The following is a 56,664-nucleotide window of genomic DNA, read 5'->3' on the forward strand; positions in this document are numbered from 1 at the left end:
CTCGTCCGCCCAGCGCTCGACCGCGTAGGCGGCCCCGTCCCGCAGTGGGCGCAGCAGCGGGTGCAGCGCGGTGGTGAGGTCCGCGAGCAGCAGGAAGCGGTGGTGACCCGCGGTCAGATGGGTGCGTTCATGAGCGAGCAGCACGGTCAGCTCGGCCGGGGTCAGCGCCCGCAGCATCGCACTGGTGACCACGATCCGCCCGGACCGCCGCAGCCCGCCGGGCAGCGCATAGGCGTCCGGAACCTCGTCCGGCAGCACGACCAGCTCCGCGCCGGCCCGGTCGTCCAAGCCGACCAGCGACCAGGCCGCCCGCTCCCCGCCGGTACCGGAGCAGCACCCGCGCCGCCCGCACCACGAGCACCAGCAGCAGCACCCCGGCCGCCGCGCCCACCGGCACCACCGCGGCCGGGGCGAGATGCCGGGCGAACGGCAGCTCCAGATGCCCCATCGCCGCCACGAACCGCAGATGCAGCAGCGCCGACAGCGCAAGCAGCCCCAGCGCGACCGCCCCGGCCCCGGCCAGCCCGACCGCGGTGGCGGTGAGCAGCCAGGCGGCCAACCTCGGCGGCAGCCGGTCCGGCAGCGAACGGACCGACGGCAGCGCCAGCAGCGGCGCGGCCAGCAGCGGCAGCAGCAGCGGTGCCCAGATGGCGAACCTCACGCTCCATCACCTTTCTCGGTCCCGTCGGCCCCGCTGTCGTTCAGCAGACTCCGCAGCAGCCGCTCGTCGTCCTGGCTGAGCCCGGAGACGAAGCGGGCCAGCACGGTCTGCCGGTCGGTCTCCTTCTCCAGCTCCGAGCGCATCCGCCGGGCCGCGAGCCCCGGCGCGTCCTGCGCTTCCTGCGCGGGCGCGTACGCGAAGGCGCGCCCGACACGCGTGCGCACCAGCACGCCCTTGCCGTGCAGCCGGGTCAGAATGGTGTTGACCGTGGTCCTGGCCAGGTCGCCGCCGAGGGCATGCTGAATAGCCGCCGGGGCGAGCGGCGCGTCGGCCGCCCAGAGGACGGCGAGAACCCCTGCTTCCAGCTCGCCGGGGTGGCGGCGCTGCGGCCCGATCATGGGCTGATCACCGACAAGGGACTCCTGCCTCCGACCGAGCGACTGTTTCCATCCACTAGAGTGGCACAGGCCGACTACAAGTATGTAGACAGTACCCGTGTTCCCCCCACCGCAGGAGAGTGACGTCGATGGCTCCGGATCCAACAGCCCTGACCAGTCTGGCGCTGAATCCGCTGGACGCGAACTCCCTGCTGGCCGCGTTCGGCGCGCTGGGCATCGCGGCCGTGCTGTTCGCCGAGACCGGGCTGCTGGTGGGGTTCTTCCTGCCCGGCGACTCGCTGCTGTTCACCGCCGGACTGCTCTGCACCACCAGCAAGAACGGGGTCCACCTCAACCTCGCCTCGGTCCTGGTCTGCGCGATCGTCGGCGCGCTGGCCGGCGCCCAGGTCGGCTATCTGATCGGCGACAAGGGCGGCAAGGCCCTGCTCGCCCGCAGCAGCAACAAGCAGCTGCAGCACGGCGCGACGCGGGCCGAGGAGATCCTCACCAAGTACGGCCACGCCAAGGCCATCGTGCTGGCCCGCTTCATCCCGATCGTGCGCACCGTGCTCAACCCGATGGCCGGCGCCCTGGGCGTCCCGGTCCGTACCTTCACCCTGTGGCAGATCGTCGGCGGCCTGCTCTGGACCGTCGGCGTCACCCTGGCCGGCTACGGCCTGGGCAACACCATCCCCAGCATCGACACCTACCTGCTGCCGATCATCGCCCTGATCGTGGTGCTGTCGCTGATCCCGATCGCCATGGAACTGCTGCGCAGCCGCCGGGCGGCTCAGCAGTGACCCAGCTCGCAGCGCTGGACGGCGCCTCCATCGACGGCAGCCTCTACCACTGGTTCATCACCCAGGCCCAGAACGCCCCGCACTGGTTCGACAACCTGATCTCGTTCTACGCCAGCTACGGCCTGGGCCTGTTCGCGCTGATGATGATCTGGTGCTGGTGGCAGGCCCGCCAGGCCCGCAGCGCCGGCACCATGGCGCTGGCGCTGGCCGTCCCGGTCGCCGTGGTGCTGGCCTATGTCGCCAACGACATCATCAAGAGCGTCTTCGACGAGCCCAGGCCCTGCCAGGTGATCACCTCGCCGACCACGATCCAGCCCTGCCCCGGGGTGGGCGACTGGGCCTTCCCCAGCAACCACTCCGCCATCTCGGCCGCGGCCGCGGCGGCGATCTGGATGATCAGCCGCCGACTCGGCGCGATCGCGGTGCTGGCCGCGCTGGTGATGGGCTTCTCCCGGATCTGGGTCGGCGCGCACTACCCGCACGACGTCCTGGTCGGCTTCCTGACCGGCGTCGTGGTCGCCGTCCCGCTGATGCTGGCCGCCCGCCGCTACGGACCACCACTGGTGGTCCGGCTGGAGTCCGGCCTGCTCCGGCCACTGCTGACGGCGTAGCCGGCGGGGCGCGGCCTGCGGGGCATGGCTTGCGGGGCATGGGTTGCCCGTGCGGGGCCTGCCTGTGTGGGGCCGGGCCTAAGTGTGGTCGGCCCCACACGGGGTCAGCCCACCTCGACACTCTCGCCCGGCGCGAGCCGCTCGTACGCGGTGCCCTCCACCAGCGCCCCGACCAGGCGCTCGATACCGGCCAGGCCGATCGGGCTGAGCATCGCGTCGTGCAGCGCGTACGCCTTGACCGCGCCGACCGCCCGGGCGTAGTCGGCGACCTCGCCCAGCTTGGACCAGGGGGCGTGCACCGGGAGCAGCAGCGTCCCGATCGGCCGATCGGGGAGGGTCAGCGCGTCGCCAGGGTGGAACACCTCGCCGTCCAGCGCGAACCCGATGTTGCCGACCTTGGGGATGTCCGGGTGGATCAGCGCGTGCCACTCCCCGTGCACCTCGACCTCGAAGCCGGCCGCTGTGAAGGCGTCGCCGTGCCCCACCACGTGCACCCGCCCGGCGCCGAGCGCGCCCAGCTGCTCGGCGACGGCGGCGTTGGTCCAGATCTGCAGCGCCGGGTTCGCCTCGGCGGCGGCCCGGAGCCGGGACTCCTCGAAGTGGTCGAAGTGCTCATGGGTGACCAGGACGGCGTCCGCCCCGTCCAATGCCTCGGCCTCGGTGAAGACCCCGGGGTCGAGGACAAGGGTCTGGCCTTCCTTCTCCAGTCGGACGCAGGCGTGGCCCATCTTGGTGAGGCGCATGGCTCTCCTCCGCAGTTAGCTCGGTTGATCTCGTTCCCCCACCATCCTGCTCCCGGCAGCACGGAGCCGCGCGAGCCGGGGTAGCGGGAGCGGCGCGGGTCGGGGTCACGGCGCGGTGGGGGTCTGCGGCTGACCTGCGGGGCGGTGGGGGCCGGGCTCCTGGGCCCCGGGGTGGCGGGGTTGGTTGCTAAAAGGGAAAAGCGGGCGTAAATCTGCCCGCTATGCCCGATTTGTAACGCCACTTTTTCCCTTTTAGCGACGCAGACCGCCAACCCGGCGACGGTGCCCGGCCCTGCGCCCCTGCGCCCGCGTAGTTGGCCGCTTTGCGGCGGAGCCGCGAGACGGCGCGGAGCCACCCCACGGACAAGGCCGACCCCACCCAGGCGCGCCCCGCGCCCCGCCGCCCTCCGGCAACGGCGTCCCCGCCCTACCCCCGCCCCCGTTCCACCCTGCTCCGCTTCACCGTGCGGAAGCGCCGCGCCACCTGCCTGGCCAGGTCGGCCGCGCCGACCAGGCCGGCCTCGTTGCCGAGCTGGGCCAGGACGATGTCCGCCTCCGGGCGGAACCCGCGTCCGGTGAGGTTGCGCCGGTAGGCCTCCCGGGCGGGGCCGATCAGCAGCTCGCCGGCTGCGGAGACGCCGCCGCCGATGACGAAGCGGCCGGGGTCCAGGGCCGCCGCCAGGTTGGCGATGCCGAGGCCGAGCCAGTGGCCGATCTCCTGGAGCAGCTCGATCGCGACCGCGTCCCCCTGCTGCGCCGCCTCGGTGACCAGCGGCCCGGTGATCGCCCGGACGTCGCCGCCGACCCGCTCCAGCAGCGGCTCAGCGACCGGGGATTCCGCGGCGGCCAGCTCCCGGGCCTCTCTGACCAGCGCGTTTCCGGAGGAGTACTGCTCCCAGCAGCCGCGGTTGCCGCAGGGGCAGCGGTGCCCGCCGGGCACCACCGTCATATGGCCGAACTCCCCCGCCATGCCGTAGCGGCCGCGCTCAAGCCAGCCGTCGCGGACGATCGCGCCGCCGATGCCGGTGCCCAGGTTGACCATCACCAGGTGGTTCTCGCCCGCGCCCGCGCCGAAGCGCCACTCGGCCCAGGCGGCGGCGTTGGCGTCGTTCTCCACCACCACCGGGAGCTTCAGCCGGGAGCTGAGCGCCTCCCGCAGCGGCTCGTTGCGCCAGGACAGGTGCGGGGCGAAGAGCACCCGCGCGCGGTCGGCGTCGACGAACCCGGCCGCGCCGATCCCCACCGCGTGCACGTCATGACGGTCCGCCAGGTCGAGCACCAGGTCGGTGATGGTGTCCTCGACCACCTGGGGGCTCTTGCTCCGGTCCGGGGTCTCGGTGCGCAGCTGCTCCAGGATCCGGCCCTCGCCGTCCACCACCCCGGCGGCGATCTTCGTCCCGCCGATGTCGATGCCGACGGTCGGCAGCCGCAGCAGGGACGGCCGCGGCGCACCGTCGCGCCGCGCGAACGTCCGCGGCGTCCGCCTGCCGCTGGTCCGTGTGTACGGCGTGCCGCTCGCCATCCGTCCGCTCCGCTCTCTCTGACTCGCTCAGCTACCGCTACCACCTGCGGAGCTGTCGGGCTCGTCGGGCACCACCCCGGCCCGGCGCAGCTCATGGCTGAGTTCGGCGAGCTCGGAGCCGCCGGCCATCTCGGCCGTCAGCTGGTCCAGGGTGATCTCCGCCCTGGTGTGGCTGCCTGCCATCCTGCCCCTTTTCAGTAGCAGGAAGCGATCTCCGACCAGGTGGGCGTGGTGCGGATTGTGGGTGATCAGCACCACACCGAGCCCGGAGTCGCGGGCGGCGGCGACGTACTTCAGCACCACGCCCGACTGCTTGACCCCGAGCGCGGCCGTCGGCTCGTCCAGGACCAGCACCTTCGCGCCGAAGTGGACCGCCCTGGCGATGGCCACGCACTGCCGTTCGCCGCCGGAGAGGGTGCCGATGGGCTGGTCCACGTCGCGCAGGTCGATGCCCATCCGCAGCAGCGAATCGCGCGTGGTGGCCCGCATCGCGGCGATGTCCATCCGGAAGGAGCCCAGCTCCGACCCGAGGAAGAAGTTGCGCCAGACCGGCATCAGCGGGACCACCGCCAGATCCTGGTAGACAGTCGCGATGCCGCGATCCAGGGCCTCGCGCGGCGAGGAGAGCCGTACCTCCTCCCCCGCGATCCGGTAGCTGCCGGCGTCATGAGTGTGCAGCCCGGCGATGATCTTGATCAGGGTGGACTTGCCCGCGCCGTTGTCGCCCAGCACGCAGCTGATCGAACCGGCCTCGACCAGCAGCGACACATCGCGCAGCGCCAGCACGTTGCCGTAGCTCTTGCCGACACCGACCAACTCCAGCAGCGGCGTGGTCATCCGTGCTCCGCCCTTCGCCGCACCCAGGTGTTCAGCAACGTCGCCAGCAGCAGCATCGCGCCGAGGAAGAACTTGAACCAGTCCGGATCCCACTGCGCGTAGACGATCCCCTTGCTGGTCATCCCGAAGATCGCCGCGCCCAGCGCCGATCCGACCGCCGAGCCGTAGCCGCCGGTGATCAGGCAGCCGCCGATGACCGCCGCCACGATGTAGATCAGCTCATTGCCGACGCCCTCCCCCGACTGCACCGTGTCGAAGGAGAACAGCAGGTGCTGGCCCAGCACCCAGCCGCAGAAGGCCACCCCCAGATACAGCGCGATCTTCGTCCGGCCGACCGGGACGCCCACCGCCCTTGCCGCGTCCGCGTCGCCGCCGACCGCGAAGATCCAGTTGCCGAAGCGGGTACGCAGCAGGATCCAGCTCGCCAGCAGCATCAGCGCCAGCCACCACCACACCGTCGCCTTGATGTTCATCCCGCCCACCGTGAAGGACCCGGCGAACAGCCAGGCGCAGGAGCGGTAGCCCTGCATGTCGGCGATGGACTTGGTGGCCACCGTCCCGTCCACCAGCTGGGTGATGCCGAGGTTCGCGCCGGTCAGCATCAGGAAGGTGCCCAGGGTGACGATGAAGCTGGGCAGCCTGGTGCGGGACAGCACCCAGCCGTTGAAGAAGCCGATCGCCAGGGTGACCCCCAGCGAGGCCGCGACCCCGACCCAGGTCACGGCGGTGAACTGGTACGACACCATGGACGAGGTCAGCGCCGCGGTGGTGACCAGCACCCCCGCCGACAGGTCGAACTCGCCGCCGATCATCAGCAGCGCCACCGGCACCGCCATGATCCCGATCGTGGACGCCGAGTAGAGCACCGTGCCCAGCGCACCGGGGGTGAGGAAGGTACTGGTGACGACGCTGAAGAAGGCGAACACCGCCACCGCGCCGACCAGCGCGCCCAGCTCCGGACGCCCCATCAGCCGCCGCCCGGCGGAACGCGGCGCGAGGCGTTCGTCAGGGCCGCCGCTTTCGTCATTGGCGGCCAGCACCTCGGGTAGCCGCTCAGGCCCGGTCAACGGGTGCCCCGGGCCGCATACGAGGCCAGCATCGGAGCGTCCTTCTTCGTCAGGATCTGAGGACCGGTCGCCACCGGGCTGCCACCACCCACCAGAACGTTGAGGTTGTCCTTGTAGAGCCACAGCAGGTCGACGCCCTCGTAGCCCTGCAGATAGGGCTGCTGGTCGACGGCGAAGCCGATGGTCCCTGCCTTCAGCCCGTCCACGACCTGGGTGCTGAGGTCGAAGGTGTCCTCCTCGGTGCTGCCGGCCGCCCGGCCCGCCTCGGTGACGGCCTGCAGCGCGGTGCCGGCCAGCGGCGCGCTGAGCGTCAGCACGGTGTCGATGGACGGGTCCGCCTGGAGCTTGGCCGCGATCGCGGCCTTGGCGTCGGGCAGGTCGGTGCCGTTCACATAGAGCACCTGCCAGGGGCCGCCGAAGGTCGACTTGGCACCGCCGCAGCGCTGCTCCTGGCCGATGTTCCCCTGCTCGTGGATCACGCAGAGCACGCTCTTGCGCGCGCGCTGCTTCAGCTCGGTGCCGGTGGCCTTGCCGGCCGTGGACTCGTCCTGGCCGACATGGGTGAGCGCGCCGAACCGGGAGGCGAACTCTTCCCCGGAGTTGACGCTGATCACCGGGATCCCAGCCGCCTCGGCCTTGGCCAGCACCGCCTTCATCGCGTCGCCCTTGGCGAGGGTGACCAGCAGGCCGTCCACCTTCTGGTCGATCGCCGCCTGCACCAGCTGCACCTGGTTCGCGGTGTTGGCGTCGTTGGAGTAGAGGAAGTTGATGTTGTCCTTGGCCGCGGCCTGGGTGGCGCCCTTGCGCACGGTGTCCCAGAAGGAGTCGCCGCTGCCCGCGTGGGTGACCATGGCGAAGGTCCAGCGCGGGGTGCTCACCCCCGAGCCCCCACCCCCACCGCCCGAGGTCGCGGACCGGGCCGCCTGCTCGGCCCGCAGACCGCCGGTGCTGCTGCACCCGGCAAGCAGCAGAAGCGCGGCGAACGCGGCCGGAGCGGCAAGCGGGGACAGAGTACGACGCATGCCCCCATTCTGCGCTGACGCACAGTCACCCGCCGCCGGGGTTGCCCCGGATGGGTGACGCCCCGTCAGGACAGCTCCAGTGCCAGGTAGAAGTCCACCCGGTCCTCCAGCTTGGACAGGTCTCGGCCGGTCAGTTCCTCGATCCGGCCGATCCGGTAGCGCAGCGTGTTGACGTGTACGTGCAGCGCTGCCGCGCAGCGGGTCCAGGAGCCGTCGTAGCGCAGGAACGCCTTCCAGGGTGCGGACCAGGTCCGCCTGGTGCTCCAGGTCGTAGCCGATGACCTTGTCCAGCAGCCGGCTGCGGAACGCCCGCCGCACCTCGTCCGGGACGGCGGCCAGCAGCAGCACGTGCGAGGCCAGCTCCTCCGGGCCGCTGACGCAGATCCGGCCGACCCGGGAGGCGGCGATCCGGCGGGCGTGCCGGGCCTCCTCCAGCGCGCCGCGCAGGCCGCCGGCCGAGGCGGCCGGGGCGCTGGCGCCGATGGTCAGCCGTCCCTCCGCGCCGAGCCCGGCCTCCAGCGGGCCGAGCAGGACGCGCAGCCGGTCGGCCATGGTGTCGCCGTCGGCGGACTCGGGCACCAGCAGGATCGCGCCGCTGCCGCCGCCGCCGATCAGCGCCCGGTCGTCCGCGCCGGTCAGCGCCTCGACCAGGGCCTCGCGGACGGCGCCGTCGGCGAGGCCGACGCTCTCGGCGGAGACCACCACCCAGGATTCGGGGCTACCGGTGCCCTGCTCGGTCCTGGCCATCGCCAGCGAGGCCTCCAGAGCACGGCGCAGCTCCTCCGGCGGCGCGTCCCGCTGCAGCAGGGTGATCACCTCGTCGGCGAGCCGGCTACGCAGCCGGCGGCTCTCGTCGCGGCGCTCGCGTTCGGCGGAGGCCAGCCGGGCCAGGTTGTCGGCGAGCTGCTGCCGCTTGGGGGTCCACTCGGTGACGTCGCCCTCGACGGCGAGCAGCCACTGCGCGAGCAGGCCCGCCCCGCCGCCGGCGACCGGCAGCACCGAGAACTGCCGTCCGCCGACCCGGGCCCGGACCGAGGGCCCGGAGCGGCGGCGCTGGCCGTCCAGGTGGGCCCGGACCAGCTGGTCGCGTTCGGCCGGGTTGAGCCGGTCGGGTGGTCCGGCGACGACCCGGCCGCTGGGGGTGAGCACCCAGCAGTCCAGGTCCAGGTCACCGCCGAGCAGCTCCAGCACCGCGTCGAGACCGGCCCCGCCGCTGGCCGAGACCAGCGCCCGGTGCCGGTCCACCAGCGCGGACAGGTCGGCCGCCCGGTCGGCCGAGACCTGGCGCACCACGTACTCGGTGAGCTGGGCGAAGGCGACGTCCTCGGGGACGGCGAACAGCGGCATCCGGTGCCGTTCGCAGGCGGCCACCAGGTCCTCCGGGACCGGTCCCACCTCGGCCTCGCCCGCCGCCAGGCCGACCGCGCCGGCGGCGGCGAGGCCGCGGACGAAGCGCTCGGAGTCGTCCGCCCCGGTGCGCCACAGCATGCCGGTGAGCACCAGCTCGCCGCCCTGGAGGTAGCGCCCCGGGTCGTGCAGGTCCGTGGTCATCACCCCGGAGACCACGCGGTCCAGCTCTTCCCGGCCCGCCAGCAGGCGCAGCCGGGGGGCGGCCGGTGCGAGCAGTGCTCCGATCCGCACGTGGAATACCTCCGGGACGGTGACAGTGACGGTGACGGTGGGGACGGCGAGTGTGGCAGGGATGTTGCCGCACGTTACCCGAAGAATCCCCCAGCACAGCAACCCTCCGCGACCTCGGCGCCGCCGCGGACGGCGCCGCCGTCAGCCCACCAGCCCCCTGCGCACCAGCAGCGGCGCGATCTTCCGGCGCGCGGCCCCGGAACGCGGCGAAGGCGCCCAGCGCGTCGGTGCTGCCGCCCTTGGCGAGCAGCTCGCGGCGGAAGATCTCACCGCTCTCGCGGATGGTCTTGCCGTTGTCCTTGAACCACTCCACGGTGTCCGCGTCCAGCACCTCGGACCAGATGTAGCCGTAGTAGCCGGCGGCGTAGAAGTGGCCGGAGAAGATGTGCGCGAAGTAGCCGGTGCGGTAGCGCGGCGGGATCTCGGCCATGGCCACCTGGTAGCGCTCCAGCGCCGCTGCCTCGAATGCCTGGGCGTCGCCGGGCTCGGCGCCGGCCGGCAGGGTGTGCCAGGCCCAGTCGAGCAGGGTCGCGGCCAGGTACTCGACCGTGCGGAAGCCCTCGCCGAAGTTGGCGGCCTCCTTCATCCGGTCGACCAGCTCGGCCGGCATCGGCTCGCCGGTGAGGTGGTGCTTGGCGTAGTTGCCCAGCACCAGCGGCCAGTCCGCCCACATCTCGTTGACCTGCGAGGGGTACTCGACGAAGTCCCGCGGCACCTCGAGCCCGCCCAGCATCGGGTAGCGGACGTCGGAGAACAGCCCGTGCAGCGCGTGGCCGAACTCGTGGAACAGGGTGGTGACCTCGTCCCAGGTCAGCAGGGCCGGGTCGCCGGCCGGGGGCTTGGCGATATTGAGGTTGTTGACGACCACCGGCAGCTGTCCGAGCAGGTGCGACTGCTGGACCAGCTCGTTCATCCAGGCCCCGCCGCGCTTGGACGCGCGGGCGTGGTAGTCGCCGATGAACAGTCCGACCGGGGTGCCGTCCGCCTCGCTGACCTCGAAGACCCGGGCGTCCGGGTGGTAGGCCAGCAGGTCGGGGCGTTCGGTGAAGGTCAGCCCGTAGACCTGTCCTGCGGCGAAAGAAGGCGCCGTCCCGGATCACCGACTCCAGCTCCAGGTAGGGGCGCATCACCGAGCCGTCGAAGTCGTAGCGGGCCTTGCGGACCTTCTCCGACCAGTACTGCCAGTCGGCGGCCTCGATCGCGTCCACCCCGGCCTCGGCGGCCAGGGCCTCCGCCTCGCGCCTGGCGTTGGCGACGGCCGGGCCGACCAGGCGTCCCAGCATCTCGTCGACGGCCGTGGTGGTCCCCGCCGTCTGATCGACCACCTCGTAGGCGGCGTGGCTGGCGAAGCCGAGCAGCGCGGCGCGTTCGGCGCGCAGGGTGGCCAGTTTTGACGGCGACCCCGCCGTTGGATTCGGCGCCTCGTCCGAGCGAGGCGGCCAGCAGCCGGCGCCGGGACGGTGGGATCGTCCAAGCCGGCCAGCCTCGGTCTGGTTGGAGAAGTTCTTGAGGCTGATCACATACGCCCCGTCGCGGCCCAGCGCCCTGCCGTTCTCCTGGGCCGCGGCGATCTTGTCCGCGGAGAGTCCGGCCAGGTCGTCGACATCGTCCAGGACCAGCGCCGCCGCCTTGGTCTCGGTGAAGACGTTCTGCTCGAAGGTGGTCTCCAGCGTCGCCAGCTCGCCGTTCAGCTCCCGCAGCCGGGTCTGCTCGGCCGCGCCGAGCCGGGCCCCGGCGCGGACGAACCGGGAGTGGTAGCGGGTCAGCAGGTAGTCCGACTCGGCGTCCAGGCGCAGTTCTCCGCGCTGGTCGTGCAGGGCGTCGATCCGGGCGAAGAGGGCGGCGTCCAGGTTGATCGCGTCGCTGTGGGCGGCCAGCCGGGGGCTGACCTCGGCCTCGATCTCCTGGACGCCGGGGGTGGTGTCGGCGGAGGTCTGGTTGAAGAAGGCCAGCGACACCCGGCGCAGGACCACGCCCGAGCGCTCCAGCGCCTCCAGGCTGTTCTCAAAGGTCGGCGGCTCCGGGTTGCCGGCGATGGCGGCGACTTCGGCGAGCTGCTGCGCCATGCCCGCCTCGAAGGCGGGGAGGTAGTGCTCCTCGCGGATGTCGGCGAAGGGCGGCAGCTCGTAGGGGAGGGTGCTGGCACTGAGGAAGGGGTTCTCGGTCGTCATCCGCCGACACTACGCCCGGTGGTGGCACTGCATCCGACGAATTTCCCGGCGGGTCTGCCGGATGACGTTCCGGTGAACGCGCAGCCTCTACTTGGAGAAAACTACAGCGCTCGTGGTCGCTCCGTACCAGGGCCTCATGCCATCGGTGACTGCCGACACACCCCCGGCCGATTGTGTACTGCTCACAACCCGAACGAACCCGGTGCACGACCGGTGGCACAACCCACAGCACGACTGACAAAGGAGTCACCGCATGGAGTTCCTGCGGCCCGCCACTTGGGACGAGGCACTCGCGGCGAAGGCCGAGAACCCGTCCGCACTGCCGATCTCCGGCGGTACCGACGTGATGGTCGAGCTCAACTTCGACCGCCACCGCCCCTCCGCGCTGCTCGACCTGAACCGCATCACCGAGCTGACCACCTGGGAGTCAGGGAGCTACGAGGGACAGCAGGGCGAGGTCATCCGCCTCGGCGCCGCCGTCCCCTACGCCCGGATCACCTCGGAGCTCGCGGGGCCGCTGCAGGGCCTGTCCATCGCCGGCAACACCGTCGGGTCACCGCAGATCCGCAACCGCGGCACCGTGGCCGGCAACCTCGGCGGGGCCTCCCCCGCCGGTGACGCCCACCCGGCGCTGCTGGCCGCGGGCAAAGACGTGTTCGTCGAGGCCGAGTCGGTGCGCGGCACCCGGCTGATCGCCATCGACGACTTCTACCTCGGCGTCAAGCGCAACAGCCTGGAGCCGGACGAGCTGATCCGCGCGGTGCGGATCCCGGTCGCCTCCGGACCGCAGCAGTTCTCGAAGATCGGCACCCGCAACGCGATGGTCATCGCGGTCTGCGCCTTCGGCTTCGCGCTGCACCCCAAGAACGGCACGGTCGGCACCGGCATCGGTTCGGCCGCGCCCACCCGCGCCGCGCCGCCGAGGCCGAGCAGTTCCTCGCGGACGAGCTGGCCGACCGCGGCCTGTGGCAGAGCGGCGGCCTGATCGGCCCCGCCGCCACCCAGCGCTTCGGCGAGCTGGTCTCCGCCGCGTCGTCCCCGATCGACGACGTCCGCGGCAGCGCGTCCTACCGCCGGCACGCGCTCGCGGTGATGGCCCGCCGCACCCTGACCTGGACCTGGAACGAGTACACGCAGTCCTGAGGAGCGCAGCATGAGGGTGACCTTCAACGCCAACGGCCGCCCGGTCGAGGCCGACGACGTCTGGGAGGGCGAGAGCCTGCTCTACATGCTGCGCGAGCGCCTGGGCCTGCCGGGCTCCAAGAACGCCTGCGAGCAGGGCGAGTGCGGCTCCTGCACGGTCTACCTGGACGGCGCGCCGGTCTGCAGCTGCCTGGTCGCGGCCGGACAGGTGCAGGACCGCGAGGTCCGCACGGTCGAGGGCCTGGCCGACGCGGACGGGCTGGACCCGGTGCAGCAGGCGTTCATCGACGCCGGAGCCGTCCAGTGCGGCTTCTGCACCCCCGGGCTGCTGGTGCAGACCCACGACCTTGCTGGAGCGCGAGCCGCAGCCCAGCGACAACGACATCCGCGAGGCCCTGTCCGGCAACCTCTGTCGCTGTACCGGCTACGAGAAGATCATGGACGCGGTCCGCCTCGCCTCCGCCCGCAAGTGCCACGCAACGGAGGCCGCCAAGTGAGCACCAGGACCATGCGCGGCGAGAAGAACCTGCAGGACATCACCACCGCCCACCCGGACGGCATCGGCGGCTCGCCGCTGCGCCCGGACGGCACGCTGAAGGTCAAGGGCGAGTTCGCGTACTCCTCCGACCTGTGGCACGAGGACATGCTCTGGGGCATGGCGCTGCGCTCGCCGCACGCCCACGCCAACATCCTCTCGGTCGACATCTCTGAGGCCCTCACCCTCCCCGGCGTCTACGCCGTGCTGACCCACGAGGACATCCCCGGCTCCAAGTTCTACGGTCTGGAGATCGTGGACCAGCCGGCCCTGGCCATCGACAAGATCCGCTACCACGGCGAGGCGATCGCCATCGTCGCCGCGGACCACCCGGAGACCGCCCGCCGCGCCCTGGCCAGGATCAAGGTCGAGTACGAGGTGCTGCCGCGATCACCACCGAGGAGCAGTGCCTCGACCCGGAGACCTACGGCTACGTCCACGAGCCCGACGTCTACAAGGGCCACGCCTCCGGCAACATCTTGCACTCGCAGAAGGTGATCGCCGGCCGCGGTGTGAACGAGGACGTGCGGGCGCTGGCCGATGTGGTCGTGGTCGGCGAGTACGAGGTCGGCATGCAGGACCAGGCCTTCCTCGGCCCCGAGTCCGGCCTGGCGGTGCCGGCCGAGGACGGCGGCATCGACCTCTATGTCGCCACCCAGTGGCTGCACGTGGACCGGCAGCAGGTCGCCCCGGTGCTCGGGCTGCCGGAGAACAAGCTCCGGCTCACCCTGGCCGGCGTCGGCGGCGCCTTCGGCGGTCGCGAGGACCTGTCGATGCAGATCCACGCCTGCCTGCTGGCGCAGCGCACCGGAAAGCCCGTCAAGATCGTGTACTCCCGCGAGGAGTCCTTCTTCGGGCACGTGCACCGCCACCCGGCGAAGATGCGCTACGAGCACGGCGCGACCCGCGACGGCAAGCTCGTCTACATGGACGCCAGGATCGTGCTGGACGGCGGCGCCTACGCCTCGGCCTCGCCGGCCGTGGTCGGCAACGCCTCCTCGCTGAGCGTCGGCCCGTACGAGATCCCCAACGTCAATGTCATCGCCATTGCGCTCTACAGCAACAACCCCTCCTGCGGCGCGATGCGCGGCTTCGGCGCGGTGCAGGCCTGCTTCGCCTATGAGTCGCAGCTGGACAAGCTGGCGGCGAAGCTCGGCATGGACCCGGTGGAGCTGCGGCAGCTGAACGCGGTCTCGCAGGGCTCCTTCCTGCCGACCGGTCAGATGATCGACGCCCCGGCGCCGGTGGCCGAGCTGCTGCAGAAGGTCAAGGACCTCCCACTGCCGCCGGTCCTGGACACGACCCACCTGGACATCCGCGAGCTGCCCGGCGCCCTCTCCAACACCTCGCACGGCGAGGGCATCGTCCGCGGCGTCGGCTACGCGGTCGGCCTGAAGAACGTCGGCTTCTCCGAGGGCTTCGACGACTACTCCACTGCCCGGGTCCGGCTCGAGGTCATCGGCGGCGAGCCGGTGGTCATGGTGCACACCGCGATGGCCGAGGTCGGCCAGGGCGGCATCACCGTGCACGGGCAGATCGCCAGGACCGAGCTGGGCGTGGAGCGGGTCACCATCCACCCGGCCAACACCGAGGTCGGCTCGGCCGGCTCCACCTCCGCCTCCCGGCAGACCTACATGACCGGCGGCGCGGTGAAGCTGGCCGCCGAGGCGGTCCGCAACGAGCTGTTCAACCTGGGGCGCTCGCGCTACGGCTGGACCTACAACGACCTCTCACTGGTCGGCGGCAAGGTGGTCTCGGCCTCGGCCGGGGTGCTGATCTCCATGGTCGACCTGCTCGGCGACGACGCGATCGACCTGACCGCGAGCACCACCACCGTCCGACCGTCCCCTTCGACAAGGAGACCGGGCAGGGCTTCGGCCACGTCCAGTACACCTTCTGCGCGCACCGGGCGGTGGTGGACGTGGACGTGGAGCTGGGCCTGGTCAAGGTGGTCGAGCTGGCCGCCTGCCAGGACGTCGGCAAGGCGCTGAACCCGCTGTCGGTGATCGGCCAGATCCAGGGCGGATCGACGCAGGGGCTCGGGCTCGCGGTGATGGAGGAGATCATCACCCGGGACGGCAAGGTCAGGAACCCCTCCTTCACGGACTACCTGATCCCCACCATCCTGGACACCCCGCCGCAGCCGGTGGAGATCATGGAACTGGCCGACCCCAACGCCCCGTACGGGCTGCGCGGTGTCGGCGAGGCCCCGACCCTCTCCTCCACCCCGGCCATCGTCTCGGCGATCCGCGCCGCGACCGGGCTCGCCCTGATGCGGGTGCCGGTCCGGCCCGAGCACATCACCGGGACCTGAGGGTCCGTCATGAGACTTCCCCGGGGCAGCTGTCCAGTCTTCCCACTCCGAGGCTGCCCCGGGGAGCACCAAAGCACCACCCAGCACCGCAATACGCACCACCAGAGCCGCACCATGCACCACAGCGTCACGCACGACCGGATCAGCACCACGGCCGGTGCACCGCCCTCGCCGGGGCCGTACCGACCGACCAGCACGTCAGCGAGCCGAACCGTCCCCTGCACTCCCTACCTGATGGGCCCCAGGACGGCCGCGAGCCCCACCCCAACCCCCTTTGAACCTTGGGAGTGGAACCCGTGACCCAGATCCCCACGGAATCCAGAATCACCAACGACGGCGACTCCACTGAGATGGAGCCACCGGCGGGCCCACCCGCTCCGCCTGCCGTTCCGCCCGCGCCGAAGAACGCCATGGACGCGTACTTCAAGATCAGCGCCCGTGGCTCGACCATCGGCAATGAGATCCGCGGCGGCCTCACCACCTTCATGGCGATGGCCTACATCCTGTTGCTCAACCCGATCATCCTGTCGGGCGGGGATGTCACCGGAGCCCATCTGAACGCGGCTCAGGTCACCACCGCGACCGCGCTGGCCGCCGCCGTGACGACGATCCTGCTGGGCGTCGTCGGCAACGCACCGCTGGCCGCGGCCGCCGGTCTGAGCGTGTCCAACACCCTCGCCGCAGTGATGGCGCCGCATGTCACCTGGGCGCAAGCCATGGGTCTCTGCGTCATCTACGGGCTTCTGATCGTCATCATGGTCGTCAGCGGACTCCGCGAGATGATCATGAACGGCATACCGCTGGCCCTGAAGCACGCCATCACCATCGGCATCGGCCTGTTCATCGCGCTGATCGGCCTGGTCAACGCCGGCTTCGTGACCCGCGTCCCGGACGCGGCCCACTCGGACACCCCGGTCCAGCTCGGCGCGATCGGCAACCTGACCGGCTGGCCGGTCCTGATCTTCAGCGTCACGCTGCTGTCCATCTTCGTGCTGCAGGTCCGCAAGGTCCGCGGCGCGATCCTGATCGGCATCGCGATCGGCACCGTGCTGTCGCTGATCGTCCAGGCCGTGCTCAACCTCCCCGCCTCCACCTGGGGCCTGTCGGTGCCCAAGTGGCCCGGCAACCCGGTCGCGGCCCCGAACTTCGGCCTCTTCGGCCATGTCGACCTGTTCGGCGCGTTCGGCAGCAACGGCATGGGCGCGCTGAGCGCGGGCTTCGCGGTCTTCACCCTGGTGCTGGCCGGCTTCTTCGACGCGATGGCCACCATCATCGGCATCGGCACCGAGGCCGGGCTGGCTGACAAGCAGGGCCGGATGCCCGGCCTGTCCAAGGCCCTGTTCGTCGACGGCGCGGGCGGTGCGATCGGCGGTCTGGCCGGCGCCTCCGGCCAGACCGTGTTCATCGAGTCGGCGACCGGCGTGGGAGACGGTGCGCGCACCGGCTTCGCCAGCGTCGTCACCGGTTCGGTCTTCGCCTTCATGCTGTTCTTCACGCCGCTCGCGGGCATGGTGCCGGGCCAGGTGGCAGCCGCCGCCCTGGTCGTCATCGGCTCGATGATGCTCTCCCAGGCCCGCCACATCGAGTGGGGTGACCGCGAGGTCGCCATCCCTGCCTTCCTCACCATCGCGCTGATGCCGTTCACCTACTCCATCACCGCGGGTGTCGGAGCGGGCGTCATCTCCTATGTGGTGATCAAGGCCGGCGCGGGCAAATGGCGCGAACCGGGCATCCTGATGTGGGCGCTCAGCGTCGTCTTCGTGGTGTTCTTCGCCCTGCACCCGCTCAAGGACTGGCTCGGCATCCACTAGCCGGTCACACCGTCCCCTCAACCCATCTCTCGTCGCACGAAGGAGCAGCACCCATGCAGGACATCGCCGAGCAGCTCAACGCCTGGCACTCCGCTGGACGCTCCTTCGCCGTGGCCACCGTGGTGTCCGTCTCCGGGAGCGCCCCGCGCGATCCCGGAGCGGCCCTGGCCGTGGACGGCGCCGGCGAGGCCGTCGGCAGCGTCTCCGGGGGCTGCGTGGAGGGGGCGGTGTACGAGCTGTGCCAGGAGGCCCTGAGCTCGGGCCTCCCGGTGCTGCACCGCTTCGGCTTCTCCGACGAGGACGCCTTCGCCGTCGGCCTGACCTGCGGCGGCGCCATCGACGTCTTCGTCCAGCCGGTCACCCCCGGCGTCTCGGACGGGCTGGACGCCGCGCTGGCCTACATCCGCTCGGGCTCGCCGGTGGCCCTGGTCCGGATCATCTCCGGGCCCTCCGCACTGCTCGGCTCGGCTCTGGCCGTCACCGCCGACACCCACCACGGGACGCTGGGCCGTCCGGCCCTGCCTGCTCTGTCGGCCCTGCCTGCCCTGCCTGCCCTGGAGCACGCCGCGGTGCTGCAGGCCAGGGCGATGCTCGACAACGGCCGCACCGGGCAGTTCACCCTCGCCCAGGACGGCAGGCTCTGCGAGCCCTCCCTCGGCTCGTCCGCCTCGCCTGCCTCGTCCGCCTCGTCATCCGAGCTGGTCACCTTCTTCGTCGAGTCGCAGGTCCCGGCCCCGCGGATGATCGTCTTCGGGGCCATCGACTTCGCCGCCGCGGTCGCCAGGATCGGCGGCTTCCTCGGCTACCACGTCACCGTCTGCGACGCCCGCCCAGTCTTCGCCACCGCCCGCCGGTTCCCCACCGCGGACGAGGTGGTCGTCGACTGGCCGCACCGCTACCTCGACGCCGAGACCGCCGCCGGGCGGATCGACGGACGCACCGCGCTGTGCGTGCTGACCCATGACGCCAAGTTCGACATCCCGCTGCTGGAGCGCGCGCTGCGGATGCCGCTGGGCTTTGTCGGGGCGATGGGCTCCCGGCGCACCCACCACGAGCGCTTGGACCGGCTGCGCGAGGTCGGCCTGACCGAGGTCGAGCTGGCCCGGCTGCGCTCCCCCATCGGCCTGGACCTCGGCGCCCGCACCCCGGAGGAGACCGCGGTCGCGGTCGCCGCCGAGATCACCGCCCACCGCCGCGGCGGCACCTGCCTCCCGCTGAGCGCCCACGGCGGCCCGATCCACCACGACCACCCTCTGCGCGCCGACGACCTGCCGCGCCGGATAGCCTGACCAGCACCGTCATTACTTTTGAACATGTTCAACTTTATCCGCTAGGCTCTCCCCAGGCACCGAGGGGAGAGCCCGATGAAGGTTGTACTGCCAGGAGGAACCGGCCAGGTCGGCACGATCCTGAACCGCGCGCTGACCGCGGCGGGCCATGAGGTCCTGGTGCTGACCAGACAGCCGAGCGGCGAGCGGGAGATCCGCTGGGACGGCGAGACGCTGGGGCCCTGGGCCGAGGCGATCGACGGCAGTGACGTCGTCATCAAACCTGGCCGGCCGCAGCGTGAGCTGCCGCTACACCCCGGCGAACCTCCAGGCGATGATGGACTCAAGGGTCAACTCCGCCCGGGTGGTGGGCCAGGCGATCGCGGCCGCGGCCCGGCCGCCCCGGGTCTGGCTGCAGATGAGCACCGCCACGATCTACGCCCACCGCTACGACGCGCCCAACGACGAGGCGACCGGGCTGATCGGCGGCGACGAACCCGACGTCCCCGGCTACTGGGCCTACAGCGTCGAGATCGCCAAGGCCTGGGAACTGGCCCAGCAGCAGGCCGCGACCCCGCACACCCGCAAGGTCGCGCTGCGCGCCGCGATGGTGATGAGCCCGGACCACGGCGGCGTCTTCGACGTGCTGCTGCGGCTGGCCCGGCTCGGCCTCGGCGGCCCGGTCGCGGGCGGGGCCCAGTACCTCTCCTGGATCCACGACCAGGACTTCGTCCGCGCGGTCGAGTTCCTGATCGACCGGGACGACCTCACCGGACCGGTGAACCTCGCCTCCCCCGCCCCGCTGCCGCAACGCGCCTTCATGCGCACCCTGCGCGCGGCCTGGGGCGTCCCGGTGGGTCTGCCCGCCACCCACTGGATGGCCGAGCTCGGCGCCTTCGCGCTGCGCTCCGACACCGAACTCCTGCTCAAGAGCCGCCGCGTGGTCCCGGGCCGGCTCCACGAGGCCGGCTTCACCTTCGACCACCCGCCTGGCCCGAAGCCGCGACGGACCTGGTCCACCGCACACGCGAGAACCGCCGCGCGGGTTAGGCACCTCGCGCCCGTCCGCGGGGCCTGAGAGCGGCTCTGCGGACGGGCGCGTAGCTGCGCGCAGGGCCCCGCTCAGGCCGGGGGGTTGTCCGTGGACTCGATGATGGAGAAGACCGCGCCCCAGGGGTCGCGCAGTGCGGCCATCCGGCCGAAGGGCGTGTCCGACGGGGGCATCAGCACGTCGGCGTTGCGCTTGACGGCGGCGTCGACGGTGCTGTCGGTGTCGTCCACGCAGAAGTAGGTCAACCAGTGCGAGGGGGTCCCGGCCGGGAACGGCGGTTCGGTGAGCTTGTTGAGGCCGCCGACCGGCCGGCCGCCGATCTGGAAGGTCCGGTACTCCGTCCCGCCGGGCATCTCCTCGACGCCGACGCCGAAGGCCGCGCTGTAGAAGGCGGCAGCCGCGACCGGGTCGCTGGAGTTGCACTCGTTCCAGGCCAGCGCGCCGGGCTCGTTGACGAGCTGGGCGCCGATGAAGTCCTTGTGCTCCCACACGCCGAAGACCGCGCCGGACGGGTCCACCGCGACGGCCATCCGGCCGAGGGTCATCACGTCCATCGGCGGCATCATCACCTGGCCGCCGGCCTTGCCGATCTTCGCCATGCTGGCGTCGGCGTCGTCACTGGCCAGGTAGGTGGTCCAGACGGTGGGCGTGGCCGGGTCCATGGTCGGGCCGATGCCCGCCACCGGCAGGCCGCGGAAGGTGCAGACGGCGTAGCCGCCGGTCTCCGGGGCGCCGGGCTCACCCTGCCAGCCGAGGAGATCGCGGTAGAAGTCGAGGGCGGCCTGCTGGTCGGGGACCATCAGGTCGACCCAACAAGGGGTTCCGGGTGTGTACGGAGCGTTGACTTCGGGCATCGGTGCGGGCCTCCGGGTCGAAACGTGCGGACGGTACCCCCCGCCGACCACTCTTCACCTTGCGGAGTCACGTCGCTACCCGAATGAGCCAAATAGAGAGCGGACCCCCGGATGCGACGCTGCACCCGGGGGCCCGCTGGTCCTGATCGCCGAGCCGGTTCCGCTACGCCTCGTCGGCGTTGCGGACGGCCTCGACCGCGGCCTGGAGCCGGCGGCCGTAGTCGGCGTCGGCGGCGTGGAAGAACGGCAGCACGCGCTCGACCACGTCGTCGCGGCTGACCGAGCCGATGGAGCCGGCCAGGTTGGCGATCAGCCGGCCCTGCTCGGCCTCCGACATCAGCCGGTAGAGCTCACCGGCCTGGAAGAAGTCGTCGTCCTTGGCGTGCTCGGCGGCGGCGTGGGTGCCGGTCCAGCCGTGCACCGCGGTGGGGGCGGCCAGGGCCTGGTCGGTCTGCCGCGGGCCGTCGTACGAGTTGGGCTCGTAGTTCTTGGCCCGGCCGCCCGCGTTGGACGCGCCCAGGCCGTCACGGCCGTAGTTCTGCGCGGTGGTGGCCTTGGGCGCGTTCACCGCGAGCTGGGTGTGGTTCACGCCCAGCCGGTAGCGGTGCGCGTCGGCGTAGGCGAACAGCCGGCCCTGGAGCATCTTGTCGGGCGAGGCGCCGATGCCGGGGACGAAGTTGTTCGGCGAGAACGCGGCCTGCTCGACCTCGGCGAAGACGTTCTCCGGGTTGCGGTTGAGGACCAGCCGGCCGACCTTCTGCAGCGGGTAGTCCGCGTGCGGCCAGACCTTGGTCAGGTCGAACGGGTTGAAGCGGTAGTCGGCGGCCTCGGCCACCGGCATCAGCTGCACGTACACGGTCCAGGACGGGAAGATCCCGCGCTCGATCGCGGTGTGCAGGTCGCGCTGGTGGCTGTCGGCGTCCTGGCCCACCTGCTCGCCGGCCTGGGCGCCGTCCAGGCTGCGGACGCCCTGGTTGGTCTTGAAGTGGTACTTCACCCAGTACGCGGCGCCGTCGGCGGCGGTCCACTGGTAGGTGTGCGAGCCGTAGCCGTTCATGTGGCGGTAGGACGCCGGGATGCCGCGGTCGCCGAACAGCCAGGTGATCTGGTGCAGCGACTCGGGCGAGTAGGACCAGTAGTCCCAGACGTTGTCCGCCTCCTGGACGCCGGTGAACGGGTCGCGCTTCTGGGAGTGGATGAAGTCGGGGAACTTGATCGGGTCCTTGATGAAGAACACCGGGGTGTTGTTGCCGACGAGGTCGTAGTTGCCCTCCTCGGTGTAGAACTTCAGCGCGAAGCCGCGGGGGTCGCGCACGGCGTCGTTGGAGCCGAGGTTCCCGGCGACGGTGGAGAAGCGCAGGAACACCTCGGTGCGCTTGCCGACACTGTCGAGGAAGTTGGCCCGGGTGTACGGGGTGACGTCGTCGGTCACCTCGAAGTACCCGTGGGCGCCGGAGCCGCGGGCGTGGACGACCCGCTCCGGGATGCGCTCGCGGTTGAACCGGGCGAGCTTCTCGATCAGCTGCTGGTCCTGGATCAGAACCGGGCCGCCGAGGCCCGCCTGCGCGGAGTTCTGGTTGTCGGCGACGGGCGCGCCGGACTCAGTGGTCAGGATTTTGGACATAGCGGTACCTCGGTGGTGGCTCGAAGGTGAAATTGATCAGTAGTTCAGGGGTGCCGCGCGCAGCGCGCCCTTGGAAGGGTGGTGGCGGGCGACGGGTTCAGGGGTGCCGCGCGCAGCGCGCCCTTGGAAGGGTGGTGGCGGGCGACGGGTTCAGGGGTGCCGCGCGCAGCGCGCCCTTGGAAGGGTGGTGGCGGGCGACGGGTGGGCGGCTGCTGGGCGGGCCGTCGTCTCAGACGCCCAGCAGCCGCCAGATCGCGGCCCCGCGGCGGGTGGTGTCCTCGCCGTCGGGGGTGTCCTGCGGCTGCAGCGCGTCCACCGCCGCCTTCAATGACGTGGAGTCAGCAAGCGGACGGACAGCGGTCACTGACGCTGCCTCAGCCGCCGAGAGCCCGGCCTCGGCCAGAGCCTGCTCAGCCTCCGCGGCCGGGACCAGGTTCAGCCAGCGCAGCGCCAGCGCGGCGCGGCCCGACTCGGTGAGCCGGCCGGTGAGCCGCAGCCGGGCCACGCCGCCGTCCGGGAAGACATTGAGGCGGGCCGCGGTGACCGGGCGCTGCGGGGTGATCCGCAGCCGGTGCCGGGTGTCCGGCTGCAGCGCGGTGCGGGGCAGCAGGTCGCACCACTCCCCCGACTCGTCGCGGCCGGAGACCGAGGCCCAGCCGGGGCAGTTGGCGACGAAGTGGGTGGTGTCGATCTCGACCGCCAGCACCTCACCGGTGCCCGCAAGCTCCAGCTCGACCCAGTCGTTGTCCTTGTTGCGGCGGCGCCGGGTCTCCCAGCCCTCCCCCATGACCGCGGCGCGGCCGAGCGAGTTCAGGTTGTGCGGCGAGGAGAAGTAGCGGTCGGACGCGCCGGTGGCGACGCCGCCGAACTCCTGGGCGGCCAGGTCGAAGGTCAGCCCGTCCAGGTCGCGCGGGTCGGCGACGACCTCCCCGTACACGCGGAGCCGGGCGACGCCGCCGTCCGGCCAGATGTTGAGGCGGACGTGGGTGAACCGCTGCTCGACCGAGACCGGGAACTCATGGGCGGTGTCGCCCTTGAGCGCGGTGCGCGGGACCAGCTCCACCCACTCGGCGGCGGCCAGCTCCTCGGGCGAGGGGGTGCCGGGGACGGAGGCGCCCTCGACCGAGCCGGTCTCCGGGTAGTTGCCGGTGAAGTGGGCGGTGTCGACGACCACGCCGCGGATCAGGCCGGCCACGCCGAGCCGGACGATCGCCCAGTCGTGGTCGCTGTCGGTGGGGTGCGGCTCGTCGATGCCGGCGCCGCGGCGGCGGCGGGTCTCCCAGCCGTCCATGATCTGGCCCTTGTGCCCGAAGGTGTGCGGGCGGAACTCGGCGGGGGCCGCGACGATCAGGTTCTCCTTCTCGGCGAACAGTTCGTCGTTGGCAGCGACCACGCCGGCGCCGAGCTTGCGGGCGGCGAGGTTGACCAGCTCGGTGAAGGCGGCGGGGCTCGTGGTGTCGGTCATGCTTCTCCTCGGACGATCAGGCGGCCGAGCGGCTGGGCGTCAGCGTCAACGTTCACGACCTGGCCGCGAAGCCAGGTGGTGCGGACGGCGCCGGTCAGCGTGCGGCCTGCGTATGGGGTGACGGGGTTGCGGTGCTGCAAGGCCTCGGGGTCGACGGTGAAAATGCCGTCGGGGTCGAAGGCGACCAGGTCGGCGTCCATGCCGGGCGCGATGGCGCCCTTCGTACAGAGGCCGGCCAGGGACGCCGGGCCCGCGCTCATCCAGCGGACCACGTCGGTCAGGGCGAAGCCGCGGGCGCGGGCCTCGGTCCAGATCGCGGGCAGGCCCAGCTGGAGCGAGGCGATGCCGCCCCAGGCGGCGGCGAAGTCGCCGTTGCCGCCGTAACGGGCCAGGTGCTTGAGGTCGGGCGTGGACGGCGAGTGGTCCGAGACCACCGCGATGAACTCGCCGTCGGCGAGGGCCTGCCAGAGCAGGTCGCGGTTGTGCTCGTCGCGGATCGGCGGGCAGCACTTGAAAGCGGTGTCGCCGTCCGGGACCTGCTCAGCGGCGAGGGTGAGGTAGTGCGGGCAGGTCTCGGCGGTGACCTGGACGCCGTCGGCGCGGGCCTGCCGCAGCAGCGGGAGCACCGCGGCCGAGGAGACATGCAGGATGTGCACCCGCGCCCCGGTCCTGCGGGCGGTCTCCAGCAGCCCGGCGACGGCGGTGGACTCGGCGTCGTCGGGACGGGAGGCCAGGAAGTCGGCGTAGTGCGGGCCCGGCTGCTGCGGCGCCGCGTCGAGCACCCGGGGTCCTCGGCGTGGATGATCGCCAGCGCGTCGATCCGGGCCAGTTCGGTTAGCGCCTCGGTGAGTTGATCACCCGTCAGATGCGGGAACTCGTCCACGCCCGAGGGGGCGAGGAAGCTCTTGAAGCCGAAGACGCCGGCCCGGTGCAGCGGTTCCAGGTCAGCAGTGTTGCCCGGAATCGCCCCGCCCCACAGGCCGACGTCGACAAAGGTCTGTCCGTCGGCGACCTTCCGCTTGGCCTCAAGACCGGCGACCGTGGTGGTCGGCGGGATGGAGTTCAGCGGCATGTCGACGATGGTGGTGACCCCGCCCGCGGCGGCGGCCCGGGTGGCGGTGGCGAAGCCCTCCCACTCGGTGCGGCCGGGCTCGTTCACATGGACGTGGCTGTCGACCAGGCCCGGCAGCAGCGCCAGCTCGCCCAGGTCGGTCAGCTCACCACCGGCGCCGGCCCCGTAGGGCAGCACCTCGATGATCTTCCCGTCGCTGACGACCACGTCGGCAGCACGCTCGCCCTCGGGGAGGACGACCCTCCGGGAGCGGAACAGGGTGTACGACGGGGCGGTCAACGAAACCTCCGGGTTGGTGCGGCTGGGAAAGCCGCAGGCGGTGCGCTGCGACCGGAACAACCGGGCGGTTCAGACAGAGCGAGCCTAAGGCCGCCTTCAACAAAACGTCAACGTTTGCCGGGAAGCGGTTCGCGGGGCAGTTGCCTGCGGTTGCCGCGAAGCGGCGGTCACTGCCGCAGGAACTGCTCGGCGAGCCGTTCGCCCGCCAGCTCGGCGAGCTCTCCGGCCCGGGTCAGGCTCTCGCCCTCCGCCGCGTCCGGGCCCGCCAGGGCTTCCAGGGCGTACGCGGCGGCGAAGCCCGCCTTGCGCCAGGCGGCCTCGTCCAGTTCGAGTCGGCCGGCCACGGCGGCCACCGGAACCCCCGCTCCAGTGGCCGCCGCGGCGACCCCGGCGGGGGCCTTTCCGTGCAGCGTCTGCACGTCCAGGCAGCCCTCACCGGTGACGACCAGGCCGGCTCCCCGCACAGCCTGGTCGAACCCGAGGAGATCGAGCAGCAGCTCGATCCCCGGTTGCAGCCGGGCCCCCAGCAGCGCCAGGGCCCCGAAGCCGAGGCCCCCGGCCGCGCCCGCGCCGGGGGTGTCCCGCAGATCAGTGCCGGTCAGCGTGGCGACCGCGTCGGCCCAGCGGGTCAGCGCCGCGTCCAGCTCGGCCACGTCCGCCGGGCTCGCGCCCTTCTGCGGGCCGTAGACGGCGGGCGCGCCACGCGTCCCGAGCAGGGGGTTGTCGACATCGCTGGCGATCACCACCTCCACCCCGGCCAGCGCGGCCGGGAGGGTGCCCAGGTCGAGGCTGTACAGCCGGGCCAGCGGGGCGCCGCCGGGCGGCAGCTCGGCGCCGTCGGCGTCGCGCAGGCTGGCGCCGAGGGCCTGGGCCAGGCCGGCCCCGCCGTCGGTGCAGGCGACGCCGCCGAGGCCGAGCACGATCCTGGTGCAGCCGAGCTCCAGGGCGCGGGCGATCAGCTGCCCGGTGCCGTAGCTGCTGGCGGTGAGTGCGGCTTTGACCCCGCCAGGCAGCAGGGTGAGACCGCTGGCCTGCGCCGCCTCCACCACCGCGGTGCCGCCGCTGCCGTCGGCGGCGGCACTGACCGCGATGGCGGCCTGCACCGGCTCGCCGGTCGGACCGCTGACGGTCAGCTCCACCCGGCTGAAGCCGGCCGCGAGCGCGGCCAGCACGGTGCCCTCGCCGCCGTCGGCGACCGGGAGCAGCCGGATCTCGGTCCCGGGCGCGGCCCGGAGGATGCCCGCGGCGATCCGCTCGGCGGCCTCGGCCGCGGTGAGGCTGCCCTTGAACTTGTCAGGAGCGATGACTACATGTCCGGTCGTGTACTGCTGCGTCATCGCGTCTTCCCTACGTTGCGTTCGTGGCTCTGTACGAGGTGTCCCTCCCGGCGATGCGGGCACGACCGGATCTTCCCATCATCGGGATGGGGTCACACCGCCGGGAGGAAGTCTGTGGAGCCTCCCCGTCGCGTAGAACGGGGGGCTGGTACCTCCCCGCAGCGGCGGGCACGACCGGAAGGATCTGCCGCTGCGGGGAGGAGTTTCATGAGGGAACGTCAGGCCAGGGTGTTCAGGATGGCGCTGGGGGCGTCCGACGCCTGCTCGGCGACCGGCTCCCACTCGTTCACCGCGTCGATCCCGGTGCCCGACATCGAGACGTTGGTGACCCGCTCCAGGATGACCTCGACGATCACCGGCACCCGGAACTCGGCCATCAGCTTCTTGGCCTGCTCGAAGGCCGCGCCCAGCTCGTTCGGGTCGAAGACCCTGATCGCCTTGCAGCCCAGGCCCTCGGCCACCTTGACGTGGTCCACGCCGTAGCCGTTGAGCTCGGGGGCGTTGACGTTCTCGAAGGAGAGCTGGACGTGGTAGTCCATGTCGAAGGCCCGCTGCGCCTGACGGATCAGGCCCAGGTAAGCGTTGTTGACAACGACGTGGATGTAGGGGATCTGGAACTGCGCGCCGACGGCCAGTTCCTCGATCATGAACTGGAAGTCGTAGTCGCCGGACAGCGCGACCACGGTGCCCTCCGGGTCCGCCGTGGCGACGCCCAGCGCGGCCGGCAGGGTCCAGCCCAGCGGGCCGGCCTGGCCGGCGTTGATCCAGTTGCGCGGCCCGTAGACGTGCAGCATCTGCGCGGCCTGGATCTGGGACAGGCCAATGGTGGTGACATAGCGGGTGTCACGGCCGAAGGCCTGGTTCATCTCCTGGTAGACCCGCTGCGGCTTGACCGGGATGTTGTCGAAGTCGGTCTTGCGCAGCAGTTGGCCCTTGCGGTCCTGGCAGCTCTGCGCCCAGGCGCTGCGGTCCGCGAGCAGCCCGGCGGCCTTGCGCTCCCGCGCCACCTCGACGAACAGCTCCAGCGCGGCCTTGGCGTCGGAGACGATGCCGAAGTCCGGGGCGAAGACCCGCCCGATCTGGGTGGGCTCGATGTCGACGTGGACGAAGGTGCGTCCGGCCGTGTAGGCGTCGAGCAGACCGGTGTGGCGGTTGGCCCAGCGGTTGCCGATGCCGAGCACGAAGTCCGACTCCAGCATCGTCGCGTTGCCGTAGCGGTGCGAGGTCTGCAGGCCGACCATGCCGGCCGTCAGCTCGTGGTCGTCCGGGATGCTGCCCCAGCCCATCAGGGTGGGGACGACCGGGACGCCGGTCAGCTCGGCGAACTCCACCAGCAGGTCGGCGGCGTCGGCGTTGATGACCCCGCCGCCGGCGATGATCAGCGGCTTCTCGGACGCGGCCAGCAGGTCCAGCGCCTTGGCGATCTGGGCCCGCGACGCCGACGGCTTGTAGACCGGCAGCGGCTGGTAGGTCTCGATGTCGAACTCGATCTCGGTCATCTGGACGTCGATCGGCAGGTCGATCAGCACCGGGCCGGGACGGCCCGAGCGCATCAGGTGGAACGCCTGCTGGAACGCGCCGGGGACCTGGGCGGCCTCCAGGACGGTCATCGCCATCTTGGTGAGCGGCTTGGCGATCGAGGTGATGTCGACGGCCTGGAAGTCCTCCTTGTGCAGCTTCGCCACCGGCGCCTGGCCGGTGATGCACAGGATCGGGATCGAGTCCGCGCTGGCCGAGTAGAGGCCGGTGATCATGTCGGTCCCGGCCGGGCCGCTGGTGCCGATGCAGACGCCGATGTTGCCGGCCTTGGCGCGGGTGTAGCCCTCCGCCATGTGCGAGGCGCCTTCGACGTGCCGGGCCAGGATGTGGGTCAGCCCGCCGTTGGTCCGCATCGCGGAGTAGAACGGGTTGATCGCGGCGCCCGGCAGGCCGAACAGGTGGGTGACGCCCTCGGCCTTGAGGATCTCAACGGCCGCCTGGGCTGCGGTCATACGTGCCATGTCAGTTGACCTTCCGTCCGGCGAGGCGCTCGACGCCGCGCAGCAGTGCCGAGTGGTCCAGCGAGCCGTCACCGTTGGCGCGGGCCGAGGCGACCAGCTGGGCGACCAGCGAGCCGACCGGCAGTGGGGCCTCGACCGCGCGGGCCGCGGCGGTGACGATGCCCATGTCCTTGTGGTGCAGGTCGATCCGGAAGCCGGGAGCGAACTCGCGGTTGACCATGTTGGCCTTCTTGCGGTTCAGCACGGTCGAACCGGCCAGGCCGCCGGCGAGGACGTCCAGCGCGGCCGGGAGGTCGACGCCGGCGTTCTCCAGGAACACCACGGCCTCGGCCACGACCTGGATGTTCACCGCGACGATCAGCTGGTTGGCGGCCTTGACGGTCTGTCCGGCGCCGGCCGGGCCGACGTGGATGACCGTGGTGCCCAGCGCGTCGAACAGCGGCTTGGCCTCGGCGAAGTCGTCGGCGCCGCCGCCGACCATGATGGAGAGCACGGCCTCGATCGCGCCGGCCTCGCCACCGGAGACCGGGGCGTCCAGGGTGCGGATCCCCTTCTCCTGCGCGGCGGCGGCGACCTTGATCGAGGTCTGCGGGGTGATGCTGCTCATGTCGATGACCAGGGTGCCGGGCTTGGCATGCGCCAGAACGCCGTCCGCACCGAGGATCGCCTGCTCGACCTGCGGGTCCGCGGGGACCATGGTGATCACGACCTCGGCGTCGGCCACCGCCTCGGCGATGCTGCCGGCGGCGCGGCCGCCGTCGGCGACCAGCTTGTCGATGGCGTCCTGGGTCAGGTTGAACCCGGTGACGGTGTGACCCGCGCGCACCAGGTTGGCAGCCATCGGGCTACCCATGATCCCGAGACCGATGAACGCGATCTTGCGAGAGTTTGCCATTCCGTACTCCAAAGTCTTTGAGGCAGATGCTGAGCTGAAGATCAGGACTGGCCGCGCTCACCGCGACGCAGTTCACGGGGCAGCCAGCCGAAGGTGTCCGCCGTCGCGACCCCCGCCGCGGGCTTGTACTCAAGACCGATCCGCCCGGTGTAGCCGACGGCGTCGAGGCGAGCGGTGAGGTCGGCGAAGTCGAGTTCGCCGGTGCCGGGCTGGTTCCTGGCCGGGGCGTCCGCGATCTGCACATGGCCGATCCGGTCCGCGTAGGTCTCGATGACCGAGGCCAGGTCCTCGCCGTTGCGGGCCAGGTGGTAGAGGTCGCACAGGAAGTAGGTGTTGCCGAGCCCGGTGGCCGCGTTCACGCTGTCCACCACGCCGACCGCGTCCTTGCTGGAGAGCAGACCGTACAGTGGCGCCTCCGGCGCGTTCAGCGCCTCCACCAGCAGGATCGCGCCGATGCCGTGCGTCGCATGGGCGGCCAGCGTCAGATTCTCGAGCGCCAGCTCGTCCTGCGTCTGGACGTCCAGCCCCTCCACCCGGTTGCCGTAGAGGGCGTTCAGCGCCTTGCAGCCCAGGGAGTCGGCGAGGCCGACCGCGACCGCGATGTTGTCGCGGAACTGCTGGGACTCGGCCGGGCGGGAGAGCAGGCCCTTGGAGCCCGCGGCCATGTTCCCGGCGTCGAAGTTGAGCCCGGTGAGCTGGACGCCCGCGTCGGTGAAGGACCGGCGCAGCGCGTCGAGTTCGCGGTCGGGCGGGGTGGGCCCGTCCAGGGTCCACCACAGTTCGGCGGCGTCGAAGCCGGCCGCGGCCGCCGCGGCGGGGCGTTCGAGCAGCGGCAGCTCGGTGAAGAGGATCGAGAGGTTCACGGTCCAGCGCTGGTCGAGCCAGTCGCGTGCGGCGGCGGTCATGCGGTCACCCATCCAATTCCACAATGCGGAAGCAAGTTTCTGCTTGATGGAACTATCGCATGAGGGCGCGCAGGGCTGTCAAGACCATCTCGCAACATTTTGTTGAAGTTGGCCGAGCCCGTGCCCCACATGTCGGGATACGCTGCGCGCGTGCGATTGAAGGTGGAGTTCACGACAGAGCCGTTCGAACTCGACGGCTTCCCCGACCATGCGAAGGCCGCCCGCCGCGCGGTGGACCAGGCCGGGCTGACGGTCGACGTCGGCCCGTTCGGGACCAGCGCCGAGGGCCCGGCCACCGATGCCCTGGCCGCGATCACCCGACTGCTGGAGGACACCCTGGCCAATGGCGCGACCAGGATCTCGCTCCAGATCAGCGCCCTGGGCGAGGACGGCCTGCCGATAGCGGACCAGGAGGAGGCCGGATGACCGCCGTCGATCAGTCCGACACACCCGCCGAGCCGCTGCACCCGCTGGCCCGGGCCATCAAGCCGCTGCTGGACGCCGTGGGCGCCAGCGCGGTCAGCCCGGCCGAGGCCCGCCCGGACGACGTGCTGCTGGAGTGGGACGACCGGCCCGCGGTCGCGGTCCGCCTCCCCGGCATGGAGAGCGCCATGGACCGGCTGCTCGGCGAGGTCCGCCGGCAGTTCGGCGGCGGCGAACTCACCGAGCTGGACCGGGCCAGCAAGCAGCGGGTAGTGGCCCAGCTGGAGGAGCGCGGCGCGTTCACCATCCGGCACGGGGTGGAGACGGTCGCGGCGGCGCTCGGCGTCAGCCGGTTCACCGTGTACAACTACCTGAACCGACAGCAGGCGAGCAGCAAAGATGCCTAAAGTTCAACAAACTGTTGACGCGGTGCAGCACTGGGCCTAGCTTTTGGTTGACGCCCCTCGTAGGAGGTCATCCGTGGCACAGTCAACCACTGCGCTCGCCCGGCTCAACGCCGTAGGCGACGAGGACCTCGACGCCCAGCTCGTCGAGATCTGCAGCAGCCCCACCTGGGCGAAACTCGTCCGCTCCGCCCGCCCCTGGGCCGACGACGACGCCGTACGCGACGCCAACGCCACCGCGATGGCGCAGCTCGGCCCCGCCGACCTCGCCGACGCGATGGCCGGACACGCCAGGATCGGCGAACCCAAGGCCGGGGACGCCACCTCCCAGCGCGAGCAGTCCGGCGTCCACGACGCGGACGAGGCCCTGCTGGACGACCTCCAGCAGGCGAACGCCGACTACGAGGCGAAGTTCGGCCATGTCTTCCTGATCTGCGCCACCGGCCGCACCGCGGAGACGATGCTCGACGCCCTGCGCGCCCGCATCGGCAACGACGGCGACGCCGAGCAGGAGATCGTCCGCGGCGAGCTGCGGAAGATCAACGACATTCGGATCGACCGCCTCCTCACCGAGCACTGAACCACTATGTGACGGGGAATCATGACCTCCATCTCCACCCATGTGCTGAACACCAGCACCGGCCGCCCCGCCGAGGGCATCCCGGTCGAACTGGCCCAGCGGGCAGCAGCAGGCAGTTGGAGCGTCCTCGGCCGCTCCAAGACCGACGCCGACGGCCGCTGCAAGGACCTGCCGGTGCCCGACGTCGCGGCCGGCACCGTGCTGCGGCTGACCTTCACCACCGAGGGCCCGTTCTTCCCGAGGTGTCCATCGTCATCGACGTGGACCCGGCCCAGGCCCACTACCACGTACCCCTGCTGCTCAACCCGTTCGGGTACTCCGTCTACCGAGGAAGCTAGAGAACCCATGGCTCACGTTCTTGGCCAGAACCAGTACGGAAAGGCGGAGACCCGTGTCGTCCGCATCTACCGTGACTCCACCCGCCACGAGATCAAGGACCTGAACGTCTCGGTCGCGCTCTCCGGCGACCTGGACGACGTCCACCTCACCGGGTCCAACGCCCACTGCCTGCCGACCGACACCACCAAGAACACGGTGTACGCGTTCGCCAAGGAGCACGGCATCGAGTCGGCCGAGGCCTTCGGCGTCCTGCTCGCGCGCCACTTCGTGGACAACAACGAGCCGATCCACCGGGCCCGGATCCGGATCGAGGAGTACACCTGGGACCGGATCCGGACCCCGGACAACTCGGCGAAGTTCATCGGGTCCGAGGAGGTCGGCCACTCCTTCGTCCGCAGCGGCGGCGAGATCCGCACCGCGCAGATCACCTATGACGGCAGCAGCTTCGAGGTCATCACCGGCCTGAAGGAACTGACCGTCATGAACTCCACCAACTCGGAGTTCTGGGGCTACATCAAGGACAAGTACACCACCCTCAAGGAGGCGTACGACCGGGTCCTCGCCACCGAGGTCACCGCCCGCTGGAAGCACTCCTGGAGCGGCGAGGAGACCCAGCCCAACTGGGAGCGTTCGTACACCCACGTACGCCGGCACCTGCTGGAGGCGTTCGCCGAGACCTACTCCTACTCGCTGCAGCAGACCCTGCACGCGATGGGCAGCCGGGTGCTGAACAACCGCGCCGAGATCGACGAGGTCCGGCTGGAGCTGCCGAACAAGCACCACTTCCTGGTGGACCTGGAGCCCTTCGGCCTCAAGAACAACAACGAGGTCTACTACGCCGCGGATCGCCCGTACGGGCTGATCGAGGGTACGGTTCATCGCGAGGGTGTCGTGCCGGTCATTCCGGTGGCATGATTCTCCGCTAGAACAATCCCAGGGATTCTGCCGCCGTCCCGCCCTGGGCAGCTCCACAGACGGCGGTTTTCCCAAACCGCTACCGTCGAGGAGCTGAATCCCATGAGCACCCTCCCCCCGCCCGCCGATGAGCGCATCGTCATCGAGAACGCGGCCATCGCCACCGTGGACGCCGCCGACAACGAGTACAGCCGCGGTCACGTCGTGATCGCCGGCAACCGGATCGAGTCGGTCGGCGAGGGCCCCGCCCCGCAGTGGCTGCAGGGCGTCACCCGCCGGATCAACGCTGAGGGGCACCTGGTCACCCCGGGGTTGGTGAACACTCACCACCACTTCTACCAGTGGATCACCCGCGGTCTGGCGCAGGACAACATCCTGTTCGACTGGCTGGTGGCGCTCTACCCGACCTGGGCCAGGATCGACGCCAAACTGGTCCACGCCGCCGCCCAGGGCTCGGCCGCCGCGCTGCTGAAGTCCGGCTGTACCACCGCCAGCGACCACCACTACGTCTTCCCGCAGGGCGGCGGCGGCGACATCCTCGGCGCCGAGATCGAGGCGGTGCAGGAGCTGGGCATGCGCTTCACCGCGCTGCGCGGCTCGATGGACCGCAGCAAGAAGGACGGCGGCCTGCCGCCGGACCACGCGGTGGAGCGCACCGAGGACATCCTGATCGCCTCCGAGGACGCGGTGGACCGCTACCACGACGCCTCCTTCGACTCGATGCTGCACATCGCCATCGCCCCCTGTTCCCCGTTCTCGGTCAGCACCGAGCTGATGCGCGAGGCGGCGGTGCTCGCCCGCCGCAAAGGCGTACGGCTGCACACCCACGGCTCGGAGACGGCCGAGGAGGAGCAGTTCTGCAAGGAGCTGTTCGGGATGGGGCCGACCGACTACTTCGAGAGCGTGGGCTGGCTCGGCGAGGACGTGTGGATGGCGCACTGCGTCCACATGAACGACTCCGACATCGCCAAGTTCGCCGAGACCGGCACCGGTGTGGCGCACTGCCCGTCCTCCAACGCCCGGCTCGCGGCCGGCATCGCCCGGGTCCCGGACATGCTCAAGGCCGGCGTCCCGGTCGGCCTGGGCGTGGACGGCACCGCCTCCAACGAGTCCGGCGAGCTGGGCACCGAGCTGCGCAACGCGCTGCTGATCAACCGGCTGCACGGCCGTCCGGACGCGCTGACCGGCCGCAAGGCGCTGCGGCTCGGCACCATGGGCGGCGCCCGGGTGCTCGGCCGGCAGAACGAGATCGGCTCGATCGAGGTCGGCAAGCTGGCCGACCTGGCGCTGTGGAAGGTCGACGGGATCATGCACTCCTCGATCGCCGACCCAATCGCGGCGCTCACCCTCGGTGCGCTCCCGCCGCTGTCGCTGCTGCTGGTCAACGGCCGCGCCGTGGTCGAGAACAACCACCTGACCACGGTGAACGAGGACCGGATCGCCAAGGCCGCCGCCGACGCGGCCCGCGAGCTGGCCTCCCGCACGTAATTCAGGACCCACCCAGATCTCCGGGCGCCGCTGGACGGTGTGCCGCCCGGACTCCTCGACGCGCCCGCGCGCCGGGGAGCGCAGCCCCGGACCCACGGCGAGGGTCCGGGGCTGCGGCATTCACTCTTTCACGCGGGCGGCGTCGGCGGGGCGGGCGGCCGCGTCGGCGGGGCGGGCGGCTTCGGCTCGGTCTGGATCAGTGCTCTGATGTGCAGTGAGGTGATGCCGCGTCCGGTGAGCACCTCCTTGGCCGCGCCGGGGCTGACCAGCAGGCCGAGCAGCACGTGTTCGCTGCCGATGGTCTTGCTGCGCAGGTCCAGGGCCTGCCGCAGCGAGGTCTCCAGTGCCTTCTTCGCCTCCGGCCGCCAGGGCGGGTTGCTGCCGAGCAGCCGCTTGCGTCCCCGCCGACCGGACGATCCCAGCGGCACCGGCTCCAGCAGGGCTCCCTCGCCCCAGATCTCCTCGACCCGGTCGATGATCTCGTCGACCTCGATCCCCAGCCCGCGCAGCGCCTCCGCCTCGGCCCGGCCGATGCCGCCGCGCCGGCGGTAGTCGCGGCACTCCGCCAGCAGTGCCGCGTGCTGGTCAGGGCCGCAGCCGGACGCGGCCAGCAGCCGGACCGCGGTGCTGTCGGCCTGGGCGAGCAGCCCGGCCAGCAGGTGCTCCTCCCCCAGCGCCGGGGCGTGCTCGGCCCGCGCGGCCTCGACCGCGTCCACGACCGCCTGTCGTGCGGTCGTGCTGAATCGCTCCATCATGGTCATCGCCCCCCGTGCTTCTTGTGTACGGCCTGCCTGCTGACGCCGAGTTCGGCCCCGATCTCCTGCCAGGACCAGCCCTGCGCCCGGGCGCTGCGGACCTGCAGCACCTCCAGCGTTTCCAGCAGCCGGCGGAGTGCTGCCACCGCGCGCAGGCCGGTCCGGGGATCCCGCCCGCCCGCCGCTTCCGCGAGAGTCGTCGCTTCGTTCATGCTGTCAATGTAAGTTGACACCCGCCGATTGTCAACCCACGTTGACGGCGGCGGGTTCCTTCGCGACATACCAGCCGGTATGTTGAGAGGGAGACGAGTTACCCATCGGTAAGGAGCAAGACATGCGGGCGATCCAGATCACCGAGTTCGGCGGCCCCGAGGTACTGCGGCTGGCCGACCTGCCCGAGCCGGTCGCCAAGCCGGGACAGCTGCTGATCGACGTGGCCGCGGCCGGTGTCAACTTCGCGGACACCCACTCGATCGAGGACTCCTACCTCTCCAGCAGCACCCTGCCGATGGTGCCCGGCGGCGAGGTCGTCGGCCGCACCGCGGACGGCCGCCGGGTGGTCGCCCTGACCGCCACAGGGGGTTATGCCGAGCGGGCCGTGGCCTGGGAGAACATGGCGCTGGACGTCCCCGACGCGGTGTCGGACGGGGCCGCGCTGGCGCTGGTGGTGCAGGGCCTCACCGCCTGGCACCTGCTGCGCACCTCGGCCCGGATGGCCCCCGGCGAGACCGTGGTGGTGCACGCGGCGGCCGGCGGGACCGGATCGCTGGCGGTCCAGCTGGCGAAGCGGTTCGGGGCGGGCCGGGTGATCGCCACCGCGTCCAGCAAGGAGAAGCGGGAGCTGGCGCTGCAACTGGGCGCCGACGTCGCGGTGGAGGCCGAGCCGGAGGGCCTGCGGGACCGGCTGATCGAGGCGAACGGCGGCGCCCCGGTCGACGTGGTGCTGGAGATGACCGGCGGCCCGGTCTTCGACGCCTCACTGAAGGCGCTGGCCCCGTTCGGACGGCTGGTCGCCTACGGCATGGCCTCACGCACCGAGCCCAAGCCGATCAGCGCCGCGGCGCTGATGGCGCACTCCAGCGCGGTGGTCGGCTTCTGGCTGATGCACTGCGTCGGCAAGCCCGCGCTGCACGCCGAGCCGATGGCCGAGCTGTTCCGGATGGTGGCCGACGGCGAGCTGATCCCGCTGGTGGGCGAGGCGTACCCGCTGACCGACGCGGCCAGGGCGCACGAGGACCTGCGGGCCCGGCGGACCACCGGAAAGCTGGTGCTGGACCCCAGCCGGTAGCAGGGCTTCCCCCGACTCGTCAGCGGTGCTATACCTCGGATAACCCATACTGTATGCAATTATCCGAGAGGGGTAGACCCTTGACGAGACATCAGGCACCTCCGGCACCTCCAGCGCCGGTCCAGCACGTCCGGACTGCTACGGCCGGCTGCACCGGGTCGGCGAGACCGACCGCCAACTGCTCGGCCCGGGCGGCCGGCGTTGGATCCTCTGGCTGGCCTGGGGCGCGATGCTGGGGGCCGGCGTGCTCCAGTACGGCTTCGCGCTCACCGCGCTCCCGCTGCACGGAGCCCGCACCACCTTCGCCGTGCTGGCCGTCTGGACCGTGTGCCAGGCGGCGGCGGTGCCGGTCGCGCACCTGCTGCGGGCCCGGCACCGGGCCGGACCCGGCGGGCTGGTGCTGCTGCTCGGCGGCGCCTGCTGCGCGGGGCGCGCTGGCGATCGCGGCCGCGACCGCCCAGTCCGCCGACCCGGTCGGCGCGGGCGGCACCGCCCTGCTGGTCGGCTACGGTCTGCTCGGCGGCAGCGGCGCGGGCCTGGTGTACGCGAGCTGCACCGCGACGGCCGCGCGCTGGTACCCGGAGCGCGCGCCCGCCGCGGTGGCCTTTGTCACCGGCGGCTACGCCTACGGGGCGGTGCTGCCGCTGCTCCTGCTGCTCGCCCTGGGCGGGCACGCCTCCGCGGTCGCCCCGGTGCTCGGGGTGGTCGCCGGGCTGAGCCTGCTCGCGGCGCTGGGCTGCGGGGCGCTGCTGCGCGATCCGCCCGAGCACTGGTGGCCCGCCGGGATCGACCCCCGGCAGTGGACCCTGGACCGGCACCTCAACCGCAGCCTGCGCCACAACCGCCCGCCGCTGTGGGAGGCCGAGGCCCGACCGGGCACCGGCAGCGGCGCCTGGCGACTGCTCTACGCGGCCACCGCGCTGACCTCGGCCGCGCTGCTGTTCGACCTGGGCCGGCTGGCCGCCGACGCGGCCGCCGCCCGTCCGGGCGCGGTCGCCCTTTGGACCTGCGCCGCCTTCGCCGCGGGCAGCGGCCTCGGCCGCGGCGCGGTGGGGGCACTGGCGGAACGGTTCGGCCGGGGGACGGTGCTCGCCCTCGCCCTGCTGCTGGGCGCCCTGGCCCAGCCGGGGCTGGTCGGCGGCGGCCCGACGGCGGCGGTCTGCTGCGCGGTGCTGGCCGGCTGCGGCACCGGCGGCTGCTATCCGGTGCTGGTCGGACTGCTCCGCGGCTTCTACGGCCGACACGGCGGGCAGCGGGCGTTCGCCCTGCTCTACACCGCCAAGGCGGTCGGCGGCGCGGCCGGCTGCGCGCTCGCCGCGTTCGCTCCCCGGACCGGCGGGGCCGGGATCGCGGGCCGGGGTGCTGCTGGCGGCGGCCCTCACCGCGGGCCTGGTCCGGCGGCCCCGCCCGCTGCTCGGCCTGCTGCCGGCGGCCACTCGCGGCGGCGGCTGAACAACCGTCACAAGCCTTTGGCCGCCGGGGGATTGATCCCTCGGCGGCCAAAGGCACGCGACGTCCGGTGCGGAATCTCAGGCGAGAACCGACCGGAGCAGCCTGGCCGTCTCGGACGGCGTGCGGCCGACCGGGACGCCCGCTGCCTCCAGCGCCTCCGCCTTGGCCTGGGCGGTGCCGGAGGAGCCGGAGACGATCGCCCCGGCGTGGCCCATGGTCCGGCCCTCGGGGGCGGTGAAGCCGGCCACATAGCCGACCACCGGCTTGCTGACGGACGCCCGGACGTAGTCGGCGGCGCGCTCCTCGGCGTCCCCGCCGATCTCGCCGACCAGGATCACCGCGTCGGTGTCCGGGTCCTCCTCGAAGCCCCGCAGCGCGTCGATGTGGGTGGTGCCGATGACCGGGTCGCCGCCGATCCCGACGCAGCTGGAGAAGCCCAGGTCGCGCAGCTCGTACATGAGTTGGTAGGTGAGCGTGCCGGACTTGGAGACCAGGCCGATCCGGCCGGGCTTGGTGATGTCGGCCGGGATGATCCCGGCGTTGGCGCGTCCCGGGCTGATGATGCCGGGGCAGTTGGGGCCGATGATCCTGGTCCGGCCGCCCTTCGCGACGCTGTGCGCCCAGAAGGCGGCGCTGTCGTGGACCGGGATGCCCTCGGTGATGACCACGACCAGCGGCACCTCCGCGTCGACCGCCTCCAGCACCGCCGCCCGGGCGAACCGCGGCGGAACGAAGACCACGGTGGTGTCCGCGCCGGTCGCGGCCACCCCCTCCGCCACGCTGTCGAAGACCGGCAGCTGCCGGCCGCCGATCTCCACGCCGCTGCCGCCCTTGCCGGGGGTGACCCCGCCGACGACGTCCGTGCCCGCGGCGATCATCCGCAGCGTGTGCTTCCTGCCCTCGGCCCCGGTCATGCCCTGGACCAGGACCTTGTTGTGCTCGGTGAGCCAGATGGCCATTGTCGTTGTCCTTTCCGGACGCTGTCTCAGACCTGCACGGCGAGGGAGAGTGCGGCGGCGCGCTCGGCGGCGGCGTCCATGGAGTCGACCAGCTCGACCAGCGGCAGCGCGGCCTCGGCCAGGATCCGCCGCCCCAACTCGGCGTTGTTGCCGTCCAGTCGGACGACCAGCGGCTTGGTCAGGGCCGGCAGCGAGGCCAGCGCCTGGACGATCCCGTTGGCCACCGCGTCGCAGGCGGTGATGCCGCCGAAGACATTGACGAACACCGAGCGGACGTCGGGGTCGCCCAGGATCACGTCCAGCCCGTCCGCCATCACCTGCGCGGAGGCGCCGCCGCCGATGTCCAGGAAGTTGGCCGGCCGCGCCCCGGCCCTGGCCACCACGTCCAGGGTGCTCATCACCAGTCCGGCGCCGTTGCCGATGATGCCGACCTCGCCGTCGAGCTTGACGTAGTTCAGGCCCTTCGCCGCCGCCTTGGCCTCCAGCGGGTCGGCCCCGACGGTGTCGCGGAAGGCCTCGTGGCCGGGCTGGCGGAAACCGGCGTTCTCGTCCAGGGAGACCTTGCCGTCCAGCGCGACGATCTTGCCGTCACCCGTCTTGACCCAAAGCCGCGAAGTTTGCTGATCTGCGGTGCTGTCCAGGCGGGTTCTGGGCAGGTGGGTGGCCTGAACGTACGACGGGACCCCTGGTAGAACTCGGTGATCTGCCAAGATCGGTCCGAGTTCGGGGTCCCGTTGCGCCTTCAGTCTGCCATCACCACGTTCACGCGTTCCATCACGGTCGCCGCAGGGGTCTTCGCCCCGGGCCATCTGGGCGAGTTGACCCGGTATCTTCCGTTCGAGTTGGTCGACGCGGTACTGGAGGAGACCGGGACGGTGCAGCGGCGGCTGCGCTGTCTGCCCTCGCGGGCCGGCGTGTACTTCCTGTTCGCGCTGGCCCTGTTCCCGCAGTTGGGCTATGCGGGGGTGTGGGGCAAACTGGTTGCCGGCCTGAGCGGCCTGCCGCTGCCGGCTCCCTCCGAGACAGCCCTGCGTCACTTGCGCCGACGCCTGGGCGCGGCACCGATGAAAGCCCTGTTCGAGGTGGTCGCAGGGCCTCTGGCCCAGCCGCACACCCCGGGCGTGCGCTACCGCCACTACCGAACCGTCGCGTTCGACGGCTGCAGTTCGATCAAGGTCCCCGACTCGGAGCGCAATCGAGGCTGGCTGGGGAAGGTCAAGTACCGCCTGGCGTGGGCCGGTTACCCCACGGTGATGCTCATGGCCCTGGTCGAGACCGGAACCCGGGGCCTGCTCGGCGCGACCTTCGGCCCCTCCGCCGGTCCGGACACCGGCGAAAGGGCCTACGCGACACGGCTGCTGCCGCTCCTGAACCGGGACATGCTGCTGCTGGCCGACCGCGGCTTCGACGGCAACGACTTCCTGACCGCTGCCGCCAAGACGGGGGCCCGACTCCTGGTCCGCGCCAGATCCACCCGCCGCCCACCGATGCTCACCCCCTTGCCGGACGGCTCCTTCCTGTCGCGGATCGCCGGACTGCGGGTGCGGATCATCGACGCCGACATCGTCCTGACCATCGCCGACGGCACCGTGCACACCAATCGCTACCGGCTGGTCACCACCCTGCTCGACCACCGCACCGACCCCGCAGGGCAGTTGATCCGCCTCTACCACGAGAGGTGGGAGGTCGAGTCGGCGTTCTACTCCCTGCGCCACACGATGCTCACCGGCCACATCCTGCGCTCAGGCGACCAGTTCGGCATCGAACAGGAACTGTGGGCCCAGCTCACCGTCTACCAGGTCCTGCGCACCGCGATGGTCGCCGCCGCAGAGTCCCGTCCGGGCACCGACCCCGACCGGACGGGCTTCACCACCGCATTGGAGAGCGCTCGCGAGGAGCTGACGCTCGCCCGCGGCATCGTCGAGACCGGTGAGGTAGACCTGGTCGGCGCCATCGGTCGCGCTGTCCTGGCCAACCTCCTCGACGAGCGCCGCCCCCGATTCAACGCCCGCAAGGTCAAGTCCCCGGTATCCCGCTACCACGCCCGCCCCAAAGCCGATGATCGGCCGCTGACCAGCATCGACATCACCCAGATCAGTGTCCTCGTCCACGCGGGGACCTCCACCCCGCCTCCCGCCTGCGCGGCCGATGCCGACCCGATCGCGAACGATGCGGCCAAGGAAGTGGAACCGCCCCGCATCCTGCCCGCGCATTCACAGGGCACGCCACCGCAGGGCAGCCGTAAGGAACGCGTCCTCGCCCTCCTCCTCACCGATCCGCAACGGGCCTGGCGAGGCCGGGAAGTCGCACATGCGCTGGGCGTCACCAACCTCAACAGCTTTTGCGTTCAATTGTCCCAATGGGCGCACCGTGGACTACTCAACAAGACCGGCCCCGCCACCTACACGCTCGCCGCCTGATACCCCCTTGCAACTGCCTCCGATCAGCAAACTTCGCGGCTTTGCGTCTTGACCAGCGGGTTCACCTCGACCAGCAGGGCGTCCTCGGCGATGAAGACCTTCCACAGGCTCTTCAGGACCTCGGCGATCTGGTCGGCGACGTCGGCCGGGAACTTGGCCGCCGCGACGATCTCACGGGCCTTGGCGTCGGTCACGCCCTCGTTGGCGTCCACCGCGACCTTGGCCAGCGCCTCGGGGTTCTCGACCGCGACGACCTCGATCTCCACGCCGCCCTCGACCGAGGCCATGGCCAGGAAGGTGCGGTTGGTGCGGTCCAGCAGGAACGAGACGTAGTACTCGTCCCTGATGTCGGCCGTCTGGGCGAGCATCACCTTGTGGACCGTGTGGCCCTTGATGTCCATGCCCAGGATCTGACCGGCCTTGGCCACCGCGTCGTCCGGGTCGGAGGCCAGCTTCACGCCACCGGCCTTACCCCGGCCACCGACCTTGACCTGCGCCTTGACCACCGCGGGCCCGCCCCATCCGGCCGCGATCGCCCGGGCCTCCTCGGCCGCCCCGATCACCGCTCCGGCGAGCACCGGTACGCCGTGCCGGGCGAAGAGCTCTTTCGCCTGATATTCGAACAAATCCATCTGCCGTCCGCCCTCTGGTGGTGAGTCACGGAGCCCTGAGGGCCGCTGAAGCCGCCTCGGATTACTTTCGTCCGTCCTCTGGACAGCCCGGCGCGACTGGAGCAACGATATGGCTACTCCATACGGTATGCAATCTACAGAGCAGCCGAATGGCCCGTTGAGCACGAGGAGTTGACGATCAATGACCGACGACGCGACCATCTCTGGCGGACACCTTGTCGCCAAGGCGCTCAAGGCCGAGGGCGTGGACGTGATCTTCACGCTCTGCGGTGGCCACATCATCGACATCTACGACGGATGCGTGGATGAGGGCATCGCCGTCGTGGACGTGCGGCACGAGCAGGTGGCCGCCCACGCCGCCGACGGCTACGCCCGGGTCACCGGAAAGCCCGGCGTGGCCGTGGTCACCGCCGGGCCCGGCACCACCGACGCCGTCACCGGCGTCGCCAACGCCTTCCGCGCCGAGAGCCCGATGCTGCTGATCGGCGGTCAGGGTTCGCTCAGCCAGCACAAGATGGGCTCGCTGCAGGACCTGCCGCACGTCGACATGATGACGCCGATCACCAAGTTCGCCGCCACCGTGCCGCACACCTCCCGCGCCGCCGACATGGTGTCGATGGCCTTCCGCGAGTGCTACAACGGCGCTCCCGGGCCCTCCTTCCTGGAGATCCCGCGCGACATCCTGGACGCCAAGGTCCCGGTCGACAGCGCCGTGGTCCCGGCGGCCGGACGCTACCGGACCTCCACCCGCAGCATCGGCGACCCCGAGTCGGTCGAGCGGCTGGCCGACCTGCTCTCCGCCTCGGAGAAGCCCTGCGTGCTGCTCGGCACCCAGGTCTGGACCGCCCGCGCCACCGACGCGGCGGTGGACTTCGCCCGCACCCTCAACGTCCCGGTGTTCATGAACGGCGCGGGACGCGGCACCCTGCCGCCCGGCGACCCGCACCACTTCCACCTGTCCCGGCGCTACGCCTTCAACAACGCCGACCTGATCATCATCGTCGGCACCCCCTTCGACTTCCGGATGGGCTACGGCCGCCGGCTGCCGCGCGGCGCCAAGGTGGTGCAGGTCGACCTCGACTACCGCACCGTCGGCAAGAACCGGGACATCGACCTCGGCCTGGTCGGCGACCCCGGCGCGATCCTCGCCGCCACCGTGCAGGCCGCGTCCGGCCGGGTCGGCGGCACCGGGGCGACCAGCGTCGCCCGCAAGGCCTGGTTCGAGGAGCTGCGGGCCCAGGAGGAGGACGCGTACCAGAAGCGGCTGCCGCGGCAGCTCTCCGACGCCCACCCGATCCACCCGCTGCGACTGGCCCACGAGATCAACGAGTTCCTGACCGAGGACTCCATCTACATCGGCGACGGCGGCGACATCGTCACCTTCTCCGGCGGCGTGGTGCAGCCCAAGTCGCCCGGTCACTGGATGGACCCCGGACCGCTCGGCACCCTCGGCGTCGGCATCCCGTTCGTGCTCGCCGCGAAGTACGCCCGCCCGGACAAGGAGGTGGTGGCGCTGTTCGGCGACGGCGCGTTCAGCCTGACCGGCTGGGACTTCGAGACCCTGGTCCGCTACAAGCTGCCGTTCGTCGGCGTCATCGGCAACAACTCCTCGATGAACCAGATCCGTTACGGCCAGGAGGCCAAGTACGGCAAGGAGCGCGGCCGGATCGGCAACACCCTCGGCGACGTCCGCTACGACGAGTTCGCCAGGATGCTCGGCGGCTACGGCGAGGAGGTCCGCGACCCGGCGGACATCGCGCCGGCCATGCACGGGCCCGGGAGTCGGGGCTGCCGTCGCTGATCAACGTCTGGGTGGACCCGGACGCCTACGCGCCGGGAACCATGAACCAGACCATGTACAAGTGAACGTCGCCAAAGTGAACGCCCTTAATCTGCAAGGGAGTTGAGTGACATGACCGAATCGACGAAGGCCCTCGCCGGGGTCCGGGTGCTGGACATGACCCACGTCCAGTCCGGCCCTTCCGCCACCCAGCTGCTGGCCTGGCTCGGCGCCGACGTGGTCAAGCTGGAGGCCCCCGGCCGCGGTGACATCACCCGCAGCCAGCTCCGCGACCTCCCCGGCGCGGACAGCCTGTACTTCACCATGCTCAACTGCAACAAGCGCAGCATCACCCTGAACATGAAGACCGGCCAGGGCAAGCACATCTTCGAGCGCCTGGTCGCCGACTCCGACATCCTCGTCGAGAACTTCGGCCCCGGCGTGGTCGACCGCTTCGGCTACCCCTGGGAAACCCTGGAAGCCCTCAACCCCCGCCTCATCTACGCCAGCATCAAGGGATTCGGTCCCGGCCGCTACGCAGACTTCAAAGCCTACGAAGTCATCGCCCAGGCCATGGGCGGCTCGATGGCCACCACCGGGTTCGAGGAGGGGCCGCCGACGGCGACCGGGGCGCAGATCGGGGACTCGGGCACCGGGATCCACCTGGTCGCGGCGGTGCTGGCGGCGCTGTACCAGCGGACCGCGACCGGTCGCGGCCAGCGGGTGCAGGTGGCGATGCAGGAGGCGGTGCTGAATCTGTGCCGGGTGAAGCTCCGGGACCAGCAGCGGCTGGTGCACGGGCCGCTGCGGGAGTACCCCAACGAGCGCTTCGGGGACGACGTGCCGCGTTCGGGCAACGCCTCCGGCGGCGGGCAGCCGGGCTGGGCGGTGCGCTGCGCGCCGGGCGGGCCCAACGACTACATCTATGTGATCGTCCAGCCGCAGGGCTGGCGTCCGCTGACCGAGCTGATCGGCCGGCCCGAGCTGGCCGAGGACGAGGGCTGGGCCACGCCCGAGGCCCGGCTGCCCAAGCTGGACAAGATGTTCGCCCTGGTCGAGGAGTGGACCGAGCGGCACAGCAAGTGGGAGGTGATGGACGCGCTCAACGCCCATGACATCCCCTGCGGCCCGATCCTCTCCACCCGTGAGCTGATCGCCGACGCCACCCTGGCCGAACTGGGCGCGGTGGTGGAGGTGCAGCACCCCGAGCGCGGCAGCTTCAAGACCGTCGGCTCCCCGTTGCGGCTCTCCGACTCCCCCGTCGACATCACCAGGCCGCCGCTGCTCGGCGAGCACAACAACGAGGTGTACGCGGCACTCGGCTACACCGAGGAGCAGTTGTCGGGCCTGCGCGGCATCGGCGTCATCTGACTCGGCGTCACCCAACAGGCCGTCACTCAACAGGAGGAACGGGCCCATGGCTCAGCACGACTACGACCGCGCCGCTGTGCGCGTACTGATCGACCGGGTCCTCGCCGAGGGCCGCACCTCGCTCACCGCCCCGGAGGGCCGGCTCGCCTGCCAGGCCTACGGCATCGCCACCCCGGGCGAGGGCATCGCCGGCAGCGCCGAGGAGGCCGCCGCGCTGGCGGCCGAGTTCGGCTTCCCGGTGGTGCTCAAGATCGTCTCGCCGCAGATCCTGCACAAGACCGAGGCCGGCGGCGTGCTGCTGGGCCTGGACTCGGCCGAGGCGGTCCGGGCCGGTTACGACACCATCCTTGTCAACGCCGGTGACTACGACGCTGACGCGCAGATCGTCGGGGTCCAGGTGCAGCAGCAGCTGCCGCCCGGGCAAGAGGTGATCATCGGCGCGGTCACCGACCCCACCTTCGGCAAGGTGGTCGCCTTCGGCCTCGGCGGGGTGCTCGTGGAGGTGCTGAAGGACGTCACCTTCCGGCTCGCCCCGGCGACCACCGCGGACGCCGAGTCGATGCTGGACTCCATCGCCGCCGCCGAGGTGCTGCGCGGGGTGCGCGGAGCGCCCGCGGTGGACCGGGACGCCCTGGCCGGACTGATCGTCAAACTGTCCGACCTGGTCTCCGACTTCCCGGAGATCGCCGAGGCGGACCTCAACCCGGTGCTCGCCACCGCGAGCGGCGCGGTCGCCGCCGACGTCCGGCTGATCCTGGACCCGGCCCCGGCGCCGGCCCGTCCGCAGCACTCCAGGGAGGACATCCTGGAGGCGATGGAGCGGCTGATGAAGCCGCGGGCCATCGCCGTGATCGGAGCCTCCGCCGAGGAGGGCAAGATCGGCAACTCGGTGATGCGCAACCTGGTCGACGGCGGCTTCGCCGGGGAGATCTACCCGATCAACCCCAAGGCCGACGAGATCATGAGCCGCAAGGCCTACCCCAGCATCCTGGACGTGCCGGGCGAGGTGGACGTCGCGGTCTTCGCCGTGCCGGCCCGCTTCGTCCCGGCCACACTGGAGGAGGTCGGCCGCAAGGGCGTCGCGGCGGCCGTGCTGATCCCCTCCGGCTTCGCCGAGACCGGCGACCACGCGCTGCAGCAGCAGGTGGTGGACATCGCCGCGGAGTACGGGGTGCGGATCCTCGGCCCCAACATCTACGGCTACTACTACACCGCGTCCGACCTGAGCGCGACCTTCTGCACCCCCTACGACGTCAAGGGCGGGGTCGCGCTCAGCTCGCAGAGCGGCGGGATCGGCATGGCCATCCTCGGCTTCAGCCGCACCACCCGCACCGGGGTCTCCGCCATCGTCGGCCTCGGCAACAAGGCCGACCTGGACGAGGACGACCTGCTCACCTTCTTCGCCCAGGACGACAACACCACCGTCATCGCCATGCACCTGGAGGACCTCAAGGACGGCCGGGCCTTCGTCGAGGCGGCCAGGGCGACCGTCCCGCACAAGCCGGTCGTCGTGCTCAAGGCCGGGCGCACCGCCCAGGGCGCGATCGCGGCCGGCTCCCACACCGGGGCGCTGGCCGGGGACGACCGGGTCTACGACGACATCCTGCGCCAGGCCGGGGTGATCCGGGCCCCGGGCCTGCTGAACCTGCTGGAGTACGCCCGCTCGCTACCGGTCATGCCCACCCCCAAGGGCGACAACGTCGTCATCATCACCGGGGCCGGCGGCTCCGGGGTGCTGCTCTCCGACGCCTGCGTGGACGCGGGGCTGACGCTGATGGAGATCCCGCCCGACCTGGACGAGGCCTTCCGCGCCTTCATCCCGCCGTTCGGCGCGGCCGGCAACCCGAATCGACATCACCGGCGGCGAGCCGCCGTCCACCTATGAGGCGACGATCCGGCTGGGTCTTGAGGACCCGCGCATCCATGCGCTGGTGCTCGGCTACTGGCACACCATCGTCACCCCGCCGATGGTGTTCGCCGAGCTCACCGCCCGGGTGGTGCAGGAGTTCCGGGACCGCGGCATCGAGAAGCCGGTGGTCGCCTCGCTGGCCGGGGACACCGAGGTGGAGGAGGCGTCCGCGTACCTCTTCGACCACGGCATCGTGGCCTACCCCTACACCACGGAGCTTCCGGTGGAGGCGCTGGGCGCCAAGTACCGCTGGGCGCGGGCAGCCGGGCTGCTGCCGGCCGAGCCCGGGTGAGCCGAACCGGTCACTGAGGATTCCCTGTTGGGGGCCTTTTCAGAAAGGCCCCCAGCGGAGGATCCTTCGCAGATCCGCCACTTGATCCACCGTCACCAGAACGATCCCACCCACCCGCCGTCCGGGATGCCGCCCCGGACGGGAACCGCGGCTCAGCCGCGGGTGCACGACGAAGAGAGCAAGGCCAGGGGGCGCAGGCCAACACTCTTCCAAGGTAAGGGGAAACCCCATGACCGCAGCACCAAGCGCGGCCCCAGCCGGGTACCGGGAGATCACCGACCGGAACGGCAGGCTCTACCGCGTCGGCGAGACCGACCGTCAGCTCCTGGGTCACTCCAGGCGACTGATGGTCTGGCTGCCCTGGGCCGCGATGATCGCCATCAGCGTCTCGGAGTACGCCTACGGTTCGGCCGAGGACACCCTGTCCAAGGCCCACGGTTGGACCTCCACCAACACCTTCTGGCTGCTCAGCATCTGGGTCGTGTTCCAAGCCGCGGTGGCCTTCCCGGCCGGGCGGCTGCGTGAGAAGAACGTCTTCTCGGCCCGCTCCGCCATGGTCACCGGATCCGTCCTGGCCGCCGTCGGCATCGTCTCGCTGAGCCACGCGCCGAACCTCACGCTGGCCTTCCTCGGCTTCGGCCTGATCGGCGGCTCAGGGTCCGGTCTGGTCTACGCGACCTGTATCAACATGGTCGGCAAGTGGTACCCGGAACGGCGCGGAGGCAAGACCGGCTTCGTCAACGGCGGCTTCGCCTACGGTTCGGTGCCGCTGATCTTCGTCTTCACCTACTGGTTCGACGCGAGCGACTACCACGCGGTGCTGGACGGCATCGGGCTCTATGTGGTGCTGCTGGTCGGCATCTCCGGGCTGTTCTTCAAGGACCCGCCGAAGAACTGGTGGCCGTCCGACGTCGACCCGCTGGCCCTCACCGCCGACGGCGGCGGCAAGAACGCCGCGGCCCTCGCCAAGAACCCGCCGGCCGTGCGCCAGTACGGTCCGGCCGAGGCGATGCGGACCGGCATGCTGCCGCTGATGTGGGTCTGCCTGGTCGCGATCGCGGGGGTGTCCATCTTCGGCATCTCGTTCCAGGTCCCCTACGCCAAGCACCTGGGCTTCGGCCCGCTGGTCGCCGCGTCCTCGATGGGCGTGATGTCGGTGGTCAACGGGACCGGGCGCGGCGTGGTCGGCTGGCTCTCCGACCGGCTGGGACGCAAGCAGTCGCTCACCCTGGTGCTCGCCGTCGAGGGCATCGCGCAGTTCGGCGTGCTGTGGTCGGGCTCCTCGCACAACGAGGTGTTCTTCCTCTTCTTCGCCTTCCTCTCCGGCTTCGGCGGCGGGGCGTTCTACCCGCTGTTCGCGGCGCTGGTCCCGGACTACTTCGGGGAGAACAACACCGCCCAGAACTACGGCATCGTCTACAGCGCCAAGCTGGTCAGCGGCCTGGCCGGCGGCGGGCTCGGGGCGATGGCGATCGCCTCCTGGGGCTACAGCGGGGCCTACATCCTGGCCGGGTTCATGGGCCTGGGCTCGGCGCTGCTCACCCTGCTGCTGCGGCAGCCGGGACGACCGGGACGACCGCGGCAGGCCGGGGTGCCGGCCCGGGCCAAGATCTCGCCTGCGATCGGCCGCCAGCCGGGCTGAGCCGCTCGCCCCGGCTGTCGCGGCCGGCCCGGCTGGGCCGCGGGCAGCAGGACACACAACCGGGGTGCCGCCGTCGGGCAAGGGCGGCGGCACCCCCTCCAGAGCTGCGCGCGGGTCTTCGACCATGGCGGGCCCGGGGCTGGCGGCAGCCCCCGTTCCCGCCGTCCGCGCGCACGGCGGCGGGACCGGCCGGTGGGGTGCGCTCCCTGCTCCGGCCGGTCCCGTCCGCACGTCAGCCGGCCTCCGCCGCGGCGGAGGCGGCCGCGATCTGGATCCGGTAGAAGTCCGTGGTCCGCTCGGTGTGACTGCGCATCAGCTTCTCCGCCAGGTCGGCGTCACCGTCCGCGATGGCCTGGATCAGGTCCGCGTGCTCGTGCCAGGCCTCCTTGCCGCGGGGGCGGGCGATCGGGGTGTAGTACCAGCGGACCCTCCGGTCCACCTGCCCGATCAGCTCGGACAGCACCTGGTTGCCGGACAGCTCGGTGATGAACCCGTGCAGCGCGGCGTTGGCCTCCACGATGCCGCGCGGCTCGTCCTCGGCCAGCGCGTTGACGCCCACCTGCTGCAGCTCCCACAGCCGGGCCACGTCCTCGGGGCCCGCCTTCAGGGCCGCCTCCCGCGCCGAGTGCGTCTCCAGCACGGCGCGGACGCCCAGCAGTTGGCCGGCCTCCTGCTCGGTCGGGGTGTGCACGAAGGCCCCCTGCGCGGGCCGCAGATCCACCCACCCCTCGGTCTGCAGCCGCTGCAGCGCCTCGCGCACGGGCTGCCGGCTGACCCCCAGGTGCTCGGCCAGCTCGGCCTCCACCAGGTGCTGCCCTGCGGAGAGCGAGCCGTTGACGATCAGCTCGACCAGCGCCTCGTAGACGGCCTGCCGCAGCGGCGCGGGTCGGGTGACGCGGCGGGTGGCGGCGGCGCTGAGTGCTTCACGCATATGAACTCCCCCAGGAGGTCCGGCCGTTGCGGGATCCAGATCCCCCATACGGGATATTCCCAGCATACAGATTCTTGTATGCAATCTACCGTGGAAGGTGACCGGAATCACGCGATGCCTGGCTCTTTCGCCGAGGAGCGCTCGGCTGCATACTGTATGCAATGTTGCCCCTCAGGGGTCCGACTCCCACTCAGATCAAGGGGGCAGCCCCATATGAGCGACACCAGCACAGGTCTGCGCGTCGCCGTCCTCGGCGCCGGCGCCATCGGCGCCTACGTCGGGGCCGCGCTGCACCGGGGCGGGAGCGAGGTCCACCTCGTCGCCCGCGGACCGCACCTGGCCGCACTGCAGGCCGAAGGCGTGCGGGTGCTCAGCCCGCGCGGCGACTTCACCGCCCGCCCGCACGCCACCGCCGACCCGGCCGAGATCGGCCCGGTGGACGTGGTCTTCCTGGGCCTCAAGGCCCAGCAGTACGCCGGCTGCGAGCCGCTGCTGGGCCCGCTGCTCGGCCCGGACACGGCCGTGGTGGCGGCGCAGAACGGCATCCCCTGGTGGTACTTCCACGGCCTGGCCGGCCACCGGCTGCAGGGGCGCCGGCTGGAGACGGTGGACCCGGGCGGCGCGGTCAGCGCGGTGATCCCGGTCCGACGGGCCGTCGGCTGCGTCGTCTACTGCTCCACCGAGATCGCCGAGCCCGGGGTGATCCGGCACCTGGAGGGCACCCGCTTCTCCATCGGCGAGCCGGACGGCTCGGTCTCCGCCCGCTGCCAGGCGTTCAGCGCCGCGATGGTGGCCGGCGGGCTGAAGTGCCCGGTCGAACCGGATCTGCGGCAGGACATCTGGATCAAGCTGATGGGCAATGTCGCCTTCAATCCGCTCAGCGCGCTGACCAGGGCGACCATGGTCCAGATCGCCGGCCATCCGGGCGCCCGCCGACTGGTCGCCTCGATGATGGCGGAGACCCTGGAGATCGCCCAGGCGACCGGGGTGAAGCCGGACGTCTCCATCGAGCGGCGGATCGCCGGGGCCGAGCGGGTCGGCCACCACAAGACCTCGATGCTCCAGGACCTGGAGGCCGGCAAGGAGTTGGAGCTCGACGCGATCATCGGCGCGGTCGTCGAGATCGCCGATCTGACCGGGGTGGCCGCCCCCACCCTGCGCGACGTCCACGCCGCGGTCGACCTGCTGGCGCGGACCTCCGCCCCCACCTCCCGGAGAGGGACCCCCCGATGAAGGACGCCGACCCGAGCACCGTCACCTACCAGCTCAAGCCCGGCACCGCCTGGGCCGACATCCACGCCCGCGCCCTCGGCGCCGCCCCGGAGGCCTTCCGCGAGGACCGGGCGCTCAATCTGCACGGCGGCCGCTGGGTCGCCGACGGCGAACCCGCGCCCGCCACCTCCCCGGTGGACGGCCGGAGCATCCTCGGCCCGCCCGCGCTGGAGGTGGACGCCGCCAGGGCCGCCGTCCGCGAGGCGGTGGACCAGCACCGCGCCTGGCGGCACACCCCGCTGGCCGAGCGCCGGGCCCGGGTCGGCGCCGCCCTGGACGAACTCACCGAGCACCGGGAGCTGCTGGCGATGCTGCTGGTCTGGGAGATCGGCAAGCCCTGGCGGCTGGCCCTCGCCGACGTGGACCGCTGCCTGGACGGGGTGCGCTGGTACGTGGACGGGATCGAGGGCATGGTCGACGGCCGCAGCCCGCTGACGGGCCCGGTCTCCAACATCGCCAGCTGGAACTACCCGATGAGCGTGCTGCTGCACGCGATGCTGGTGCAGGTGCTGGCCGGCAACGCCGCCGTCGCCAAGACCCCCACCGACGGAGGCACCGCCTGCCTCACCCTGGCGTGCGCGATCGGAGTGCGGCACGGGCTGCCGCTGACCCTGCTCAGCGGCAGCGGCTCCCGGCTCTCCCCCGCCCTGGTCACCGACCCGGCCCTGGGCTGCGTCAGCTTCGTCGGCGGCCGGGGCACCGGCAGCCGGGTCGCCTCGGCGCTGGCCGCCACCCGGCAGCGCCATGTGCTGGAGCAGGAGGGCCTGAACTGCTGGGGCGTCTGGGAGTTCAGCGACTGGCCGCTGCTGGCCGCGCAGGCGGCCAAGGCCTTCGAGTACGGCAAGCAGCGCTGCACCGCCTACCCCCGCTATGTGGTGCAGCGCCAGCTGTTCGACGAGTTCCTCGCCGCCTACCTGCCGGCCGTGCGCTCGGTCGCCTTCGGTCATCCGCTGGCCGTGGCCGATCCTGACGACCCGCTGCCGGAGCTGAGCTTCGGCCCGCTGATCAACGACGCCAAGGCCAAGGAACTGGCGGACACCTTCGCCGACGCGGTGGCCAGGGGCGGCGTCCCGCTGCACCGGGGCAAGCTCAACGAGGGCCGCTTCCTGCCCGGCCAGGACACCTCCGCCTACCTCCCGCCGATGACGCTGCTCTCCCCGCCGCCGTCCTCGCCGCTGCACCACTACGAGCCCTTCGGCCCGGTGGACACGGTGGTGCTGGTGGACACCGAGGCCGAGCTGCTGGCGGCCATGAACGCCAGCAACGGCGCCCTCACCGCCTCGCTGGCCTGCGACGACACCACGACCGCGGAGCGGCTGGGCAAGCAGCTCCAGGCCTTCAAGGTCGGCGTCAACGCCCCCCGCTCACGCGGCGACCGCGAGGAGCCCTTCGGTGGCCGGGGCGCGTCCTGGCACGGCGCCTTCGTCGGCGGACGGCTGCTGGTCCACGCCGTGACGCAGGGGCCGCCGGGCGAGCGGCTGTACGGCAACTTCACCGACTACGCGCTGTATCCGCCGAGTTGAAGGAGATGGTGATGCAGCGGGTGATGTCCCTCAGCAGCATTCTCAGCACGGCGGGGCGCGGCGTCCGCTTCCCCCGGGACACCGTCGGCGCCCTGGCCCGGGAGGGCTTCCTCAGCCTCGGCGGGGACGCGGCCGAGGAGGTGGTGCGGCGGTTCGCCCCGGTCTGCCCCGCCACCGCGGCGGTGCTGCGCTCGCACTACGCTGCCCTGGCGCTGATCGGCGGCAGCGGCGGCAGTTGGCTGCAGGGCGAGATCGCCGCCGGACGGCATCTGTGCACCGTGGCCCTGGCCGACGACCCCGCCGACCCGTGCCGGGCGGCGGAGCGCGGCGGTGTGGTCCGGCTGACCGGGCGGAAGCTGGACGTGGTGGCGGCCGGCGAGGCCGACAGCTATGTCTGGTCCGCCCGGGACGACGCCGGGGAGTCGGGGCTCTGGCTGGTCCCGGCCCAGGCCAGAGGCCTGCTGGTGCCCGCCCGGCCGGACGGTGGCGGCCCGCCCGGGTGCGCCCGCAGCAGCGTCCGGGCGGACCCGGTGCTGCTGCCCGCCTCGGTCTCGCTGCGGGCGCTGTCCTCGGCCTGACGGTCACTCAGTTGATGGTCAATCAGTTGAAGGTGAATCAGGCGGTGGTGACCGGGAAGGACCTCCCCAGGTTTTCCCCGGTCACCACCGCCGGCTCATGGGCCCGGCTCAGCCCAGCAGGGCGTAGCCGGGCAGGGTCAGGAAGTCGACGAACTCATCGGCCAGCGCGACCTGCTCGAACAGTCCGGCCGCCTCGGTCCAGCGACCGGCAGCGTATACCGACTCGCCCAACTCGGCCCGCAGCTCAGCCAGTTCGGTGGCGACCAGCTCGCGCACCAGGTCCGCGGTGACCTTGGCGCCAGTATCCAGCACCACACCGTTGTAGATCCACTGCCAGATCTGCGAGCGCGAGATCTCGGCCGTCGCGGCGTCCTCCATCATGTTGAAGATGCCGACCGCGCCGAGCCCGCGCAGCCACGCCTCGATGTAGCGGACGCCGACCTGGACCGCGTTGTGCAGCCCGGCCGCGGTGCAGCTGCCACCAGCCCCCGCGATGTCCAGCAGCTCCGCGGCGGTGACCTCACCGGCCGGGAGCACGTCCTTCTGGTTCGGACGGTCGCCGAGCACCGCGTCGAAGGAGCTGCGGCAGATCGGCACCAGGTCGGGGTGGGCCACCCAGGAGCCGTCGAAGCCGTTCCCGGCCTCGCGCTCCTTGTCCGCGGTGACCTTCTCCATCGCGGCGGCGTTGACCGCCGGGTCGCGGCGGGAGGGGATGAACGCGGCCATCCCGCCGATGGCATGGGCCCCGCGCTTGTGGCAGGTCTGCACCAGCAGTTGGGCGTACGCGCGCATGAACGGCGAGGTCATGCCCACGGAGTTGCGGTCGGGGAGGACATAGCGCTCGCCCGCGTCGCGGAGGTTCTTGATGATGGAGAAGAGGTAGTCCCAGCGCCCGGCATTGAGCCCGGCCGCGTGGTCGCGCAGCTCGTAGAGGATCTCGTCCATCTCGAAGGCCGCGGTGATCGTCTCGATCAGGACGGTGGCCTTGACGGTGCCGTACGGGATGCCGAGGGCCTGCTGTGCGTGGGTGAAGACCTCGTTCCAGAGCCGGGCCTCGAGGTGGCTCTCGGTCTTGGCGAGGTAGAAGTACGGGCCCGAGTTGGGGTCCTCCGCGCCGCGGGCCAGCAGCCGGGCGGCGTTGTGGAAGAAGTAGAGGCCGAAGTCGACGAGGGCGCCGGCCACGGGGGCGCCGTCGACCAGCAGGTGCGCCTCGTCCAGGTGCCAGCCGCGGGGGCGGACCACGACGGTGGCGAGCTCGGCGTCGGGGCGCAGGGTGTAGGACTTGCCGGCCTCGGTGCTGAAGTCGATCCGGCGCTGATAGGCGTCGATCAGGTTGATCTGGCCGTCGACCACGTTGTGCCAGGTCGGCGCGCTGGCGTCCTCGAAGTCGGCGAGCCAGACCTTGGCGCCGGAGTTGAGGGCGTTGATCACCATCTTGCGGTCGGTGGGGCCGGTGATCTCCACCCGGCGGTCCTGCAGCGCGCGGGGCGCCTCGGCGACCTTCCAGTCCCCGGCGCGGACGGCCGCGGTCTCGGGGAGGAAGTCGAGGGTGCCCTCGGCGGCGATGCGGGCGCGGCGCTGCCGGCGCAGGGCCAGGAGTTCGCGGCGGCGGGGCTCGAAGCGGCGGTGCAGGTCGGCGACGAAGGCGAGCGCCTCGGTGGTGAGCACTTCCTCACCCCGGTCGACCGGGAGGCCCGCGACGACGATGGAGGGGAGGTCTGCGTCCTGCGATCCCTGCGGGTCCTGCGTTCCGGACATGGTCCTGAGCTCCTTCAAACTGGGGAGGCCACTTGATCAAAAGTCGTTCTCGACATCGTCGCGCTTCTGTAAGGTGGAGGCTAGTTTCCGCGATACAGAAATTCAACACTTTGTTGATGTTGCTCGCGGCACACCATACCCCTGCCCGGCACGTCCCTGAGGAAGGTAGTCCAGTGGCCGCTCCTCCCGCATCGGTCGAGGTTCAGGCAACCGACCGCTCCGGCGGTGTCCAGTCCGTCGAACGCGCCTTCCAGCTGCTGGAAGTCCTCGCCGACGCGGGCGGGGTGAGCACGCTCAGCGATCTCGCGAGCGCCTCCGGACTGCCGATGCCGACCATCCACCGGCTGATCCGCACCCTGGTCCAGCAGGGCTACGTCCGCCAGGACACCGCCCGCCGCTACACCCTGGGCCCGCGGCTGATCCGGCTCGGCGAGACGGCCGGACGGCTGCTCGGCAGCTGGGCCCGCCCGTACCTGGCCGAGCTGATGGAGGCCACCGGCGAGACCGCGAACCTCGCAGTGCTGGAGGCCGGCGAGGTCGTCTATGTGGGGCAGGTGCCGTCCCGGCACTCGATGCGGATGTTCACCGAGGTCGGCCGACGGGTCCAGCCGCACTGCACCGCCGTGGGCAAGATCCTGCTGGCGCAGCTGCCCCGGCACGAGGCGGCCGGCGTGCTCGGCAGCGTGCCGCTGCCCGCGCACACCGAGCACACCGTCACCGAACCGGCCCGGCTGCTGGCACAGTTCGACGCGGTGAAGGCCGGCGGCTACGCGGTGGACGACCAGGAGCAGGAGATCGGCGTCCGCTGCATCGCCGTCCTGGTCCCGGGCGCGCCGACGCCGACCGCCCTGTCCATCTCCGGGCCCGAGGCCCGGGTCCAGGCGCTGGAGGCCCGCAGCGGGCGGAGCGGCCTGATCCCGCAGATGCAGGAGATCGCCACCAGGCTCGGCCGAGCCCTCGCCACCAGCGGCTGACCCCCTCCGGGGGTGGGCCGGCTCAGGAGGACCAGCGGGCCCAGGCCTCGGGGGTGTCGATGTCGTCGGGGCGGGCCACGTCGCCGCATTCGACCAGCACCAGCTCATCCGCGTGTGCCGCCAGCAGGGCGCGAGCGCCTGCGTCGCCCACCGCGCCGCGGGCTGCCTCCGGCCAGTGTTCGGCGGCGATCAGGACGGGGTGCCCGCGCCGCCCGGCATACCCTGCTGCCGCGAGGCCCGCGCCGTTCTGGTGGGCCGTCAGCAGCCTCGCCACCGCCTCCGACGTCACCCCGGGTGTGTCGACCAGCGCGACCAGCGCCGCGGACGCGTCCCCCGGCAACGCCGCCAGGCCGACCCGGAGCGAGGAGCCCATCCCGGACTCCCAGTCGGGGTTGCGGACCAGCTCGCAGCCGCCCAGCTCGGCACCCGCGGCCACCTCCTCCGCGCCCGCCCCCAGCACCACCACGATCCGCCCGCAGCCGCCGGCCCGCAGCACCGCCACCGCGTGCTCCACCAGCGGCCGCCCCCGGTACGGCAGCAGCGCCTTCGGCCCCAGCCCGAGCCTGCACCCGCCCCCGGCAGCCAGCAGCAGCGCCACAACGGGGCCGGCGGGCGCCTCGGTCGACATCATGGTGACCAGTGTGGCCGGGCCGCCCCACCGACCGCCTTGGACGAAACTACAGTCCACCCTCCCGCCCCACCCCCGTTCACCGGGGCTTCACCCCCTGGACCGGTCGCCGACCGGCCCGCTCTACTGGGCAGATGTCCAGCACCGCCGTCACGCCCCTCACCGACCGCTTCGGCCGGGTCCACACCGATCTGCGGGTCTCCCTCACCGATCGCTGCAACCTCCGCTGCACCTACTGCATGCCGGAGGAGGGCCTGTCCTGGCTGCCGAAACCGGAGCTGCTGACGGACGACGAGATGGTCCGCCTGGTCGACATCGGCACCCGTCGGCTGGGGATCCGCTCGGT

General features: G+C 71.6%; 41 protein-coding genes and 14 pseudogenes (2 of these 55 cut by a window edge). 27 read left to right on the forward strand and 28 right to left on the reverse strand.

What is annotated here, in order from left to right; genetic code table 11:
- The 3 genes in view from ACXKR8_RS11915 to ACXKR8_RS11925 are tightly spaced (each overlapping or abutting the next) and all read right to left on the reverse strand, a layout consistent with a single transcriptional unit that may run on beyond the window.
- Positions 1 to 225 carry the 5' portion of a M48 family metalloprotease gene (locus ACXKR8_RS11915; protein WP_462100673.1) on the reverse strand. Its footprint begins 291 nt before the window's first position, so 225 of the gene's 516 nt are visible here — the first part of the coding sequence; its start codon is at positions 223 to 225; the stop codon falls past the left edge of the window.
- Positions 128 to 661: a hypothetical protein gene (locus tag ACXKR8_RS11920; RefSeq protein ID WP_462100467.1), complete on the reverse strand. Its 534-nt coding sequence runs from the start codon at positions 659 to 661 to the stop codon at positions 128 to 130. Before ACXKR8_RS11920 ends, ACXKR8_RS11915 begins: the two co-directional genes overlap by 98 nt.
- The gene (locus ACXKR8_RS11925) at positions 658 to 1,059 is read right to left on the reverse strand and encodes a BlaI/MecI/CopY family transcriptional regulator (protein WP_458272874.1); all 402 of its coding nucleotides are present in this window, start codon (positions 1,057 to 1,059) and stop codon (positions 658 to 660) included. The genes ACXKR8_RS11920 and ACXKR8_RS11925 overlap by 4 nt, the downstream gene beginning before the upstream one ends.
- A gap of 128 nt (positions 1,060 to 1,187) precedes the next feature.
- Here ACXKR8_RS11925 and ACXKR8_RS11930 point away from each other — a divergent pair, with 128 nt between their 5' ends.
- Positions 1,188 to 1,838, forward strand: coding sequence for a DedA family protein (locus ACXKR8_RS11930; protein WP_458272875.1), 651 nt, complete (start codon positions 1,188 to 1,190; stop codon positions 1,836 to 1,838).
- Positions 1,835 to 2,449, forward strand: coding sequence for a phosphatase PAP2 family protein (locus ACXKR8_RS11935; protein WP_458272876.1), 615 nt, complete (start codon positions 1,835 to 1,837; stop codon positions 2,447 to 2,449). Before ACXKR8_RS11930 ends, ACXKR8_RS11935 begins: the two co-directional genes overlap by 4 nt.
- A gap of 104 nt (positions 2,450 to 2,553) precedes the next feature.
- Here ACXKR8_RS11935 and ACXKR8_RS11940 read toward each other — a convergent pair whose 3' ends face one another.
- The 8 genes and pseudogenes from ACXKR8_RS11940 to ACXKR8_RS11975 all read right to left on the reverse strand — a co-directional run.
- The gene (locus ACXKR8_RS11940) at positions 2,554 to 3,192 is read right to left on the reverse strand and encodes an MBL fold metallo-hydrolase (RefSeq protein ID WP_458272877.1); all 639 of its coding nucleotides are present in this window, start codon (positions 3,190 to 3,192) and stop codon (positions 2,554 to 2,556) included.
- A gap of 427 nt (positions 3,193 to 3,619) precedes the next feature.
- The gene (locus ACXKR8_RS11945; protein ID WP_458272878.1) at positions 3,620 to 4,714 is read right to left on the reverse strand and encodes an ROK family glucokinase; all 1,095 of its coding nucleotides are present in this window, start codon (positions 4,712 to 4,714) and stop codon (positions 3,620 to 3,622) included.
- 27 nt (positions 4,715 to 4,741) lie between these two features.
- Positions 4,742 to 5,551, reverse strand: a complete 810-nt coding sequence (locus tag ACXKR8_RS11950) for an ATP-binding cassette domain-containing protein (protein WP_458272879.1) — start codon at positions 5,549 to 5,551, stop codon at positions 4,742 to 4,744.
- Entirely contained in the window at positions 5,548 to 6,519 is a 972-nt protein-coding gene (locus tag ACXKR8_RS11955; protein WP_458274958.1) for an ABC transporter permease, read from the reverse strand. The genes ACXKR8_RS11950 and ACXKR8_RS11955 overlap by 4 nt, the downstream gene beginning before the upstream one ends.
- A gap of 95 nt (positions 6,520 to 6,614) precedes the next feature.
- On the reverse strand, positions 6,615 to 7,640 hold the full coding sequence (locus ACXKR8_RS11960) for a sugar ABC transporter substrate-binding protein (RefSeq protein WP_462100468.1): 1,026 nt from the start codon (positions 7,638 to 7,640) through the stop codon (positions 6,615 to 6,617).
- Between the two features lie 65 nt (positions 7,641 to 7,705).
- Positions 7,706 to 9,281, reverse strand: a pseudogene (locus ACXKR8_RS11965) (PucR family transcriptional regulator).
- Positions 9,282 to 9,510: 229 nt separating this feature from the next.
- Positions 9,511 to 10,335 (reverse strand): annotated as a pseudogene (locus ACXKR8_RS11970) (M3 family metallopeptidase); the annotation flags it as partial.
- A gap of 97 nt (positions 10,336 to 10,432) precedes the next feature.
- Positions 10,433 to 11,452: pseudogene (locus ACXKR8_RS11975) on the reverse strand (M3 family metallopeptidase); the annotation flags it as partial.
- Positions 11,453 to 11,705: 253 nt separating this feature from the next.
- Between ACXKR8_RS11975 and ACXKR8_RS11980 the strand changes: the two are divergent.
- From ACXKR8_RS11980 to ACXKR8_RS12005, 6 genes and pseudogenes are all read left to right on the forward strand, one after another.
- Positions 11,706 to 12,595: pseudogene (locus ACXKR8_RS11980) on the forward strand (FAD binding domain-containing protein).
- Positions 12,596 to 12,605: 10 nt separating this feature from the next.
- A pseudogene (locus ACXKR8_RS11985) lies at positions 12,606 to 13,092 on the forward strand ((2Fe-2S)-binding protein).
- 11 nt (positions 13,093 to 13,103) lie between these two features.
- Positions 13,104 to 15,444 (forward strand): annotated as a pseudogene (gene pucD, locus ACXKR8_RS11990) (xanthine dehydrogenase subunit D).
- 350 nt (positions 15,445 to 15,794) lie between these two features.
- Entirely contained in the window at positions 15,795 to 17,255 is a 1,461-nt protein-coding gene (locus ACXKR8_RS11995) for an NCS2 family permease (RefSeq protein WP_458274960.1), read from the forward strand.
- A gap of 53 nt (positions 17,256 to 17,308) precedes the next feature.
- Entirely contained in the window at positions 17,309 to 18,544 is a 1,236-nt protein-coding gene (locus ACXKR8_RS12000; protein ID WP_458272885.1) for an XdhC family protein, read from the forward strand.
- A 75-nt stretch (positions 18,545 to 18,619) separates the two neighbouring features.
- Positions 18,620 to 19,573 (forward strand): annotated as a pseudogene (locus ACXKR8_RS12005) (TIGR01777 family oxidoreductase).
- Positions 19,574 to 19,645: 72 nt separating this feature from the next.
- On the opposite strand, the gene ACXKR8_RS12010 reads toward ACXKR8_RS12005, so the two are convergent.
- From ACXKR8_RS12010 to ACXKR8_RS12045, 8 genes and pseudogenes are all read right to left on the reverse strand, one after another.
- The gene (locus ACXKR8_RS12010; RefSeq protein WP_458272887.1) at positions 19,646 to 20,428 is read right to left on the reverse strand and encodes a VOC family protein; all 783 of its coding nucleotides are present in this window, start codon (positions 20,426 to 20,428) and stop codon (positions 19,646 to 19,648) included.
- A 163-nt stretch (positions 20,429 to 20,591) separates the two neighbouring features.
- The gene (locus tag ACXKR8_RS12015) at positions 20,592 to 22,052 is read right to left on the reverse strand and encodes a catalase (protein WP_458272888.1); all 1,461 of its coding nucleotides are present in this window, start codon (positions 22,050 to 22,052) and stop codon (positions 20,592 to 20,594) included.
- A 229-nt stretch (positions 22,053 to 22,281) separates the two neighbouring features.
- Complete coding sequence (gene alc / locus ACXKR8_RS12020) at positions 22,282 to 23,517, reverse strand: allantoicase (protein ID WP_458272889.1); 1,236 nt, start codon at positions 23,515 to 23,517, stop codon at positions 22,282 to 22,284.
- Positions 23,514 to 24,868, reverse strand: a pseudogene (gene allB / locus ACXKR8_RS12025) (allantoinase AllB). Before allB ends, alc begins: the two are co-directional and overlap by 4 nt.
- A 167-nt stretch (positions 24,869 to 25,035) precedes the next feature.
- Positions 25,036 to 26,205, reverse strand: a complete 1,170-nt coding sequence (locus tag ACXKR8_RS12030) for a glycerate kinase (protein WP_458272891.1) — start codon at positions 26,203 to 26,205, stop codon at positions 25,036 to 25,038.
- A 218-nt stretch (positions 26,206 to 26,423) separates the two neighbouring features.
- Positions 26,424 to 28,205, reverse strand: a complete 1,782-nt coding sequence (gene gcl, locus ACXKR8_RS12035) for a glyoxylate carboligase (RefSeq protein ID WP_458272892.1) — start codon at positions 28,203 to 28,205, stop codon at positions 26,424 to 26,426.
- Between the two features lies 1 nt (position 28,206).
- Positions 28,207 to 29,100 (reverse strand): 2-hydroxy-3-oxopropionate reductase, encoded by an 894-nt coding sequence (locus ACXKR8_RS12040; protein ID WP_458272893.1) that lies wholly within the window; start codon positions 29,098 to 29,100, stop codon positions 28,207 to 28,209.
- Positions 29,101 to 29,141: 41 nt separating this feature from the next.
- The gene (locus ACXKR8_RS12045) at positions 29,142 to 30,005 is read right to left on the reverse strand and encodes a TIM barrel protein (protein ID WP_458272894.1); all 864 of its coding nucleotides are present in this window, start codon (positions 30,003 to 30,005) and stop codon (positions 29,142 to 29,144) included.
- Positions 30,006 to 30,155: 150 nt separating this feature from the next.
- Here ACXKR8_RS12045 and ACXKR8_RS12050 point away from each other — a divergent pair, with 150 nt between their 5' ends.
- The 7 genes and pseudogenes from ACXKR8_RS12050 to ACXKR8_RS12080 all read left to right on the forward strand — a co-directional run bounded on the left by ACXKR8_RS12050 (position 30,156) and on the right by ACXKR8_RS12080 (position 34,154).
- A complete protein-coding gene (locus ACXKR8_RS12050) occupies positions 30,156 to 30,431 on the forward strand; it encodes a thiamine-binding protein (protein ID WP_458272895.1) in 276 nt (91 codons plus the stop codon).
- On the forward strand, positions 30,428 to 30,835 hold the full coding sequence (locus tag ACXKR8_RS12055) for a helix-turn-helix domain-containing protein (RefSeq protein ID WP_458272896.1): 408 nt from the start codon (positions 30,428 to 30,430) through the stop codon (positions 30,833 to 30,835). The genes ACXKR8_RS12050 and ACXKR8_RS12055 overlap by 4 nt, the downstream gene beginning before the upstream one ends.
- Positions 30,836 to 30,908: 73 nt before the next feature.
- On the forward strand, positions 30,909 to 31,412 hold the full coding sequence (uraD, locus tag ACXKR8_RS12060) for a 2-oxo-4-hydroxy-4-carboxy-5-ureidoimidazoline decarboxylase (RefSeq protein WP_458272897.1): 504 nt from the start codon (positions 30,909 to 30,911) through the stop codon (positions 31,410 to 31,412).
- A 21-nt stretch (positions 31,413 to 31,433) separates the two neighbouring features.
- Positions 31,434 to 31,577: pseudogene (locus tag ACXKR8_RS12065) on the forward strand (hydroxyisourate hydrolase); the annotation flags it as partial.
- 95 nt (positions 31,578 to 31,672) lie between these two features.
- Positions 31,673 to 31,750, forward strand: coding sequence for a hydroxyisourate hydrolase (locus ACXKR8_RS12070; protein ID WP_462100674.1), 78 nt, complete (start codon positions 31,673 to 31,675; stop codon positions 31,748 to 31,750).
- 7 nt (positions 31,751 to 31,757) lie between these two features.
- Positions 31,758 to 32,666 (forward strand): factor-independent urate hydroxylase, encoded by a 909-nt coding sequence (gene pucL, locus ACXKR8_RS12075; protein ID WP_458272899.1) that lies wholly within the window; start codon positions 31,758 to 31,760, stop codon positions 32,664 to 32,666.
- A 102-nt stretch (positions 32,667 to 32,768) separates the two neighbouring features.
- Complete coding sequence (locus ACXKR8_RS12080; protein ID WP_462100469.1) at positions 32,769 to 34,154, forward strand: 8-oxoguanine deaminase; 1,386 nt, start codon at positions 32,769 to 32,771, stop codon at positions 34,152 to 34,154.
- A 128-nt stretch (positions 34,155 to 34,282) separates the two neighbouring features.
- Here the strand turns inward: ACXKR8_RS12080 and ACXKR8_RS12085 are convergent, their stop codons facing one another.
- Together ACXKR8_RS12085 and ACXKR8_RS12090 are read right to left on the reverse strand one after the other, a co-directional pair.
- On the reverse strand, positions 34,283 to 34,915 hold the full coding sequence (locus ACXKR8_RS12085) for a Clp protease N-terminal domain-containing protein (protein WP_458272901.1): 633 nt from the start codon (positions 34,913 to 34,915) through the stop codon (positions 34,283 to 34,285).
- Positions 34,912 to 35,121, reverse strand: coding sequence for a helix-turn-helix domain-containing protein (locus ACXKR8_RS12090; RefSeq protein ID WP_458272902.1), 210 nt, complete (start codon positions 35,119 to 35,121; stop codon positions 34,912 to 34,914). Before ACXKR8_RS12090 ends, ACXKR8_RS12085 begins: the two co-directional genes overlap by 4 nt.
- A 122-nt stretch (positions 35,122 to 35,243) precedes the next feature.
- Between ACXKR8_RS12090 and ACXKR8_RS12095 the strand changes: the two genes are divergently transcribed.
- A complete protein-coding gene (locus ACXKR8_RS12095) occupies positions 35,244 to 36,197 on the forward strand; it encodes a quinone oxidoreductase family protein (protein ID WP_458272903.1) in 954 nt (317 codons plus the stop codon).
- A gap of 91 nt (positions 36,198 to 36,288) precedes the next feature.
- Here the strand turns inward: ACXKR8_RS12095 and ACXKR8_RS12100 are convergent, their stop codons facing one another.
- Entirely contained in the window at positions 36,289 to 36,687 is a 399-nt protein-coding gene (locus ACXKR8_RS12100) for a hypothetical protein (RefSeq protein ID WP_462100470.1), read from the reverse strand.
- Between the two features lie 49 nt (positions 36,688 to 36,736).
- On the opposite strand from ACXKR8_RS12100, the pseudogene ACXKR8_RS12105 reads away from it, so the two are divergent.
- Positions 36,737 to 37,441, forward strand: a pseudogene (locus ACXKR8_RS12105) (MFS transporter); the annotation flags it as partial.
- A 285-nt stretch (positions 37,442 to 37,726) separates the two neighbouring features.
- On the opposite strand, the gene sucD reads toward ACXKR8_RS12105, so the two are convergent.
- Positions 37,727 to 38,608, reverse strand: coding sequence for a succinate--CoA ligase subunit alpha (gene sucD, locus ACXKR8_RS12110; protein ID WP_458272905.1), 882 nt, complete (start codon positions 38,606 to 38,608; stop codon positions 37,727 to 37,729).
- A 26-nt stretch (positions 38,609 to 38,634) separates the two neighbouring features.
- Positions 38,635 to 39,210, reverse strand: a pseudogene (locus ACXKR8_RS12115) (ADP-forming succinate--CoA ligase subunit beta); the annotation flags it as partial.
- Positions 39,211 to 39,342: 132 nt separating this feature from the next.
- Here ACXKR8_RS12115 and ACXKR8_RS12120 point away from each other — a divergent pair.
- Complete coding sequence (locus tag ACXKR8_RS12120) at positions 39,343 to 41,028, forward strand: IS4 family transposase (RefSeq protein WP_458270917.1); 1,686 nt, start codon at positions 39,343 to 39,345, stop codon at positions 41,026 to 41,028.
- A gap of 29 nt (positions 41,029 to 41,057) precedes the next feature.
- Here the strand turns inward: ACXKR8_RS12120 and ACXKR8_RS12125 are convergent.
- Positions 41,058 to 41,660 (reverse strand): annotated as a pseudogene (locus ACXKR8_RS12125) (ATP-grasp domain-containing protein); the annotation flags it as partial.
- Between the two features lie 181 nt (positions 41,661 to 41,841).
- On the opposite strand from ACXKR8_RS12125, the pseudogene ACXKR8_RS12130 reads away from it, so the two are divergent.
- From ACXKR8_RS12130 to ACXKR8_RS12145, 4 genes and pseudogenes are all read left to right on the forward strand, one after another.
- Positions 41,842 to 43,526, forward strand: a pseudogene (locus ACXKR8_RS12130) (thiamine pyrophosphate-binding protein).
- Between the two features lie 46 nt (positions 43,527 to 43,572).
- Positions 43,573 to 44,811 carry a formyl-CoA transferase gene (gene frc, locus ACXKR8_RS12135; RefSeq protein WP_458272906.1) on the forward strand — a complete coding sequence of 413 codons (1,239 nt, stop codon included), beginning with the start codon at positions 43,573 to 43,575 and terminating at the stop codon, positions 44,809 to 44,811.
- A gap of 46 nt (positions 44,812 to 44,857) precedes the next feature.
- Positions 44,858 to 47,012 (forward strand): annotated as a pseudogene (locus ACXKR8_RS12140) (acetate--CoA ligase family protein).
- A 229-nt stretch (positions 47,013 to 47,241) separates the two neighbouring features.
- Positions 47,242 to 48,654 (forward strand): OFA family MFS transporter, encoded by a 1,413-nt coding sequence (locus ACXKR8_RS12145; protein ID WP_458272908.1) that lies wholly within the window; start codon positions 47,242 to 47,244, stop codon positions 48,652 to 48,654.
- Positions 48,655 to 48,886: 232 nt separating this feature from the next.
- Here ACXKR8_RS12145 and ACXKR8_RS12150 read toward each other — a convergent pair whose 3' ends face one another.
- Positions 48,887 to 49,585, reverse strand: coding sequence for a GntR family transcriptional regulator (locus tag ACXKR8_RS12150; protein ID WP_458272909.1), 699 nt, complete (start codon positions 49,583 to 49,585; stop codon positions 48,887 to 48,889).
- 234 nt (positions 49,586 to 49,819) lie between these two features.
- Here ACXKR8_RS12150 and ACXKR8_RS12155 point away from each other — a divergent pair, with 234 nt between their 5' ends.
- Genes ACXKR8_RS12155 through ACXKR8_RS12165 form a run of 3 tightly spaced genes read left to right on the forward strand, consistent with a single transcriptional unit; the run spans position 49,820 to position 52,958 of the window.
- On the forward strand, positions 49,820 to 50,818 hold the full coding sequence (locus ACXKR8_RS12155; protein ID WP_458274961.1) for a 2-dehydropantoate 2-reductase: 999 nt from the start codon (positions 49,820 to 49,822) through the stop codon (positions 50,816 to 50,818).
- The gene (locus ACXKR8_RS12160; protein WP_458272910.1) at positions 50,815 to 52,380 is read left to right on the forward strand and encodes an aldehyde dehydrogenase family protein; all 1,566 of its coding nucleotides are present in this window, start codon (positions 50,815 to 50,817) and stop codon (positions 52,378 to 52,380) included. The genes ACXKR8_RS12155 and ACXKR8_RS12160 overlap by 4 nt, the downstream gene beginning before the upstream one ends.
- Before the next feature lie 11 nt (positions 52,381 to 52,391).
- The gene (locus tag ACXKR8_RS12165) at positions 52,392 to 52,958 is read left to right on the forward strand and encodes a hypothetical protein (protein ID WP_458272911.1); all 567 of its coding nucleotides are present in this window, start codon (positions 52,392 to 52,394) and stop codon (positions 52,956 to 52,958) included.
- A 108-nt stretch (positions 52,959 to 53,066) separates the two neighbouring features.
- On the opposite strand, the gene aceB is transcribed toward ACXKR8_RS12165, so the two are convergent.
- On the reverse strand, positions 53,067 to 54,716 hold the full coding sequence (gene aceB, locus ACXKR8_RS12170) for a malate synthase A (protein ID WP_458272912.1): 1,650 nt from the start codon (positions 54,714 to 54,716) through the stop codon (positions 53,067 to 53,069).
- A gap of 173 nt (positions 54,717 to 54,889) precedes the next feature.
- Between aceB and ACXKR8_RS12175 the strand changes: the two genes are divergently transcribed.
- Complete coding sequence (locus ACXKR8_RS12175) at positions 54,890 to 55,690, forward strand: IclR family transcriptional regulator (RefSeq protein WP_458272913.1); 801 nt, start codon at positions 54,890 to 54,892, stop codon at positions 55,688 to 55,690.
- A 22-nt stretch (positions 55,691 to 55,712) separates the two neighbouring features.
- On the opposite strand, the gene ACXKR8_RS12180 is transcribed toward ACXKR8_RS12175, so the two are convergent.
- Positions 55,713 to 56,321, reverse strand: a complete 609-nt coding sequence (locus ACXKR8_RS12180; RefSeq protein ID WP_458272914.1) for a nucleotidyltransferase family protein — start codon at positions 56,319 to 56,321, stop codon at positions 55,713 to 55,715.
- Positions 56,322 to 56,452: 131 nt separating this feature from the next.
- Between ACXKR8_RS12180 and moaA the strand changes: the two genes are divergently transcribed.
- Positions 56,453 to 56,664, forward strand: the beginning of a protein-coding gene (gene moaA / locus ACXKR8_RS12185) for a GTP 3',8-cyclase MoaA (RefSeq protein ID WP_458272915.1). It continues 793 nt past the right edge of the window; the window shows 212 of its 1,005 coding nt (coding positions 1–212); it begins with the start codon at positions 56,453 to 56,455; its stop codon lies off the right edge, out of view.

This window comes from Streptacidiphilus sp. PAMC 29251 (assembly GCF_054208735.2).

What these genes read in the sequence shown, in the direction of transcription:
- ACXKR8_RS12145 (WP_458272908.1), top strand. Translation starts at nt 47,242, where the DNA reads ATGACCGCAGCACCAAGCGCGGCCCCAGCCGGGTACCGGGAGATCACC.
- sucD (WP_458272905.1), bottom strand. Translation starts at nt 38,608, where the DNA reads ATGGCCATCTGGCTCACCGAGCACAACAAGGTCCTGGTCCAGGGCATG.
- ACXKR8_RS12000 (WP_458272885.1), top strand. Translation starts at nt 17,309, where the DNA reads ATGCAGGACATCGCCGAGCAGCTCAACGCCTGGCACTCCGCTGGACGC.
- ACXKR8_RS12095 (WP_458272903.1), top strand. Translation starts at nt 35,244, where the DNA reads ATGCGGGCGATCCAGATCACCGAGTTCGGCGGCCCCGAGGTACTGCGG.
- ACXKR8_RS12180 (WP_458272914.1), bottom strand. Translation starts at nt 56,321, where the DNA reads ATGATGTCGACCGAGGCGCCCGCCGGCCCCGTTGTGGCGCTGCTGCTG.
- ACXKR8_RS12045 (WP_458272894.1), bottom strand. Translation starts at nt 30,005, where the DNA reads ATGACCGCCGCCGCACGCGACTGGCTCGACCAGCGCTGGACCGTGAAC.
- ACXKR8_RS11950 (WP_458272879.1), bottom strand. Translation starts at nt 5,551, where the DNA reads ATGACCACGCCGCTGCTGGAGTTGGTCGGTGTCGGCAAGAGCTACGGC.
- pucL (WP_458272899.1), top strand. Translation starts at nt 31,758, where the DNA reads ATGGCTCACGTTCTTGGCCAGAACCAGTACGGAAAGGCGGAGACCCGT.
- frc (WP_458272906.1), top strand. Translation starts at nt 43,573, where the DNA reads ATGACCGAATCGACGAAGGCCCTCGCCGGGGTCCGGGTGCTGGACATG.
- ACXKR8_RS11960 (WP_462100468.1), bottom strand. Translation starts at nt 7,640, where the DNA reads ATGCGTCGTACTCTGTCCCCGCTTGCCGCTCCGGCCGCGTTCGCCGCG.
- ACXKR8_RS11995 (WP_458274960.1), top strand. Translation starts at nt 15,795, where the DNA reads ATGGAGCCACCGGCGGGCCCACCCGCTCCGCCTGCCGTTCCGCCCGCG.
- aceB (WP_458272912.1), bottom strand. Translation starts at nt 54,716, where the DNA reads ATGTCCGGAACGCAGGACCCGCAGGGATCGCAGGACGCAGACCTCCCC.
- ACXKR8_RS12165 (WP_458272911.1), top strand. Translation starts at nt 52,392, where the DNA reads ATGCAGCGGGTGATGTCCCTCAGCAGCATTCTCAGCACGGCGGGGCGC.
- ACXKR8_RS11940 (WP_458272877.1), bottom strand. Translation starts at nt 3,192, where the DNA reads ATGCGCCTCACCAAGATGGGCCACGCCTGCGTCCGACTGGAGAAGGAA.
- ACXKR8_RS12080 (WP_462100469.1), top strand. Translation starts at nt 32,769, where the DNA reads ATGAGCACCCTCCCCCCGCCCGCCGATGAGCGCATCGTCATCGAGAAC.
- ACXKR8_RS11955 (WP_458274958.1), bottom strand. Translation starts at nt 6,519, where the DNA reads ATGGGGCGTCCGGAGCTGGGCGCGCTGGTCGGCGCGGTGGCGGTGTTC.
- ACXKR8_RS11930 (WP_458272875.1), top strand. Translation starts at nt 1,188, where the DNA reads ATGGCTCCGGATCCAACAGCCCTGACCAGTCTGGCGCTGAATCCGCTG.
- ACXKR8_RS11925 (WP_458272874.1), bottom strand. Translation starts at nt 1,059, where the DNA reads ATGATCGGGCCGCAGCGCCGCCACCCCGGCGAGCTGGAAGCAGGGGTT.
- gcl (WP_458272892.1), bottom strand. Translation starts at nt 28,205, where the DNA reads ATGGCACGTATGACCGCAGCCCAGGCGGCCGTTGAGATCCTCAAGGCC.
- ACXKR8_RS12055 (WP_458272896.1), top strand. Translation starts at nt 30,428, where the DNA reads ATGACCGCCGTCGATCAGTCCGACACACCCGCCGAGCCGCTGCACCCG.
- ACXKR8_RS11945 (WP_458272878.1), bottom strand. Translation starts at nt 4,714, where the DNA reads ATGGCGAGCGGCACGCCGTACACACGGACCAGCGGCAGGCGGACGCCG.
- ACXKR8_RS12160 (WP_458272910.1), top strand. Translation starts at nt 50,815, where the DNA reads ATGAAGGACGCCGACCCGAGCACCGTCACCTACCAGCTCAAGCCCGGC.
- ACXKR8_RS12030 (WP_458272891.1), bottom strand. Translation starts at nt 26,205, where the DNA reads ATGACGCAGCAGTACACGACCGGACATGTAGTCATCGCTCCTGACAAG.
- alc (WP_458272889.1), bottom strand. Translation starts at nt 23,517, where the DNA reads ATGACCGACACCACGAGCCCCGCCGCCTTCACCGAGCTGGTCAACCTC.
- ACXKR8_RS12015 (WP_458272888.1), bottom strand. Translation starts at nt 22,052, where the DNA reads ATGTCCAAAATCCTGACCACTGAGTCCGGCGCGCCCGTCGCCGACAAC.
- ACXKR8_RS12010 (WP_458272887.1), bottom strand. Translation starts at nt 20,428, where the DNA reads ATGCCCGAAGTCAACGCTCCGTACACACCCGGAACCCCTTGTTGGGTC.
- ACXKR8_RS12090 (WP_458272902.1), bottom strand. Translation starts at nt 35,121, where the DNA reads ATGAACGAAGCGACGACTCTCGCGGAAGCGGCGGGCGGGCGGGATCCC.
- ACXKR8_RS12040 (WP_458272893.1), bottom strand. Translation starts at nt 29,100, where the DNA reads ATGGCAAACTCTCGCAAGATCGCGTTCATCGGTCTCGGGATCATGGGT.
- ACXKR8_RS12150 (WP_458272909.1), bottom strand. Translation starts at nt 49,585, where the DNA reads ATGCGTGAAGCACTCAGCGCCGCCGCCACCCGCCGCGTCACCCGACCC.
- ACXKR8_RS12085 (WP_458272901.1), bottom strand. Translation starts at nt 34,915, where the DNA reads ATGACCATGATGGAGCGATTCAGCACGACCGCACGACAGGCGGTCGTG.